We start from the raw sequence: 57,671 nt of genomic DNA, 5'->3' as shown, positions 1-57,671 counted from the left end.
CGAGGATATCACGGGAGCGAAGAAACTGGAAGATCTGCCTGTGAATACACAGAACTATGTGAAACGTGTTTCCGAGCTGACAGGTATTCCAATTGCAATCTTCTCCGTAGGTCGTAACCGTGAGCAAACGAATCAAGTTCTTCCAATCTACGTATAATTAAGTTGAATCAGAGCCCCCAGTTGTCGCCCCATAAGCGATGACTGGGGTTTTTCGCATATCTCCTGATATAATCCCGAGATTTCCGTCAATACTGAATAACAGTAGAATCACAGACCTGATGTGCTGACTGCCACAGACAGGTTGGATAATCGGAGGAGGAGAACAGGGATGAAGTTGCTTCAATGGTTTGCCAAAATCGTACTTACCGTCATGCTGGTTAGTTCATTGACCTTACTGACAACCGGATTAATTGTACAGTCGTATGTGAAATCGCTGCTGGCGAGTTTTAATATTGAGTGGGAAGGTCAACCGCTGGGGTTAACATCCATGTTCCAGGGTGCACTCGGTGGTAAGGCGAGCGAGGAGAACAAACCGGGAGCAGGAACAACGGATCAGCCGACTGGTGCTGAAGAAGAACAAGTTCCAGAGGACGCCATATCGGTCATGGAGAATGGAACAGATCAACCGGAGACAAGCACTGACAATGGTTCTGGCAATACAGGGAATGGGTCAGATAAAACCGACCAGACGGCTTCAATCGGTGGAGGCGAGAGCAGCAACGGTGACACTGGCAGCATAGACACAGACCCCAATAAGGCTCCAGAAGGCGCTGCGGGAAGTGGAAACGGGACAGCAGCTGGCAATGGTACGGCTGGAACGTCTGGTAACTCTGCTGGTTCAGGTAATGATGATATTGTCGTATCACCAGATGATATTACGGGAACAAAGGACAAGCTGCCTCTGGAGGAAAAAGAGAAGATCTTCAGTCTGCTGATGGCAAAGCTTCCCCAAAATGAAATGCAGCAGATCTCGGGCGCGATGGAAGATGGCCTGACCGAACAGGAATTACGTGATATTGAACAGGTGATATCGAAATATCTGACGAGTGAGGAATACGATAATCTTATGGAAGTGCTTCAGGCTGAATAAGTAATAGATTACAAATACGCATGAGGCGTATAGAGCTTGACGTAACTATGAATTCAGGAATTCATTCTTCAAGGCCTGAGAGCAACCGAGAAATATAGTAGGATAGCATATTCAATTCATACAAGCATCCCTTGTCTGAGATCATCAGGCGAGGGATTTTTTGATTGTGCTTTTATGAAAATAATTTCGCATTATTGTGGGTCTTAGAACCTAGTCTTAAAACTAGACCGAAACTACATAGTATACCTGAACGTGAGGCATAATGGGTAAGAATATTCGCCTGCCATGTTATGGATAATACAGGAAAACCAAGCGGGGCGCGGCTTTGGGCTGTGACGCATAGAGTTGAAATGAGTGTAAAACCTGTGTTAAAGTATACGGGTGTGATTAAAGGTTAAAATTTTGACACTTTTATGAGCGCAGCTAAAGTCCTGATTTGCGGACACCCAGAACCAAATATCGACAGACTTGAGACAGACACGGATGGGTGTGTCTTGACAGAAATGCGAACTGAGAAGTGCTGAAAAGGAGAGAATCATGAAAGGTTTCAGAGGCATACGCCAACCGGGCAAAAACCGGGTACACGAACAATCCGGAGAACACCGGACGGCCGAAGACAAAAACAACATGAGCATGTCCAACTTCAGTGTAAATAAAAAGCGCGTTCTGGCCTCGCGTAAATGGATCATTACAGCAGCATGCGGAGTGTTCATCGCTGCATCGGTTGGATTCGCAGGCAAGCAATACGTTGCTGCGAACACCGTTCCATATTACAAGGTCATGGTAAAAGGGAATGAGATTGGCAGCATCACGGATGAAGCGCAATTACAGAAACTTTTTGCAGACAAAACCGAGGAATACCAAAATAAATATCCTGACGCGGAAATGGTGCTGAACACAGATGGCATCACGACCGAAACGGTAAAAGCGTACAAACCTGAAGTGAACAGCGAAGAAACGCTGGACAAGCTGGATGATATGCTGACAGCATATGCCAAAGGCGTGGAACTCAAAGTGGATGGCGAAGTAATCGGCATTGTGAAGGATCAGGCAACAGCTGATGCCATTCTGGAACAAGTGCAGAGCAAATACATATCGGCATCGGCTGTGCGCAGTTCGCTCAAGACGAAGTCGGTATCGGCTAACTCGTCAAGCAAAGCGGAAGGGCCAAGTACAACGCTGAAGTCCGTGGACATCAAGGAAGATGTGGCGACAGAGTCAGTGAAGGCAGATCCGAACAAAATATGGGATGTGTCCGAGGCGGTTAAAGCGTTAACCGTTGGTAAAGACGCGCCTGTAACCTACGTGGTGCGTGAAGGAGATACGATCTCTTCCATCGCGGCCAAATATGAGATTACGCAAAGCGAGATTCGGAAGAATAATCCAGGCATCAAGGAAACGTCACTGCAGATCGGGGACGAGCTTACGCTGACGGTGCCTAAACCGGCAGTTACGGTGAAGTCGGTTGAGCAGGTCGTGGAGCAAATTGAGATCAAACCACAGGTTGAAGTACGCAAAAGTGCTGAGCTAAAAGCCGGCACAACCAAAGTGGTACGTCCTGGACAAAGCGGATTAAAAAGCATGCAGTACCGTGTAACCAAGGAAAATGGAGAGGTCATCAAGGAAGAATGGCTGGGCCAGGAAGTCATCAAGGCAGCTGTTACTGAAGTGGTGCTGAGTGGAACGAAAGTGGTTGGTGAGGGTACAGGTGAATTCGCTTGGCCTGTATCAAACGCAACAATGAGCAGCAGCTTCGGACAACGCTGGGGTCGTCAGCATAAAGGTGTCGATCTGGTAGGTAACCGGGATGTGAAATCGGCCGATGAAGGCGTGGTTACTTTTGCAGGACAGAAGAGCGGGTATGGCAATGTCATTATCATTAACCATCGTAACGGATATGAAACACTGTATGGCCACCTGGACAGCATTGGCGTAAAGGTTGGACAAGTGATTGAAAAAGGTGAGAGCATCGGCGTTATGGGCAACACGGGTCGTTCGACCGGAACGCATTTGCATTTCGAGATTATCAAGAACGGAACGCCAGAAAATCCGATGACGTATCTTAACTAAGTGAAAGAAATCAGAAGCAAGGTTGGCTTAAATGCCGGCCTTGTTTTTTCATGCTGTAAAATATTTTCAATTTGTAGCATTTGGATCGTTGGATCAGGATGTGACTGTCCTTCAGGTATGTTAAACTATACAGTAAAGATACCTTTATAGATCAAACCTTAGAATTACATTTGTCATAGAAGATAAGAACCAAAAGAGATAAAGACCGCTAGAGCGGATCAAGCAGGATATAGGGGTGAATACAGCGGATGCAGGGGAAGATTTTGGTGGTGGACGATGAACAGCCCATTGCGGACATTCTGAAGTTTAATTTGGAAAAAGAGGGGTACGAGGTCATCTGCGCTTTTGATGGCATTCGTGCAGTTGAACTGGCGTTATCCGAGAAACCCGATCTGATGCTGCTGGACTTGATGCTTCCTGGCAAGGATGGCATGGATGTGTGCCGCGAGGTGCGCGCCCATCTGGAGCTGCCGATTATTATGCTGACGGCAAAGGACGGCGAAATTGATAAAGTGCTCGGCCTGGAGCTGGGTGCGGACGATTATGTAACGAAGCCTTTCAGTACGCGAGAGCTGCTCGCCCGGGTGAAGGCACAGATGCGCAGACGACAGAAGCCTGCTATGGCTGCCGAAGCTCCGGAGGACGACGAGAAGCAGGTCATGCGCCTGTTCGATCTTGCATTTGATATGGACATGTATACCGCCTATAAAAGCGGGGAACCGCTTGATCTGACGCACCGTGAATATGAGCTTCTCTATTATATGGCGAAGAACTCCGGCAAGGTCATGACACGGGAACATCTGCTTCAGGCAGTATGGGGATATGAATATTTTGGGGATGTACGTACCGTGGATGTTACGATCCGTCGTCTGCGCGAGAAGATTGAGGAGAATCCGAGCAAACCGGAAACGATTCTGACTCGCCGCGGGCTGGGTTATCTCGTGCGCAGTCCCAAAAGCGTGGGGATATAATGGGGCGTTTCTCGCGATTTTCGTTCTTCCGAACGATTCAGGCGAAACTGATTATAATCTATGTACTGCTGATTTTGATTGCGATGCAATTGATCGGCGTTTATTTCGTGAGTGCGATGAAGAACTCCCTGACGAGCAACTTTACCGAGGATCTGCAGGCACGGGCGGAGATGCTGTCCGTTCTTGTGGGCGAGACCATGGCTGGCGGAGAAGCAGAGGCTGGCGAGGACAAAACGGAAAACCTGCGCGTACTGGTAAACAATCTGTTCAACATTAACGGTGCCGAGATTCAGGTGCTGGATGCCAGTGGCAAAGTGTTGACCACTTCCTTGAGTTCACATTCCGATTACGTGGGTCGCAAAAATACCCAGACCGTTGTCAGCCGGGCACTGCAAGGCATCCGGGATAACGAGGAATATATCGTGGACGAAGATAATGTCCGTAAAAAGGTCGTGGCCAAGCCGGTCATGTCCGGCGGCAAGATCATCGGCGCGGTCTACATCGCCGCCTCCATGAACGAGCTGTACTCCACCATGGAGGGAATCAATAAGATTTTTATTTCCGGCATACTGATTGCCTTGGTACTGACCGCAGTGCTCGGCGTCATTCTGTCGCATACCATTACGCAGCCCATCAAGGAAGTTACCCGCAGGGCAACGGCGGTTGCCGAAGGGAACTTTGATCAGCAGACACCTGTATTCGGTACAGATGAGATTGGACAGCTCAGCCGGGCGTTCAATTACATGACCAGTCGCTTGCGGGATGCACTCTCTCAGAACGAAGAGGAGAAAGAGAAGCTAACGTCCATTTTGACGAACATGAGTGATGGTGTGGTCGCGACTGATGAGTATGGCAAAGTCATTCTGGTCAACCGCCGGGCCAGCAGCATCCTGGGCATGCGTCCTGCGGATATCGAAGGCAGGCATTTTGCCGTATTGCTCGGCATTGATCCGGAAGATGCAGAAGCACTTGCAAGTGGTTTTACAGGCTCGACGCTGCTGCAGATTGCACCTGCCGGGCAGGAAGACCCTGTGGTGATCCGCATGACATTTACACCGGTTCATCGGCGTGAGTTGGGCATTACCGGAACGATTGCCGTGCTTCAGGATGTTACCGAACAGGAAGAGCTGGAGGCGTCCCGGCGCGAGTTCGTTGCGAATGTATCACATGAGCTGCGTACACCACTGACGACGATCAAGAGTTATGCAGAGGCGCTCGATGATGGAGCACTTGAAGATCCGCAGCTGGCTGGACGTTTTGTAGGCGTTATTCAGAATGAGACGGAGCGGATGATACGGCTGGTGACGGATCTGCTGCACCTCTCCAGGCTCGACTCCAAGGAGGCACTGCTGCGCAAACAGCCGACGGATATTATGGACATGCTGGAGGAGGTAACGGATCGATTCTCATTCCAGATGCATCAGAAGGATATTCAGCCCGTTTTGTCGGTTGAGAATGGCATTCCTGAAGTACCTCTTGATCGGGACCAGATTGATCAGGTCCTGGATAATGTCGTATCCAATGCACTGAAGTATACGCTGGAGGGCGGTACGATTACAATCGCGGCCAGACGCAGTGATGAGCATACCCTTGCCATTTCCGTGTCAGATACGGGAATGGGTATTCCGCAGCGGGATCTGGATCGTATCTTTGAACGGTTCTATCGTGTGGACAAAGCTCGTTCCCGCAGCATGGGCGGTACAGGACTCGGACTATCCATTGCCCGGGAAATTGTTAGGGCGCATGATGGCACCATTTCTTTGGAGTCTGAAGTTGATGTCGGCACAACCGTTACGTTCACACTGCCTATGCGTGAAGAAGGGGGTGAGCACCTTGAAGGAACGGATTAAATCCCTGGTGCTCGCTTCTCTCGTTGCCGCCAGTCTGGTGCAGAGTTATTTTCTGATCTATCGTTTGCCCGGAGGCGGGGATTCCATTGTGACGTCTGAGACGAACTATGTGAAAACCGAGAATATGGGTCAGGAGCGAGACATTGAGGAACTGATCTTTCCCGATCAGATGATGATTCATCTGGGAGAGGACAAGCATACCGTGTTTTATCCAGGCAATACCTTCTACCAGCTGATCTATTCACGTCTGCAAGGACGGACATTTGATGATTTTCAGCGGCGCACGTTACAGTCTGTAAATTGGGATCAGATCCGCAAGGATAACCCCGGCATTGAGCTGTCCTTCAAGGAAGGCATTCCGGTTGCCCTGCTGCAGCGAGTGATGCGGCTGGGTACGGATTCGTTGTTTCAGGGGGAAACCATTAACCGGATAGCGATCTATACCGCGAAAAATGAAACCAAAGCCCATGCACTGTTCTTCAGTGCCAAAGGTGATGTTGTCTATGAAGCTGCTCAGGCGGACCTGACGGTCCAGGACGTACAGCAGCATGTCGACTTCGGTACCAACTGGACGCCATACACACTGACGGAAGGCGGATATTATATTCCGGCAGAGCCGCTGGATGCGGTGGAGGCCGATGTGCCGACCGGGCAGTTCACGGTGGAGCAGATGCAGCGTAGCCTGTTCTTCGATCCGAGTATGACCCGAAATATCCGGGAAAAGGATGGGTCGGAGATCTATACAGACAGCAAACGAAGTCTGCAAGTGAAGCAGGATCAGCGCTGGATCAGCTATACGGACCCGGCTGCACCGCCTGCAGGGCAGATTGATGCGGCCAAGGATGCGCTGTCCGCGGTGGATTTTGTGAACCAGCATGGCGGCTGGAAAGGCCGCTCACGCATGATGCTGGATACCGTGGATAACAAAACACAGCTGGAGTTCCAACAGTATTACGGTAGTTTTCCGATTATGGACTCGGTGCAGTTCCGCTTTGGCACCATCAGTATGGAGATGCAGCAGGAGACCGTGTCCAGCTATGAACGCTCGCTGGAATACCTGAACGAGGGTGCCGAGACGAAGAAGCCGGTGAAGCTATCAGGTGGAGTAAAGCTGAAGGCCCTTATCGAGAAGGTTGCTGGAGAGAACCGCCAAGTGGTAGATGTGTACCCAGCGTATCGTCCGTCCACGATTGAAGGTGGACTGAAGCTAATCCCTGTATGGGTGATCCGCTTCAGCAATGGAGAGGAAACCACTGTTTCTTGATAGGTTTTTGTAGGGTGCCGGAGTCTTTCGATCTGAGCGAGGTGTAAGGTCACACGATAACGGAGAGGGCAGAAATAACCTGAAGAAGCGGAGCGTTCGCTAAAAGCTTTCTGAAAGAAAGCTACTTCGGAAGCATACGCTACCACCGGATTTCCCCTTTTGAAGAGAATTCATGAAATCCGGGGGTAACAGCGATCGGAAGGTTGTTCTGACCGCGTAGTGGTCCAGTGTGAGATTAGTCGTCTTATATTAAATAACGGAGGTGAATGGTTTGGATTGGGGACGGGCGAAAAATGTATTGATCTATGCCTTCCTGCTGCTCAATCTGGTGCTGGGTTACCAAATCTGGATGGATGCACGGGAGACGGCCGGAGCCAATCTGGACTTCACCTCGCTGGCAGATAATACACAGCAGGCGATGGAAGAGAAGGGTATTCAGGTGCTGGCACCCATCCCGAACGAAACGCCGAAGCTGCCCAAGCTGTCCTATGAGTTTATAGAAGAGGACAAGACGGGGATTCGAATCGATCTGGACAAGCCGGTGGACAGCAAGCTGATCTTCTCGCAAAGAGAGCTGGCGGACGTGCTGGCGGATGAAATTCCGCAGATTGGCACGTATCGGCTGGATCAGCTGATGACGGAGGATGGGGCATTTGTCCTTCATCCGCTAGTCGATGGGAAATGGCCGCTCTTCAATGTCAGTCTGGAGCTGTTCTACAGCGATCAGAAAATTACGGGTTACCGTCAGACTCCGGTGCGGATTACAACCGCAGAGGAGAGCGATCAGCAGGTGCTTCCGGCGCCCAAGGCGCTGGGAACGCTGATCGAGAATTTTTTGCCGAACGATGCAATTGTTAAAGACATTCAGCTGGGCTATTACGGCCAGTTGTTCAATTCCGATATACAGGTAGCGATGCCGGCATGGCGGTTCGTGCTGGAAAGTGGCGAAGTGTTATACGTGCAGGGCATCAGTGGGGATGTATTCAGTCCCAAGACAGACAAACCAGGGGAGTAATGCGTTATGGGGATATATTTTACCGTGTTATCCAGCGGTTCGACAGGGAACGCCACAGTTATACAGCATGGGGGCACTTCCCTCATGATTGACGCGGGCCTTAGTGCGAAGCGTCTGGAAGCTTTGTTTCTGGAACGGGAGATTTCAGGAACGGAGCTGGACGGGATTCTGGTTACACATGAACATTCCGATCACATTAAAGGACTAGGCGCGATGTCTCGGAAATATAATTTACCAATCTATGCAAATACGAATACGTGGGCGGCACTGGAGAAGTCGGTTGGGGCCATTCCAGAGGAAAACCGGAGGGTGTTCGAGACGGGGGAGCAGCATGATTTTGGCTCCTTGCGTGTGGAATCCTTTGGCATTTCTCATGACGCAGCGGAGCCTGTGGGATACACGTTCGATGATGGCAGCGAGAAGCTCTCCGTCGCAACAGACCTTGGCTATATGAGCGACAAGGTTCGCGATGCAATCGCAGATTCCGATGTGCTTGTGCTGGAGGCGAATCATGATGTCGAATTGCTGCGCATGGGGCGTTATCCATGGAACACCAAGCGCCGCATTCTGAGCGACATTGGGCACTTGTCGAACGAAGCGGCAGGGGCAGCGCTCAGTGAACTGATGAACGGACGCATCAAGCGCACGTATCTGGCACATCTCAGCCGGGACCATAATATGATGGACTTGGCGAAAATGACGGTGCGTGAAGCGATGGAAAGCCGGGGCTGTTTTTATAAGGATCATGAGTTCAGACTCTGTGATACCTATTATGACCGTCCTACGCCATGGGATAGGGTGGGTGAGCCATAAAGCTGTCGAGCTCGGCAGCTTTGCGCTCCACTTCCTCGCGGGTTAGAATGCCTTTGTCGATCAGCAGCTCAATGATCGTGCTTAACGCTAGGGTATTACGATAATGTTCTTCCTTGAGATCGGCCAGCTTGGCCGCCATATGAACCTCATCCATGGCTGTGAAAGTACGCGTGCGTTCCATAAGTGAATCCTCCTTCTATGAACCTTCGAATTGGTCTTTTACTATTATTGTAGTCAGGCTGGATGGAAAACATTCCTCTTTTTGCCGCTATAATTTAAGCTGCGAGGCGTGTATGCTGAAGTCTGTGGCTTTCTGGGCCGAAAAAGTTCTTGGGAAATTGGAAAAAGTACGCTTAGCGAACCGGGTTTTGTGGTGATAGTTACTATGGACGTTTTATTGTAGGTCCGTTATTGATAAACCTGCTTTAGCAGAAATTTGCGTCAATCTTCGTAATTATGCAACTTTTTTGAATTTGGCGTGTTTAGTATATATGGAGCCTTGCAAGAGAGGCTTGTTTGCTCGGGAAGTTGGCATGTCGTAGAATGCTAGAACGTTGCTGGTAGATTCATAGACAGGATGGGAGTGTCCGTTCTGCTGTACATAGACGCTTCATTTCGGGATAGCGGGGATGCAGCGATATGCAAAACAACCTTGAAAAAATGCTAGAAAGCATGGAAAACCGTTGGGGTCTTCACGTAACGGAGACGACAGAATGAACTTGGAGAAGCGAATCGAAAGGTTCATCTGTCGGCAGAGTGGGCTATGTGAGAACACCATCGTTGGCCATGCCACAATGATCAGGCGGCAGTCAGGATCTGGATGCGTGACAACGAAGGGGAGAGGATCACGATGGGATTGTTCGGAGACGATTTTTATTCAACCAAAGTATCAAGACGCGCCGAGCCTGTACAGAAAGGCAAACTTCAGATTATCCGCCCCGGTGGACGGGATCGCTGGCAAAATCCGCGCCGATCGCGCTCGGGCATCAGCTCCACCGTGAAGGTGGCAGTCATTAGTTCGGTAATCAGTTCCATCGTGACCGTCACGCTGTTTAGCTTCATCATGCAGCCCGCATCTGTTCCTCTGGCCAACGCTACAGGCAATGGCGGGAACGGAGGTAACCTGCAGGCCGCGCAGGCGGCTGATCCATATGACCGGATTATCCAGGCAGCAGCCAAGGTGCGTCCTTCGGTCGTGAGCATCGTAAACCATAAGACGGGTAGCAGTCTATCCATGGAAGATTCGGCGCTTGGATCAGGTGTCATTTTCAAGAAGGAAGATGGCAAGGCCTATATCATGACCAATCATCATGTCGTTGAAGGGGCAAGTGATCTGGAGATCGTGACCGTCGAGGGCGAGACACACAAGGCGAAACTGGTCGGCAAGGACCGCGTAAGCGACATCGCAGTCATGTCTGTTGAGGATGACAAAGGCATTGGGCCAGTAGCGGAGATTGGCGATTCCAGCAAGCTTCAGCGTGGCCAGACAGTACTCGCTATCGGGAATCCGCTTGGCTTGGGTGGTACGCTGACTTCCGGTATTGTCAGTTATACGGATCGGATCCTGCCCGTGTCCATTAACCAGGATGGTGTATACGACTGGGAGCAGAACGTAATCCAGACGGATGCAGCCATCAACGAAGGCAACAGCGGTGGCGCACTCGTTGATCTGAACGGCAAAGTGGTCGGCATCAATACGATGAAAATCTCGGATACAGGCGTTGAGGGCCTGGGATTTGCGATTCCGATGAATGAAGTGATGAAAACTGTCGATTCACTGCTGCTGAGCGGCAAAGTGTCCCGTCCATACCTGGGCGTGTACACCGTTGATCTCAGCAATCCATATGCACCACTGGATGACGAGCAGCGCAAGGATCTGAAGCTGCCATCTCACGTCGATAGTGGTGTTGTGGTGCTCGAAGCATCTGGTCCGGCATCCGAAGCGGGTCTGAAGCTCAATGATGTCATTACGGAATTTGATGGGCAAAAAATTACCTCTACGCTGGATCTTCGGAAATATCTGTACGATAAGAAGAAGATTGGCGACACCATTGAAGTCACCTTTTATCGGGACGGAAATGCCGAGAAGGTTTCCGTGAAGCTGACCGATAAACCGGAGTAAAGGTAATCGGAAATGAATTTGGGCGAGAAGTCCCCTGCTCGTGAAAGAGGCAACACATCATTCATTTGGAATGGTGGAACCTTCTGACACGAATCGGGGACTTTTTTTGTTTTCTTTCCGAATAAGCGGATTGAACCAGAGCCAAAGTCTCAGTTACAGAAGGTGTAGGCTATGATAGACTATTTTAAAACGTGCCAAGGGTGCACGATTGTGCGAGTAACATGCATTTGTCGTGGTTGGGTTGAAAGATCAATTGGCAAGAAGAGGAGCTTATTAAATGAAACATTTGATGAAAAAATCGCTCGGAGGAGCGGCTTTACTACTATCACTATCCGTACTCTCTGCATGTGGATCTGAGGTATCTTCCTCTGGGTCTGCGGATAACAGCGGTTTGGAGGGACGAATTGCAAGTCTGGAGAAGCAGCTTGCTTCACAAGGTGAGAAGAGTATAAAGCAGGATGAGAAGATTGCTGCGCTGGAGAAGAAGCTGGAAGAGCTGAATAGTACGGTAACAGCAGTAAATGAAGTGGGTGGGAATGATTCTGCTGCTTCAGGTATTAACGGATCTGCCGGCAAGGGGGATGGCATACGGATTACCTTTGCTCAATATGAGAAGCTTGAGGTAGGCATGACGTATGATGAAGTGAAGGAGATCGTCGGCGGGGAAGGCGAAGCCCTGAGTGAAGCGGAGAATACGGTCGTCTACAGTTATAAGGGAGCTGGCGATACGGGAGCCAATGCGATTTTGGCGTTCCAGGGTGGCAAGCTGCTGACCAAGGCACAATCCGGATTGAATTAAGAACGTTGGACTGGAGATTGAATGCGTTGAAACATAGATAAGCGTTATTGTATGGAATCATTGGAGCGTTCTCTAGGGACACGGTATAGTGTCGAACAAGAACGCTTTTTTGGTTTGATTTTTGCCGGTTGGGGAAGATTATTGGGGGTTAAACACGATAAATGAGGGATAGGGGTTTCTTTTCCACCCCAGGTGTGATAGAACAGAGAAGTGGCTATCCTATATGGATAAGCGGTTGTGAATCGGGAGCATAGCTGGTTACAGAAAGGATGCTTGAACGGATGTACGTTGTATGCAAAGAACACGTGGACATTGCCATCGACATGTTTGTCGATGAGTATGAGGACGCTCCGGATATTGTTGATCTGAAGGAGACGGAATTTGCCGATTGGGACCCGCCTGCGAAGTGCGCCGAGTGCGAACAAAAGGCTGAGTTTCTCGTCGTCTAGCGTACTGTGTAGGCATCCGCAGCAGAGGCGTCCCTTATGGACGCACTCGCTCGCCTGCCATCCGGTATGAACATCAAAGGCAAGAAGCAGGGAGAGCGTGTCGGAACGCTCTTTTTGTGTTTGTGGGAGAATGAGGAGATGGCGGTATGTGCTGTCTGCTGTCTGTGGGTGAAGTCGGGTAGGAGAGTCATTCTTTGAAGCGTAATGTAAGGAACCTGAGACGTTTTAAATGGGTTGATTTGGGCCGATATGTGGGTTAACGAACCGTAGACACGCTATTTGCCAGAAATGAACTGTATAGAGCCATTACTTCCTCGTATTAAGGTGCGTGAGATTCTTTAGCCGCGCATTAATGTGTACTTGAGGCGTATAAGGTGCATAAGGTTCGCTAGAGGATACCGGTTTAGTAGGGGAGATCATAGGTGTGGGGAAGCACTGTTCATAAATAGATACATATGGGATTGGATCATGAGGAGGAAGTGGTTTTATGTTCATTCAGATTATTGGCGTAGGCAAATTGAAGGAAAAATATCTGACGCTCGGCATTCAGGAATATGCCAAGCGTCTTGCCCCGTACATCAAGTTTCAGATGATCGAGGTCGCAGACGAGAAAGCGCCCGACACCCTGAGCGAAGCTGAGGTGCGGGCGGTAAAAGAGCGCGAGGGTGAACGCATCCTCGCGCATGTGAAGAGCGAGGCGCATGTTGTTGCGCTCGCATTAGACGGCCAGCTCTGGAGTTCCGAGGAGCTGGCAGCAGAGATCGACAAGCTCGGCACGTATGGGACGAGCCATGTCGTGTTTGTCATCGGAGGAAGCCACGGGCTCTCCGATGAGGTACTGCGCCGCGCGAAGCAGCGACTGAGCTTCGGGCGCATGACCCTGCCGCACCAGTTAATGCGGCTGGTGCTGGTGGAGCAGATTTATCGCGCGGTGAAGATCAATCGGAATGAACCTTATCATAAATAGGGCGCAATTTTTGTTACAATGTAGACTAGGGTTAGCAATAAGGGACGGTGATTATCATGGGAAGAAAGCAGGCTTTTACAAAATCAGAGTTGCTTGACCAAACCAAGAAAGTGCTTCTTGAATATGGTTACGAGGGGTTCCAACTTAAATTGCTATCGAAGAACCTGGTTGGGGCAAGAAGCACGATCTATCAATATTTTTCGAATAAAGAAGAGATAGTTGCTGCATGTATGAAACGGTCAATGGAAAGTGTACTACAGAAGGCGTTGGCTATTGATGAAACGGATTGCATGATTGCCCTCCAGCTACTGCTGGATATATATCTGGAGGAAGCCAGCTTCCATCAATTGTTTGGATATGCTCATAAAATAAATAAAGCCAATTCTGTGGCTGCAGCCAATGATCTTGAATTTGTTGAGCAGGCACACGTGACTTTGAAAAATCAACTGGAGCAGTTGTTTATTCGTGCTCAGAAAGAGGGACACTTGAATCCGAGCATCCCGCTCCCTGCCATTATTGGTGTCTTTTTTACCCTTATTGATACACCCAATATGATGAATATTCCTATACCTCAATGGAGTAAGCTATTGTACCAAATATGGCTGGGCGGGGCAGGAAAGAGATAAGAAATTATATATTTGACACGCGCGTCATATAAAAACTATACTATATGTGACACGTGTGTCAAATAAATTCTATATTAAATTACGTGCCAAGGGATAGAGATATTTAATTTGACACGAGTGTCAATTAAATAGGTTGAGGAGATGAATGATATATGTTTTTGGCACTAAAGGAACTGAGGCACAGCAAAACAAGATTTTTGATGATTGCGATCATCTTTGTGCTAATTTCTTGGTTGGTGTTCATCCTATCAGGGTTGGGGAATGGGTTATCTACACTTGCGGCCTCGACATTTAAGACCATGAAGGCTGATTATGTAGTTTTCGAGCAAGGATCCAAGGCTTCAATGAGTAAGTCTTTATTATCTAATGATTTGTCAGCAGAATTAACGGAGATGCCGAATGTAAGTGCTGTTTCACCTATGGGAACGATGATGGCATCGGCTATCAAAGGGAATAGCACTTTAAATGAGGATAAGGTAGATATAGCGATTATCGGAATCGAGCCGGGGAGTTTCCTTGAACCGGCAATTGTGGAAGGTACGGGACTGACATCCGACCAAATGAACAAGGTCATTGTCAATGATACGATGAGAGATAAAGGATTTAAGCTAGGGGACACCTTCCAGCTAGATGGTTCAACGGAATCGTTGACGATTGTCGGCTTTGTCAAGAATCAGACGTACAATCATGTAACAGCTGTATTTGTTCCTATTGAAGAGTGGCGTAAGCTTGCATTTGCAGCACCAGGCTCCGATAAGGGAATCACAGAACCCGTCAATGCAATTATGCTTCAAGGTAAAGATATTGATCCGAATGTCATAAATGAACAGCTTCCGGGTACCGAGACAGTTACTCGTGGAGAAGCGGTGCAGGGAATGCCTGGATACAAAGAAGAGAATGGCACCATCATGATGATGCTTGCATTCCTGCTTGCAATCTCTGCATTCATCATTGGCGTATTCTTCTATGTATTCACAATGCAGAAGTCCAATCAGTTCGGGGTTATGAAAGCGATCGGGGCGAAGAATGGATTCCTAGGTAAAGCTGTCGTCTCACAGGTGTTTGTCTTGTCATTCTCAAGCATTATTGTGGGCATCTTATTGACATTTGGGACAGCGGCAATTATGCCTGAAGGCATGCCATTCATGCTGGATACGAAGCTGGTGTTCACCTATTCCGTTGTATTGCTGGTGATCTCATTGCTTAGTTCGTTAGTATCCGTCCGCACGATTTCAAAAATTGATCCGCTTAAGGCACTTGGGAGGGTTGAGTAATGACTAAAGGCTTACAAATAACAGCAGCTTCAAAATATTACAACGAAGGATTAAATCGTATTACGGCATTAGACCGAGTATCCATAAAGGTGGAGCCAGGTGAGTTCGTCGCAGTAGTAGGGCCGTCCGGATCTGGAAAAAGTACCTTTCTATCCATCGCGGGCGCGCTGCTTAAAGCCTCTGAGGGAGAGATTATACTAAAAGGGAAGGACATATCGAAGCTTTCAAGTAACGAGTTATCCGATATGCGGCTGCATGAAATTGGGTTTATTATGCAGGCTTCGAATTTGGTACCTTACCTGAATGTTCTGGATCAGCTGCTTGTCGTGAAGAGAATGTCGGGCAAGGTTCGTGCATCAGATAAAACTACGGCCATTAGGTTGCTTGAAGAGCTTGGTCTAGGAGACAAGCTGAAGGGCTACCCCGAGGAGCTGTCCGGGGGTGAGAAGCAGCGTACCGCTATTGCTCGGGCGTTAATTAACGATCCCGCTGTTATATTGGCAGATGAACCTACAGCAAGTTTGGATACCAAGCGTGCTCATGAAGTTGTCGCCTTGATTGCCCATGAAGTGAGAACTCGTGGCAAAGCGGCGATTATGGTGACACACGATGAGCGTCTGCTTACTTATTGCGACAAGATATACCGGATGGAAGATGGCAAGTTATCTCTAGCAGAGCTGGAGTCTATCCATTAAGGATTATGTGAAAAATCATTTTCATGCCACATACACTAGTTTAGGATTAATTTCTGTTCTTGTATTACTGCCACCATCCAGTCTAAGATGTGCCATAAAGTTCTTTATCGTAAGCTGTTTAATACCAAGAGACGCCGGAAGATGTCCACGTCTCTTTTTTCTGCGTTCTGAGGTTAATTTATCGAATATATTAAGAAATACAAGTGAATTTCCGATAATTAATATGCAGTTATATGTCATGAATCGACATTTATCAACATTTTCTTAGAAAAGGTGATTTAATATATGTTTTCACCGTTCCAAAAGAAGAAGAGTAGACTTGAGCAGCAAACGAGAGAGGACCTTGGCATGAAGAGGGACTTGGACGAGCCGCAAGAGGAAGTATTACTAAATTCGAGTACTTCCGAAGTGAAGGAAGAGCCTTCAGGTTCTGTTTTAATAAATAAGGCCCATATGGACAAAAGCTCGCTTGATCTGTTATTCGCCGTAGAGCAGATGATTAAGGATAAACAGCATGTTGAAATGAGTCATAGCGATGTACAGGATCGACTAAACCATGCGAACGGACAAAATGATCGCTTGAACAGAGACCTAAAGAACTTGGGCAAGGTCATTGAGGAACGGGAGAAGAGCATTTTGGAGCTGGAGCGGAAATTGGCCGATAAGAACCTGAAGGTTGATCAGATGCTGGAAGACTATCGGGAGCTCCAATCCAATATGTCTGGTCAGAATGAGGAGCTAAAAGGTGTCATTGAACTCGAACGTCAGAATTATGCTGGCCTGCTTCAGAAACACAATGAGATGATTACCGATAAGAATAAGAGAATCAGCGAGCTTGAGGAGAAGAATGTCCGATCTGAATCCGAGCTCACTCAAATGAAGCAGAAATTCGATACTCTTCGCCAGGAGAAAACGCATCTGCTTAATGTGGTAAATGACTTTACGAACAGACTGACATCTCCGTTTGCATCGAACGCTGGAAAAACCGAGGAATCTCCAAACGATTAAAGTGATGCCTGATCGGAAGAGAGGACGAGTGGTATGGAGACATACATTACGCAGGTAATAGAGCTGTTATCGCTTGGGAAGACCTCGGAGGGTGTACATCAAATCACAATCACCGTGACCCAAGAGGATAGGCAAGCTACATATGAAATGGTTATTGATGAGTTTACATATCTTGGACTTGAAGTGTTACAGCCAATGAATGGAGACAGGATCAGACTCTCTCCTTATGCCAAGTGGGATCCTTACCGAAACACCTTTTATAGTTCCATAATCAGATCCACAGATGTTTCCCGGGATGTACAGTATTTTGCGTGCAGTGAAGCATACATAAATGAAATAAAGCGGATTAGGAACTTTCCGCCCGTAGTTATGGAAGATGGGGGGCAGGAAGACAGCGTACAGGAACCCGCTCAGCAGCGGACGCACCTCCTGGGGCAATTCTCTGTACACATGCCTAAAATACTCATTCTGTTCTTGTTCACTGCCGGCTTGCTGATTGTTCTATCTATCACTTCGAAGGGGAATAACAATTCAGATACATTTAGCAGTTCAATCGGAGTGGCACAGGCAGAGGAAAAAAAAGATGCTTCAAAAGCAGCGATGGTTCCTGTATCTATAAGTAATACATACAAGTCCAAAATCATCGATGAGCATGCAAAAACAGGCAACTTGGTCGTATCACAAGTATCGGATCGGCCTAGTACCAACCAAGCCTCCATTGAAGTCATCAATATTGATGAAAAGGAGTCCTTCTTTGGTTTATCCAAGGGGTATGTGGCTTTAACCTTTGATGATGGACCTTCCGCGCTTACGAAGCAGTTTGTGGACATTCTGACAGAACAGAAGGTAGCGGCAACTTTCCTATTCGTAGGGCAGAAGGTGAAACGCAATCAGGACGCCGTTATCTATGCAAGTGAACATGGAATGGCGATCGGAAATCATTCCTGGGATCACAGCTTGCTTCCGAAATCTACTCCTCAGGATCAGAGCGAAAGCTTGTCGAAGACAAACAGCGTTATAGAATCACTGACGCATAATACGGTTACGTTGTTCCGACCACCATACGGTGCGATGAACAACGAACTTGTCTCTGAGGTCAAGAAGATGAATATGAAGACTCTCCTATGGAATCGGGATCCAGAGGACTGGAATGCGAAGAAGCCAGAGGATATTATTCGGTACTTTCACCAGGTGGAAGCTGCTGGGGGCGTATATGTGCTGCATGAGAACAAGAACACATTAGAAGCACTTCCAGCTATTCTTGAACATTTAAAAGAAAAGAACTTGAAGTTCGTCATCTTTCAATAAAATAGACCTGCTTTCCTCTCTATCAATCTTTCAAAATTTTTACATCCATTTGATATAATTCGCGATTTTTATCACTAGATTTATGTTAAAATATCTCAGGATCAGAAATTGGAGAGGGGTTTTTTAACGCATGTCATGGAAAAAAGTTCTGGGGAAAAGCACTATTCGTGTGGCAACTACTGCACTATTACTTACTCAACTATTCGGCGCGGTAGGTCCTGTCTCTGCTGCAGGCACAGATGTAGAAGTACACTTGATCGGAATTAATGACCTGCATGGTCAGCTCGATACCACATCAATGGTTGGGGATAAAAAGGCAGGAACAGCTCCAATTCTAGCTACATATCTGAAAGAAGCTCAAGCCAAATATGAACACTCCCTACTCTTCCATAATGGAGACTCTGTTGGTGCATCTGCGCCAGTCTCTTCTTTGGATCGGGATGAGCCTACGATGGAATGGATGAATATGATGGGCTTCGATGTAGGTTCTCTCGGCAACCATGAATTCGACCAAGGCATTGCTGCATTGAAAGCACAGATCTTTGGTGGATTAGATCCTAAAGAAGGCAAAGTGACTCATGCTGGAGCAAAATTTGATTATGTAAATGCAAATGTCATCGAGACTGCCACGGGCAAAACGTTAATTAAGCCATATGTGATCAAAGAAGTGGGCGGCGTCAAAATCGGATTTATCGGATTGGTGACGAAATCTACACCGGCTAAAGTTTCCCCATCGGGTACAGCAGGCGTGCGTTTCCTAAGTGCTGAGGAAGAAGTGGAAGCGGTCAATAAATACTCTAAAGAATTGCAAGATCAAGGTGTTGAAACGATCATCGTTCTGGCCCATGATCCAGCAACAACCAAAGAAGGCGTAACTACTGGAGAAGCAGCTGATTTGGCAAAAGCTCTGCCAGCAGACTCTCCTGTTGATGTTATCGTTGCAGGTGACAATCACGCTTTGGCTAACGGTGAAGTGAATGGGAAATTGATCGTTCAAGCGTACTCTTATGGTACAGCATTTGAAGATATCAAGTTGATGATTGATCCGACGACTGGGGATGTAACTGAAAAATCTGCAACAGTGACAACAACGTTCCAAGAGGGTGTAAAAGAAGACCCTGAATCTTTGGCAATTATAAAAAAATCATTGGACAAGCATCCTGAGCTAACCAAGCCAGTAGGTACAACAGATGGTTCTGTCACTCGCACAGATGCTTACAATAACGAGGCACCTCTAGGAAACCTCATTGCAGATGCAATGCGTCAAGCTGACTTTGGGGATAACGCAAGCGAAGCTGACTTTGCATTTATGAACCCAGGTGGTATTCGTGCAGATCTGCCCGAAGGGGATGTGACCTTTGCTGATCTTGCTAAAATCCAACCGTTTGGCAATACTCTAGTAAAACTAGAGCTGACGGGTGAGCAAATTCAAACCTTGTTGGAACAACAATGGGGAACCAATGCGGATGGTACGCCAAACACCAAAACACTACAAATCTCTGGTTTGAAATACACTGCAGATTTCAATAAACCAGTTGCAGAACGTGTAACTAGTCTTAGCCTTGAAGATGGTACGGCTATTGATCCTGCCAAAACATATACAGCTGTAGTGAACAACTTTATGGCAGCAGGTGGAGACAACTATAAAGTACTGGTGGATGCTAAATCATCCCTGGCTGGCCCTATCGATCTGGATGTATTCTATCAATACATTGTAGATGCTTATAAAGGCGGCGCGATTGAGGCTAAAACAGAAGGACGCATTACGAACATCGCTGCACCTGCAGAGCAACCAGAAACACCGGTGACTACAGAATTCATTTCCCGTGCTGAATTTGTAAGTGCGCTAGTAGACATGTTGAAACTAAACGAAGTTGCTACAGCACCTGCATTCAAGGATGTGGCTGCTGACGCCGCATATGCAGATGCCATCGCTGAAGCTGCTCACGCTGGATTCATTCAAGGCTTTGGTGGCAACTTCAACCCTGACCGTGATATCACTCGTGAAGAAGCAGCCACTATTCTTGCTAAGTTGTTGAAAAATCCAGCTTCGGATAAAGATGCTGCTGCGATTATTGCTGGTTTCAAAGATGGTAAATCCGTATCTGCCTATGCAGTTAAATCCTTGGCACAATTGATTGAGCAAGGTATTCTTGGAGCGGCAGAGAACAACTCACTCGAGCCGAAACAAGGCCTCTCCAATAACGATGCCAAAGCTCTCATTCAAAAAGCAGTGGCAGCCAAAGCTTCATAATATAGAACATATTCAAACCATATTTTAAGATAGGAAGACACATCCTTTTTGGAAAATAGCTCTTCTCTAATGATAAACCTCGAATCTTCGAAAGGTTTTATCTGGGAGAGTACTATAACTCCACTAAGGATGTGTTTTTATTATGCTTTTATATGAACGGATAGGAATTTCAAGAGATAAGATCACTTCAGAAATACAATCCAGAAATAAACTCCTTCAAGCCATAAATCCCCTCAATTCATCCCAAATGAATCACTTTTCTATTCAAGTAGATCCTCAAATAGGCAGATGTTCTTGTTCAAGTTGTCTTTGTTGAGATTTTGTAGAGACTCGTTTTTTAAACTAAACAAGAAAGAGTGGAAACTCGGACCAAAGTGCATCTTCACGAGCCATCGATCTATGAGGGTGAACAGGAGGAATCTTCGCAAGATCTCATTGAGGCAAAGGTCTACTAGAATCATACATATAGAAGAGATTCATTTGGATAAATGTGATCAGGCTGGATCCTCCTGCAGTTGATGGATTTTGGCAATTTAGGGAATGGAGGAGAAAGGGATCTTGAAACGACAGCGCAACATGGGAAAAGCAATACTCTCTTGCTTCTTGGCAATGATGCTGGTTTTGCAGACGATGGCATTCTCGGTCACGGCCTATGCGGATAGCGAACCAAGCGATTCTGGGGCCGCGGTTATCAGCGAAACCGATTCGCCAAGTCTGGACGAACCGCCTTCAGTAACCGAGGCGGTGTACGATATGCCGAACAATTCCTTGGCGATGACGGCAGCTTCGACCGACAAAACGGTGGTGTTCATGGATGCAAATGTGACCTTCCCACTGCAGGTGACGCAGGGAACGCTTGTTAGCCCCGGCGGTACGATCCAGGGCCGGCAGGCTTTTACCCTCAAATCAGAGGGCCTCAAGGTTCCGGTTAAAGGGGATTACGCAAATACACCGGATGAGAATGATACAACCAAGTACATTCAGCAGGGTGATACCATCGAGTTAAGACGGGATACCAACTTCAACGAAGTAGTGCTGCCGACAGCTACTAAGCCGTTAATGGCAACAACCGATATGGGTGTGAAGCAGCTCGGTACTGCGTATTTCACCCCGGATAGCATCAAAATTGTGTTTGATGGTGATGACTGGTTTTTTAACGGTGTCGGACGAGGGGTTACCTTTGGCTTCGAAACCACTGCCAATTCGGATATCACAGGCATGAATTACGGTGATACGAAGCCTATCACGATTTTCGGGGGAGCGTATGAGTTAGTTAACCCGGATGTGACGGCAGCGTACAGCATCACGTTAAGCTCCCCTGGAATGATCAGGTGGGATCAGTATAGCTACCGCGGGATCCAACCTACACAGCTGGTAGAAGGCGCGATTACCTGGGAGTCAACGGTATCCGCATTTGATCAGTTTGATGCAACAGTCCAATTACCGTTGGACGGAAAAATATTTTATACGAATCCTGCCAAATATAATACAGGCTTTGGTAACGTGCCTGGTATCTATATGGAAGGGTCGTTCAAAGTTAACGGCCAGGATGTAACTCCAGTTGTTGAGGCCGATGGTTCGTTAACTTATCTATTTCCGGAGGGAACAGGTCTCAATCCCAAGGTTGAATATAAAACCTGGATTCCCAAGGAAGCCTATTACTATGAGTATCGGAATCCGCCAGGCAATCTTGGTCGCAGCCACCGGGATATGCATGGCAAAGTGGAACTGAGACAGGACAGCACCATGCTGGTGCAGGCAAGTCAGGAGATCTCTTTTGCCCCTGACTGGATTCAAGCCAGCGCATCCTATGACCATGCGAATGAAACTATTACATGGAAGGTCACAGTTAACCAATATAACAAAAAAGGGTTAAAGGATTTTGCAATTACGAATGCATTGCCTGCCGGGCTGGACTTTATATCAGCGGAATGGCAGACGTGGGTGGATAATACTTCATCTGGGGTACAGCCCATTACACCGGATGCAAACAGCATGTATTCCTTTGGGGAGATCAACGGCAAAGTAGAACTAGTGATTAAGAGCAAGGTCACAAGCGGTTCCAGCTTCAGAATTGACCCACGTGCCAACTGGAATCTGGATACACCGAGTGGCATACAGAACAACGATGTCAAAGCCGGTACAAGGCCTAATGCCGTGACGGATGAGGCAATTGTCAACATCGGGGCACATACGTTTACCAAAACAGGCGCCGTTTCAACTGAGGATTATAGCCTGGGCGGCGTTACATGGACGGTCAATCTGGCACCACAGTATAACCTGCCAGATGCCGTAGTATACGATGTGCTGGTACATGGCGGTGATTTGAACGTTCTGGACAACGCAGTGGATGTAACTGGCGAAGTGAGCACAGAAACCATTGCCAAAATCAAAGCCAACGTTAACTCGTTCCAGCTATGGAAGCAGTATCATGAGGGATCCTTAAAAACAGCTGCAGCTGGACTTGCGACAAAGGCCATTCCTTTAACTGTAGACGGTAAAGTGGTGGCAGATTTGATTAAGGTGACCGGATATACGGATAAGGCTGCATCTTTCAGCTTCCGTTCACTGGAGACCAACCCGGATATTCTCTTCAGACAGAATATTGAATCCGGGAAAACGATTCAAAATCGGGCGCTGCTGTTTGATGGAGATACCGTAAAAACGGCAGATTACTCTGTTAATCTTCATCTGCGCATGCTGAACAAAGATATGCTCTTTGCATCGAAGCCAATGAAGACAGATGGCACGCTTGAAAATGTAAGCCCGAATAACATTGGCAGCTATATTCGAAACGATAACAATGAAGCATGGACCATTTCCGCCTATGACAGGACAACCAAGACGGTTACATTCCGTTTAGGGGTTAATATGCCTGGATATAACACAGAAGAAATGGCTAAGGCAGGCGGTAATCGGGTCATTAGCAATATCAAGCTGGTGGACACACTGCCCGAGGGATGGGAATTCGTTCCGTTTTCTGAAGATGAGGAGTTTGAGCTGTGGAAAGGATTTTCCGACAATGGATCAGGTACAGAATATGGTGTCCGCAATGATGCCAGAACACGTATTGAACCAGGAACAAGTGCTCATGTCGTCAGTTTCTCACATCAAGGAAACGAGGGGACGTTTACTTTCTCCAAGTTGGAGAGTCCATATGTCATTCTGGTAAAAGCAAGACCTTCCAATACTGCTCTGCAGAAGTATTTGGACGAATATACCACCAGCGGCATCGACAAGCAGGTAATGTATAACAAAGCCGACCTCCATATGACATGGGGCGGTGTGGAGAAGGTTCTCACTGAACAGCGCAAAGTGATTGTACCGGTTCAAACCCTGGGCAAGTCAGTAACAAAGCCAGTTCCAGGTGTACTCGAATGGACAGTAAACTATACCCCTCCATTCAATATGGCACAGGGTGTATATTTGCAGGATACTATAGGTGCAGGTATAGATCTGCGCTATGAAGAAAATGGACAGCTTGTGCTAACAGCACCTAGCATGGCTGTGTATCGGGCTAAGCTGTCTGCCAGCGGAGCTCTGGAACGAGAGGGAGAAGCACTGGATCTTAGCGACCCGAATAGTGAAGTTCAGGTAGAAGCTGTCCCAGGTGCCGACGGCACAACGGTGCTAACCTTTAATATGGATGACCCTAATCAGTTCTACCAGTTTGTCTATCAAACAGAGGTTGACCCTTCCAAAGCAAAAGCTGGGGATAAAATGGGCAACGAAGTAAAGCTGATGGGCGATGATAAGCTGAAAACAGTCAGTGCCAGAAGTGAAAGTACGCTGGACAACTCAGACGTTGCCGGAAGTTCAAGCTCCAATGCCCTTCTGCCTCTGAGGAAGGTGGATCCCGACAACAATCCGCTCAAAGGTGTAGAGTTTACACTGTATAAGAAAGACAGCGGAACTCAAGTTGCCAAAGGAACAACCGACAGCAGCGGGAAACTGAATCTGTTATTCCCGGATCCAGGATACTATGAGCTGAAGGAAACGTATATCGACACAACAACGTGGTTGCCGACTACCAAAATTTATCAGGTATATGTAGGCAATACGCCTGGAAAGCCCATCTGGGTAGATGGCGTGAAAGTAACCTCGGATAATCCGCTGGTTGTTCCTACTCCAGCGCAAGGAAAGCTGACCATCACCAATAAGGTGGAAGGGAACGGCAGCGATCCTGCCAAGGATTTTGAATATACCGTAACTTTTGAGGGTGAAGGTAAGGACGGAGAGTATACCTATAAGAAGCCTGATAGTACGATTGGCACGATCAAGAACGGTGACAAGATTATCCTGAAGCATGGAGAATCTGTAACGCTCTCGGCATTGCCTGCAGGTCTGGTATATACCGTAACCGAGGCCGATTATACAACCGTTGACGGATACACGACTAACCCGGAAACGAGAGAATTGACCGGTACAATCGTGAATAAAGGGGATCACAAGGCAGACTTCGTCAATGAACGAACCGTTAACAAGGTGACAGTCAGCAATACCGTCATGGGGAACGGTGGCGACAAGACGAAGGACTTCGAGTACACAGTCATTTTTGAAGGTACGGGTAAGGATGGAAGCTACTCCTACGTGAAGTCGGATGGCAGCACAGGTACGATCAAGTCCCTGGATATCTTCAAGCTTAAGCATGGAGAGACACTGGATATTTCCGATCTGCCTAAGGGGCTGAAGTACACAGTTACCCAAAAGGAATACACAGCCGATGACTACATGACCAATCCTGAGGAACGGGAACATACCGGAATCATGGAAGGCCAAGATGAACTAGCCCCATTCACCAACATTCGGGTGCTGAAGGGCGGCCTGCTCATCAGTAATACAGTTAAAGGCAAAGACGATGACAAAAAGAAACTGTTCAAGTACACCCTCAACCTGACAGGAGAGGGCGAGAACGAAGCTTACACCTATGAAAAGTCAGACGGAAGCAGCGGCACAATCAAGAACGGAGAGACCTTTGAGCTTACAGACGGTCAGACACTTATTGTGCAAGGACTTCCAACGTATCTCGAGTATAAGGTGACCCAGGATGATTACACGGAAGATGGTTATGTAACGAATCCTGAAAGTTTCATCCACACAGGCACGATTCCAGACAAAAAACTGACCGAAGCGCATTTCATCAATACTCGCCCATATCTGGAAGGCGTTCTGCGTAACAACAACACAGGAGAAGTTATTCCAAATGCACCTATTACGATAACGGACCTGAAGACCGGCAAGGAGATTCAAACGGAAACGAATGAGAAGGGTGAATATGCGATTCCGGCCACAGCGGATACGGACTACACAATCACATATACCAAGTGGTATCAGGTTGGCGGAAAAGATGTTCCTGTCGAGTTCACACAGAAAGCCAATGTAGACGGCAGCGTGAAGGGCGAGACCGTTCCAGCTGACATTACAGCTGTAGGGATCATTCTGTTTAAGCAGTTGGATGGAACAACAGAGCTATTCAGTGAGTCATTAACCAGTCAGATGTACATTTATTTGAAGGATATGGACGGCAAGTATGTTGAGGAGAACGGTCATCCCAAGGCGTTTCCTATGGCTTCGAACGGTACCTTCTCTGTGGAGGGGCTGAGCGAGCAGAAGTATACCATGGAAGTTCGCTATAAGGCTGAGACGGGGGAGGAACTGCTCTTCAAAGTGACACAGCTGAACGTGAAAGCGAACGGGGAGCTGAATATATCCGAGGCATTGGTCGATCCTTACGGTACGGTTTATGACGAAACGACAGGAGATGCCACCACAGGCAAGAAAATTGAAGGAGCCAAAGTTACTCTCTACTATGCCGATACGCAGCGTAATCGAGATAACGGCCGCATTCCGGGCACAAAAGTTACACTTCCTCCGGTTCCTAATTTTCCGCCTCATGACAACGCGAGCCCAGAGCAGATGAGTGATGCCAACGGCTTCTACGCGTACATGGTGTTCCCTGAAGCAGATTATTACCTGATCGTAACCAAGGATGGATATGAAACGCACAGAAGCGGCACCATTTCTGTTGATTTTGACATTGTAAAATACGATGTCCCAATGAAACCGATCCGTTCCGGTGGCGGCACCGGTGGTAACGCTGGGAATGGGAACAGTGGAACGGGCAACAGCGGTAACAGTGGTACAGACAATGGCAGTAACGAAAACAATAATAATGGTAGCGGTGAAACCGACAACGGTAGCAGCGAGACCGACAACGGTAGCAATGAGACCGACAATGGTAGCAGCGAGACCGACAACGGTGGCAATGAGACCGACAATGGTAGCAGTGAAACCGACAATGGTAGTAGCGAGACCGACAACGGTAGCAGCGAAACCGACAACGGCAACATCGTAACCGACAACAGTAGCAACGAAGCCGATAACAACAGCATCGAAAGCAGCAATGTTGGTGACGAGCTGGACGAGGCTCCAAAAACAGGAGACAACAGTGTTTCACCAATGTGGTATATGGTTCTGGCGCTGATGTCTTTGGTGACAATCGGACTCTGTCTACTCGGTAATAAGAAGAAAACGCACATGTAGTAGATTGGAAAGGCGGTAAGAAAGGAATGAGCAAAACCAAAAAAATGCTTATCGCCGTTTCCTCCCTTTTGTTGGTGTTTTCTCTCGTCAGTATGACAAGAATTTTTTTGCGGGATTATACGGAGCAACAGAAAATTGAAGAGCTGACAGAGGTTTGGGAGGAAGGATCAAACCAAGAAGGAGGGGATACAGTCCCCTCCTTTTTGTCCAATAAGGCGAATAAGCAGGTCATGCTTCCCGAATTCCGGAATCTTTACGAGAGGAACTCGGACATTATTGGCTGGCTGAAAATGGACGGCACCCGGATTGAGTATCCGGTCATGCAGAATCCACAGGATGCCGAGTACTATCTCAATCATGATTTTGATAAAAGGGATAATACAGGTGGGCTTCCTTTTTTGGATAAGGATAGTCAGGCTGACACTTCGAACATTTTGCTGATTCATGGACACCATATGAAAAGCGGCTGGATGTTCAAAGACTTGATGAAATATAAGAACGAGAGCTTCTATAAGGAGCATGCCACATTCCAATTCAGCACACTTTACGAGAAAGAAGAGTATGAGATTGTTGCCGTTATTCTGTCAGAGGTCTACCTGAAATCGGATGACGTTTTTAAATACTACCAGATTGGGGAGATCAATACGGCCGCCGAGTTCGATTCCTATGTACAGAATATTAAGAAGCTTGCGCTTTATGATACAGGTGTAACAGCCCAGCATGGCGATAAGCTTGTTGTGCTGTCCACGTGCGAGTACTCGACTGAAAATGGAAGGCTGGCTGTGGTCGCGCGAAAGCGTTGAGGTTACTTATACCTGTATTTAGGATAATGCTCGTTCAACTCGCGTATTCAACGAGGTTCGGCGTAGGACTCCGTCCGGTTCTAGGTTGTCCAATTTGCATGGTATAATAAAATGAATTCAACATGGAAGGGACTGAACTATGCGCAGATATCAATATCTTGAACCTACCCTATCAAAAAACAATGGAGGTGAAAGTATTGATTACAGAATTACAGACAGAGCGTCTGCAGCTGAGGAAAATGCAGGTATCAGATTCACCGGGTTTATTTAAAATCTGGTCTGATCCGGAGGTTACTCAATTTATGAATGTTCGTTGTTTCACGGCTGAAAATCAAGCAATAGAAATGATTCAGCTTCTGGATGATCTATCACAGGACAATAAGGCTATTCGTTTCTCCATCATACACAAAGAATCGGGCGAAATTATAGGATCATGTGGGTATAATGCCTTCAATTTTGTAAATGGAACAGCGGAAATTGGTTATGACCTAGCCAAATCGTACTGGGGAAAAGGTTATGCTTCAGAGGCAGTTTCAAGTTTGGTCGAGTATGCTCTCTCATCATGGAAGCTGAAACGAATCGAAGCAAAGGTAGAACCTGAAAACCGGAATTCCATAAAGCTCTTGCAAAAGCTTGGTTTCACGTATGAAGGAATCCTTAGTCAAGATAAAGGCGCAGAAGAAGCAGCGAGTGATCTCTATTTATACTCAAAATCAACATCCAATTAAACTAATCTATCAGGATTACGATAGTAGCATAAACTTTAGTTTAGCCGTACGGGCTTGTAGACCGTACGGCTATATTGCATTTTACGTAAATCAACATAATTTTATATTAAGTCGTTAGTCAAATAAGATACAATGAAATGTAGTATAGGGCATCCAGGCGGGTGCCTTTAGGTTTGCCCGCGCACAAGGCTATATCGTGTTGAAGATATTCGAAGATATTAAATTTGAATTGTGAAATGGTGGGTTCATGAAAGAATTATACAGTCAGGTAAACCGAAGAACATATTATATATCCATGTTAACGATCATTGTGCTTATGGTGTGGGGACTTATCCTATCGAGGTCCGAGCTAAAGGGCATTACGATAGGCTATGGTATCCATTTTGCGTGTGTAGCAATTATATCGGTGTGTTTGCTGGTCTATCCGAGGCATGAAACTTACTTTTTTAGAAAGATCATCATTATGATGGGGTTCGCTTATTTCTATACTCTTTTCTTTTTGTACCCGGATACCTGGACCACCTATATTCTGATATGCCTAATTCCTTCTCTTGCCATTTTGTTTTTTGATATGAAATTGTTTTACTTCTCCATAGTTTTAAATGGAATACTGATCCTGATCACTTTCGTTTACATTACTCTAATTGACCAGGGACAGGTGTATACATATGTACATTACGATCTTGTAGGCAATTTAATCAATATCATAGCCAGCCAAGTGTTACTGTTTCTCATATTTCATTTATCCTTCAGTCGGATGAAAAAGCAGCAGCTCTATTATGAGCAGGTACAACAAGCAGAGCGCTTGAAGATGATCGCTAATCTGACCGCTGCTGTGGCGCATGAAATTAGGAATCCGGTTACTGTTGTTCGAGGTTTTTTGCAGTTATATCAGCAAGATCCCGCTTTTGACGTTTCGGACAAGAGCAAGTTTAAATTAATGATCGATGAACTGAATACGGTTGAACACATCACTTCTCAATTCCTAACCCTCTCCAAGCCCAACGGAGATTTGAAACCGGAGAGAGTCGATGTGAAGGATGTCCTTCATAGTGTTACAAGTCTGCTAAGTTCATATGCAATGCTATCGGATAATCATATTGATATAGATGTTGAGGAAGACTGTACGATTCTCATTAATACGATTGAGTTCAAGCAGCTGCTTATGAATTTAATCAAAAATGCAGTGGAAGCATCGGAGGCAGGCATGTCTGTCTCTGTCACAGCAAGGAGAAATCGTCAATATATTGAGATAAGAATTATTGATCAAGGAAGCGGAATGTCAGAAGATGAGGTGAAGTCACTAGGCACTCCTTTTTATTCGTTAAAAAGTAATGGAACAGGGCTGGGGTTGATGATCTGTTTTAATATTGTAGAAAAGTATGGTGGAGGAATTCATTATCAAAGCTCCAAGGGACGTGGAACAACAGTTATTGTTCGCTTCTTAGCTGTAAATGACAAGTAAACAGCTATCATAGAACGGTTCCTCTTCCTCTTGTTGAATGGGACTTAAGGGTTTGTTATAATGCACACATTACATCACGAAGAAGGGAGCACTGTATAATGAAAAAGGCCAAACATACCTGTCCATCCAACAGCAAGGCATTCGGCTTGGCTCTGCAGGCTCTTGTGTTCATGTCAGATAGTCCAAATCGCTATCCAAGCACCAATATTGCTGATCACTTGTGTTCGGAAGCGACGTTGATCCGCCGGATATTGGCGAAGCTGGCTCAGGAAAATATTCTTGAAGTCCGGGAAGGTCGCGATGGGGGATACCGGATGAAGGCAACGCCGGAGTCAGTCACGCTGGCTGATATATATCAGGCACTCCAGACCGATGTATCTCTATGCGAAGGTATGCTTGAATCTACAGGTGAGCACGCATTCGGCTTACAGATGCATGATATGTTCAGCGATATATCGGCTGAAATTAACAATAGTGTTCTGAATATTTTACAAAAATACACAATTGCCGATATGGCCAATAAAATGAACCCCGTAACGGAATAATTGACAACGATCTATTCCGCATATATACTGTGCTTATATTAGCACAGTTAAGTGGTTTATTTTTTGTTCTTAACTGTGCTAAATAATACACAGTATATATATGGGAGGCTAAACGGAATGGAGAGCACAAAACAAGAGCAAAGTTTCATGGGTGTTGTCAAAGAAAGACGTTCAGTACGGCATTACGATCCTGCCTTCAATATTTCCGAGCAGGAACTGAAAGATATTTTGACTGAAGCTACTCTTGCTCCGTCAGGTGCAAATATGCAGCCATGGAAATTCATTGTCTTCAATGATCAGGCTTTGAAGGAACAGCTGCTTCCCATTGCGAATAACCAACAGCAAGTGGTGAATGCCTCGGCTGTCATCGCGGTGCTTGGTGACCTGGAGTACATTAGACAGGTGGACTCTGTTTATGACGCTTCCGTAGAAGCTGGTTACATGACCCAAGAAGTCAAGGAAACACTGGTTACCAATATGAAGGGAATGCTGGCATCCATGGATCCTCAATATATTAAGGATGGTGTAATATTCGATTGTGGTCTTGTATCGATGCAGCTCATGCTAGCCGCACGCGCACGCGGTTACGATACCGTTGCCATGGCTGGGTATGACAAGGAGAAATTCACCCAGGCATTTGATATCCCCAATCAGTATGTGCCAACTATACTCATAGCCATCGGTAAAGCATCACAACCGGGGCATCCAACCACACGTCTTCCGATTGATGAGATGACATTTTGGAACGGTATAACAAGATAATGGGAAGAATGCTGCCGAGGATTTCCCTAGGTTAGGGTTCTTCTAGCGATTGCAGGATAGGTAAAACATAAAAACGTTAAAGGCTGCCATGATGGCAGCCTTTTTCTATGGATATACCTTATTCTACTTCAATCTCCTTCACCGTCTCACCCTCCACTTTATTCGCTAAATAGTAATGGAACAGGGCTGGGGTTAATGATTTGCTTTAATATTGTAGAAAAGTTTGGCGGAGAAATTCGTTATCATAGTTCCAAGGGAGACGCACAACAGTCACTGTTCGCTTCTTGCCTGCAAATGAGAACTCAAAGTGTAGACTAAGTATTCTTACGTAGCATATTTACGCTAAATGGTACGTTATCAATAATGGAAAAATTAATGACAAATATGGCGTAAAAAGGTTTGGTGGATGTAGGCGATGTCTTGTAACAGAGGGACAGCACCTACTTTTATTAACATCGTATTGCGCCCCTTTTGTCCTCTCTAGGTCTTCTTGAGATCATAGTAATTTTATAGATTTTTCTTGATTGACTAACATATCTCGAGTGAGTAGAATAAAAACACAAATCAAGGATGAAATGTGATTCTTGAATGTGAAATCGGCATTATAGTTGTCTGCGGCGTGACCAATTGTGAATCAGACAAGCTTAGGTAGTGTACTTGATAGGAGTATATGTCAGATGTATTTGTGGATGGTAGTGCTGGCAGTACTGAGGAGGATTGTAACTATTACATAAAGTAATTTGAGAGATGTATACATCAGCAGAAAAAGGATGAATTATTCAAAAACTAAATCATTTAAGGGGAACAGATGAAAAAGAATTTTAAAGCAAAATCCTTATCAATCCTATCTACAGTCGCTATCCTTAGCGCCATGGTACCACATGCCTCGGCTTCGGTAACTTTGAGCGATATTTCAAGCAGCTATGCCAAGGAAGAGATTAATGAACTTGTCCAAAAAGGGATTATTTATGGCACTGGTGATGGTAAATTTAATCCAACGAGTAATATAAAGCGACAGGACTTCGCTATCCTGCTGGTAAGAGCATTGAATCTGGATACCGACAACCCTCCACAATCACCTTCCTTTAAAGATGTTCCTCAAAACAACTATGCATTCTCTGCTATAGAGGCCGCTGTCAAAGCTGGTCTAATTAAAGGTATGGGTAATGGAGTTTTTGGTATCAATCAAAATCTTACCCGTGAGCAAATGGCTGTCATCTTTGTGAACGCACTAGGAGTTAATAGTGCAGGAAAGGGTCAAAATCTAGCGTTTTCGGATGTCAATTCAATTTCTGACTGGGCTAAAGATGCAGTTGGTGCTGCTGTCGAATTGGAACTAATGAAGGGGAATCCGGATGGTACGTTTAAACCTTATAATCAAGCAAGTCGTCAGGAAGTAGCTCTGGTCGCATATAAGTTTCTAAATGAAAAGACTAAGATTGATGAACAAAAGCCGTCTGTGACACCCCCGCCTACTCCAATACCGCAAACACCAACTCCAATACCAGTCCCAACACCTTCTACTGGTGGTACACCTTCGACAGGTACAGGAGGGAATTCCTCAAATAATGGAGATTTGGAAATCGCCAATCTGGTAAAAGCAGCAATCGCAGCCTTGCCAGCAAAAGGTGATGTAATGCTGACCGACAAAACAGCTGTGGAAAAAGCGCGCACAGAGTATGGGGCGTTAACTACGGCTCAAAAGACGATGGTAGGAGATATCACGCGTTTGACAGAAGCGGAAGCAGCAATTGCTGAATTGGAAGCCCAAGCAGCCGCTGATCTGGAAACTGCCAATCGGGTGAAGGCAGCAATTGAAGGCCTACCTGTAAAAGAGGACGTAGAGCTTGCTGACAAAGCAGCCGTGGAAGAAGCCCGAACAAAGTATGAGGCACTAACTGCGACTCAAAAAGCGCTGGTAGGAGATATCACACGATTGACAGAAGCGGAAGCAGCAATTGTGGAATTGGAAGCCCAAGCCGCAGCAGATCTAGAGGCTGCCAATCTAGTGAAGGTAGCAATTGAAGGATTACCTGTAAAAGAGGAAGTAGAGCTTGCTGACAAAACAGATGTGGATCAAGCGCGCACAAAGTATGAGGCGCTAACTGCGACTCAAAAGGCGCTGGTAGGAGATATCACGCGATTGACAGAAGCGGAAGCAGCGATTGTGGAATTGGAAGCCCAAGCCGCAGCAGATCTAGAGGCCGCCAATCTAGTGAAGGTAGCAATTGAAGGCTTGCCTGTGAAAGAGGACGTAGTGCTGACAGACAAAACAGCTGTGGATCAAGCGCGCACAAAGTATGAGGCGCTAACTGCGACTCAAAAAGCGCTGGTAGGAGATATCACGCGATTGACAGAAGCGGAAGCAGCGATTGTGGAATTGGAAGCCCAAGCCGCAGCAGATTTGGAAGCCGCCAATCTGGTGAAGGCAGCAATCGAGGGCTTGCCTGTGAAAGAGGACGTAGTGCTGACAGACAAAACAGCTGTGGAAGAAGCGCGCACAAAGTATGAGGCACTCACTGCAACTCAAAAAGCACTGGTAGGAGATATCACGCGTTTGACAGAAGCGGAAGCAGCAATTGCTCAATTGGAAATCCAAGCCGCAGCAGATCTAGAAGCCGCCAATCTGGTGAAGGCAGCAATCGAGGGCTTACCTGTAAAAGAGAACGTAGAGCTTGCTGACAAAGCAGAGGTGGAAGAAGCCCGAACTAAGTATGAGTCACTCACTGCAACTCAAAAAGCGTTGGTAGGAGATATCACACGTTTGACAGAAGCGGAAGCAGCAATTGCTGATTGGCAAGTAATTGCACTAGCTATAGAGAATTTGAAAGTAACGTATAATGGAGTCGATGTTTCAGTCTTATTACCAAACAATCAGGATGGAGCTAATGTTACTTGGTCATTAAAAGATCCAACGCAGTCATCTATTATTGATGTTTTAAATGGTGACATTATCCGTGCCGGTTTAACAGCTGATACGAACATTGTGCTCGTAGCCACCATTATCTCAGGATCTAAGTCGACTAATAAGGAGTTTGTAATTACTGTTCAAGCTGAGGTTGCTGAACCTAAGTCTATCCTCAGTAAAGAAATTACAAATTTCGATTTTACCAATGTCTATGCGACTCAAGCTAGGGAAGAAAGTAACAAAATTATCTCAACAGATTTCAAAACTAACCCTAAACATTTCACAATTAGTGATGGGAATATTACAATACCTGTCGACCTCACCTGGGATATTCCTTTGAATGGTTTCTCTACCGGACAGGTAGTTGGATCGGCAATTGATAGTTTCATTCAGGACTACTGCAATGCGCATGGAATTAATTTAGGGGATCGGACAGTAGGTGGGTATGGATTTGAAGACACATTCTTTATATCTACATTTAAGACTGGATCCTCGGCTGCTATAACACTAGGTGGGAACGACTGGTCGTTTTTCTTTCAAAATAATCATTGGACGGGCACAGACGAAGATAGCACCAAAAATCGCACGTTTGTTGTTAGTGATGGTGTGAATCAGGCGTCTATTGTATTGCGTCAAAAATTTACCGACATGAGTAACCTGGTAACCTATCTAAATAATCAATTGCAGTCTGCATCAGTTTCTGTCACAGCTGAGCAAGTAAATGAGAGTCAATTCAAACTTGTATCCAATAGTTCGAATACTGATATCACTATTACCGGAAACGATAAAGAGCAGTTCTTTGATAATTAAGAATTTAAACAAGATATGGTAGTAATAAAGCGAGAACTTATAAGCAAAAAAGGCTGTCGATGAATTCGACGGCCTTTTTGTGCATTTGGAAAACCTTGAGTGCCACCTATATCCAGTGGTGGAGGAAAGAATATCTATGAGTGAACGGGATGGTTTAAACCAATTCTTCCCTTATTCTACTTCAATCTCCTTCACTGTCTCACCCTCCACCAGGACAGGCTGGTAATAGGTGTTGTTGGGCAGATCCTTTTTGCCTTGCAGCTTCTTAATGACCCAGTCCGCAGCGTCGCGGCCCATTTGCTCCTGGGGATGGGTTAGCGTGGTGAGTTTAATGTTGGCGTTCTTGGCAATATACGAATTGTCCTGTCCAATAATGGATAACTCATCCGGAATGGATATGCCCAGTCTTCGGCAGGCATGCACCACTTCCAGCCCCACCTCGTCGTTGTAACTTACGATGGCGGTTAGAGCTTCCCTGTTATCGTTCAGAAACGTTTCCAGATTAGCGGACAGATCCGGTTTCGAGGCTGTATCGAACGAAAGCACCTGCTCGGGATGGAACCGTAACTTGGCTTCGCCCAATGCTTTGATATACCCCTTCATCCGGTACTTTCCTTGCAAATCATCCATTTTCGCAATAAGCCCAATCTGGGTATGTCCTTTGGCGATTAATTCCCGGGTGGCCAGATAGCTGGACTGTACGTCATCCAGACAGAAGAAGGGAACCTCCAGCTCTTCGTAAAAGGCATTGATCATCGTGAACGGTACATCCTGCTCCTTAAATGACAGGTAGTACGCGATGTTGGGATTGTACAGATTGCTCTTGGTCGGCTCCACAATCAGACCATCGACCCCATAGGAGAGCATCATCTCCAGCGCTTTTTTCTCTTGGGCGACATCATTATTGGTGCTGGCTAACAGCAGTGAATAATTATCCTCGTTCAGTCGGCTTTCAATACCGCGAATGATCGAGGGGAAGATGTAATCAGAGATGTATGTCGTGATGACACCAATCGTTTTCTTCATCGTTGTTCCGCCGGATCTGGAGCGGTATTGGTTGCTGACATAGGTGCCAGATCCCTTCTCGCTTCTCAAAAAGCCTTCATTCGATAGCTCCAAAATGGCCTTCCGTACCGTCTGGCGGCTCACATTGTAGCTCTCCTGCAGAGCAGACTCTGTTGGAATCTGTTCTCCCACGTTATATGTCCCCGAAAGGATATGGCTCTTTATATCATCAATAATGACTTGGTATTTTGGCTTCACGCAATCCACTTCTTTCATGATTACTCATCTATAGAAACGTTATGGTTCAAATAGTTGTACGTACATATTTTAGCATGATTCTAGTCTAATGAAAATAAAACAGCATATTTCCCGAAATAAACCGTACAATTCAGGTTCAATTACATGAAACTGTACACTACAGCATACCCTTAAGCAAGCATAAAAAGACATGATAAACAGTAATAACATGTTCTTTGTAAGTATAAATATTATATATTATTGACAGATGTACGTACAAAAATTATACTAAGGCTGTCAGAAAAGGAAAGCGCCTTCTTAAATAAGGATTGCTGCTGTTCATTCACCAGAAGTGATCACAACAGCAGTACACATTTTATACGAATTCATAAATTCATCCTAAGCCGTTGAAGCTTTGGTCCTTTAACGTAAATACCATCCTAGAGATTAAAACGGCGATCAGAGAGGGGACAACCATGGTTATGAGTCATGAGCAGACGAAAGAGGCGATTGCGAAGGGAGCCACTTCACTTGGCATCGAATTCGGATCGACGCGGATCAAGGCCGTATTGATTAACGAACGTTTCGACACCATCGCATCCGGAAGTTACGAATGGGAGAATCTCCTGAAAGACGGATATTGGACGTACAACCAGGAGGATATCATCACGGGCATGCAAACCGCGTACCGCGAGATGAAGCAGGATGTGGAACAGAAGTACGGCATCACGCTGCAAACCATTGGTTCTATCGGCTTCTCCGCCATGATGCACGGATATGTTGCACTGGATCGTACAGGTGAACTGCTGGTACCGTTCCGGACATGGCGTAATGCAACAACTGGAGTGGCAGCGAAGGAGTTAACAGATCTTCTTCAGTTCAACATTCCTGAACGCTGGAGCATCGCACACTTGTATCAGGCCATATTGAACGAGGAGGAGCATCTGCCTCGTATTGATGCCCTGACCACACTGGCTGGATACATTCACTGGTTGTTAACCGGTAATAAAGCGATTGGAATTGGTGATGCTTCAGGCATTTTCCCAATCGATGAGTCCACACATAATTATCATCCAACCATGATCAAGCAGTTCGACGAACTGATCGCAGGCCGAGGCTATCCATGGACATTGGAAGAGCTTCTTCCCAAGGTATATCTCGCGGGCGAGGATGCAGGTACGTTAACGGATGCCGGGGCCAAGCTGCTTGACCCTGCAGGAGACTTGCAAGCAGGCATTCGGTTATGTCCGCCGGAGGGTGATGCCGGAACAGGCATGGTCGCAACGAACAGCGTGAGAAAACGCACGGGCAATATCTCTGTCGGCACATCCGTCTTTGCCATGATCGTCCTGGAAAATGAACTGTCCAAAGTGTATCCAGAGATCGATATGGTCACAACGCCGGACGGCAGCCCGGTGGGTATGGTTCATGCCAACAACTGCTCCAGCGATATCAATGCCTGGATCGGATTGTTCCGTGAATTCTCTGAGGCCATGGGATACGAAGCCGATAGCGGCAAGCTCTTCAGTGTCTTGTTTAACAAGGCACTTGAAGCAGACCCGGATGGCGGCGGCCTGCTGAGCTACGGATACTATTCCGGCGAGAACATTACGGGGATCGACAAGGGCCGTCCGTTGTTCGTTCGTTCACCTGAAAGCCGGTTTAACCTGGCCAACTTCATGCGTACCCATCTATTCACAGCCTTTGGTGCACTGAAGATCGGGATGGATATTTTGACGGAAAAAGAGCATGTAGCTATCGACAGCATCTTGGCTCATGGTGGATTGTTCAAAACGCCAGTCGTTGGACAGCGGATCGTTGCAGCAGCGATGAATGTGCCCGTATCCGTTATGTCCACGGCGGGGGAAGGCGGGGCATGGGGCATGGCGCTTCTCGCTTCGTACATGATCAATAAGGATGAGCAGGAGAGTCTGGATATATTCCTGGAGCAAAAGGTATTCAGCGATGTCGCTGGAGAGGAAGTAGCACCGGACCCATCGGATGTCAAAGGATTTGAATCATTTATCGAACGCTACCGGAAGGGCCTGGCCATTGAGCAGGCGGCTGTTGATCATCTGGTAGAGAACGGGAGGGACTAAGATGTTAGAGCAATTGAAACAAGAGGTTTACGAGGCGAATCTGGAGCTGCCAAAGCATGGTCTTGTGAAGTTCACTTGGGGTAACGTCAGCGCCATTGATCGGGATAGCGGATTGTTTGTAATCAAACCGAGCGGCGTCAGCTACGATGCCATGAAGCCAAGCGACATGGTTGTTGTCGATCTGGATGGCAACGTGGTCGAGGGTGAGATGAGACCATCCTCGGATACAGCAACCCACGCCGTTTTATATAAGCATTACTCCGAAATTGGCGGGATTGTGCATACGCACTCCACGTGGGCGACCATCTGGGCCCAAGCTGGATTGGATGTACCTGTTATGGGAACGACACATGCGGATACGTTCTATGGTGCGGTACCTTGTGCACGTTTCCTGAACCAGAACGAGGTTGATCGTGGGTACGAAGCAGAGACAGGACGCGTCATTATTGAAACGTTTGAACAGCGCGGGATTGATGTTATGGCAGTTCCGGCCGTGCTGCTCCATGGTCATGCACCGTTTACCTGGGGGAAAGATGCGAAGGCGGCTGTGGTGAACAGTGTTGTGCTGGAGGAAGTATGCAAAATGAACCTGTATGCGCGGCAACTAAACAACTTTGCCAAAGAACTGCCGCAAGGCATTCTGGATAAGCACTATCTGCGGAAACACGGGAAAGACGCGTATTACGGACAGAAGTAATTTGGTTATGTAGTGATCGGTTAATAATAATTCAAGCGAATAAGTTGTTTGTTACTACTACCAATGAAGTTGTATCAAACTTTTACACGAATAACGGAGAGTGCAGAACCAATCTGAAGAAGCGAAGCGCTCGCGTTTATCACAGGATTTTTCCTTTAAAAAGGGAATAAAAAAATCTGGGGATAACCAGCGATCGGAAGATGGTACTGCAATCGGAGTGATAAGTGTAAACCCATATGTTGAACTATAAAAAAATGAAATGAGGATGATTACATGTCAGTAACAGCAGCAAAAGAATTTTGGTTTGTCGTTGGTTCGCAGCATCTCTATGGTGAAGAAGCACTGGGCGAAGTAAAAGCCAATGCACAGAAAATTACGGATGCCCTGAATGCAAGCGGCGTTCTGCCATACCCACTCGTATTGCAGGATCTGGCGGTAAGCGCGGATAAAATCACAAGCATCATGAAAGAAGTCAACTACCGCGACGAAGTAGCGGGTGTTATTACTTGGATGCATACCTTCTCTCCTGCGAAAATGTGGATTCGTGGTACAAAATTGCTGCAAAAACCGCTGCTTCATCTGGCTACGCAATACAATGAGAGCATTCCTTGGTCCACCATCGACATGGACTTCATGAACCTAAACCAGGCAGCACACGGTGACCGTGAGTATGGTTTCATCAATGCCCGTCTGAGAAAACAAAACAAAATTGTCGTTGGATACTGGGAGCGCCCAGAAGTGCAGCAGCAGGTTGCCGATTGGATGGACGTGGCGGTTGCCTATAACGAAAGTTTCAACATTAAAGTAGCCCGTTTTGGCGACAACATGCGCAACGTGGGTGTAACTGAAGGGGATAAAGTGGAGGCACAAATCCAATTCGGTTGGACGGTCGACTACTTCGGCATCGGTGATCTCGTACAGGTTGTGAATGCGGTGACGGAGCAGGAAATTGATGACCTGATCAGCCAATACGCGGAGCTGTATGAATTCGATTATGGTACAAACAGCAAGGAAGTTTGGGAAGCCAGTGTGCGTGTGCAAGCCAGTTATGAAATTGCAATTAAACGCTTCCTCGACGAGGGCGGATACACTGCATTCACCACCAACTTCGAAGATCTGCATGGCATGAAGCAGCTTCCAGGTCTGGCTGTGCAGCGCCTGATGGCCCAAGGGTACGGATTTGCTGGCGAAGGTGACTGGAAAACAGCTGCACTTGATCGCTTGCTGAAAATCATGAGCCATAACGAAAATACGGGCTTCATGGAAGATTACACCTATGAAATGGCTGCCGGACAGGAAGCTATCCTTCAATCTCACATGCTTGAAGTAGATCCTACTCTCGCCAGCACCAAACCGAGAATCATCGTGTCTCCACTGGGTATTGGCGATCGCGAAGATCCGGCACGTCTGGTATTCGATGGCAAAGCAGGCGAGGGTGTTGTTGTATCCATGGCTGACTTCGGCACACATTACAAGCTGCTGATCAATGAAGTCTCTGCTTTCGAGCCAACTGTACCAGCACCGAATCTGCCTGTGGCACGTGTATTGTGGAACGTCAAGCCAAACTTCCAGGATGGGGTCAAAGCCTGGATCGAAAATGGCGGCGGTCACCACACCGTGGTTTCCTTGAACCTGACAACAGACCAGATCGTAACGTATGCGAAGCTGGTTAACCTGGAGTATGTAGTTATTAAATAAACATAAGATATTTTTATCGTAATTGGACTCATATCCATAATTGCCTGGCGGCCGAGGGATTCCCTCGGCCCTTTGTCGTGCTGTGATGCAGTGACAAGACAGTCACAGTCACAATCTGTAGTGCAGTCTCATGAAGTGCGTACCCTTGCGCACCTTAGAGTTTCATCATTTTGCTATAATAGCCCAAAGGAGGTTATCGATTCATTATGCATACTCAACAAAGCTTACTTGATCAGCTCCACCAGCTTGGCATTGACGGACGAGGTACGCTGCTTGTTCACTCTTCCATGAAAAGTATAGGTGAGGTCGAAGGTGGGGCGGATACCGTACTGGATGCCTTTACAGAGTATATGAAGGACGGACTGCTGGTGCTGCCAACCCACACCTGGTCCACCATCAATGCGAGTAATCCAATGTTCCACGTGGAATCATCACCATGCTGCGTCGGGATTCTACCTGAGTTATTTAGAAAACGGCCAGGCGTAGTGCGTTCATGGCACCCTACTCATTCGGTTGCAGCAATCGGTCAGGATGCAGCGGCATTCACGAAGGACGATCACCTATATGACACGCCTTGTGCAAGAGGCTCAGCTTGGGGCAAGCTGCTGGATCGGAAAGCGACCATTCTCCTTGTTGGCGTGGACCTGAAACGAAACACGTTTATCCATGGCGTAGAGGAATGGGTGGACATTCCGGGGCGTTTAACAGATGAGCATGAGCAGCTTTACACCGTATTGCCAGGTGGAACAAAGATTTCAGTACCTTCCCGCAGGCATTGTGGGTTGTCGTGGTCGGAGCATTTCTGGAAAGTGGATGAGGTGTTACAGCGCAAAGGCGCGATGCGCCTAGGAAAGCTCGGGGACGCTATTGTACGAGTATGTGATGCGGCCATGGTGGAGGAAATGATCACAGAGATGCTGAGGGCGAATCCGGATCTATTCTCGGATAACCTGCCGCCGGCGAGGGAGTAGGAGTAAACATACCAGAGGACCGCTCGGAAACGGGCGGGAGATGGTTCTTTTTTTCAATAGTTAAACGTTCAAAAACACTCACAAATCAGCAAAATAGATGCATAAATAAAACAGTGCTTGGCTGTATTTCCAGTGTATGGCCTACTCACCCATAGGGGTGTGTGATAAGATATGGTTAATTTAACCAAAATTTTAGTCAGGGAAAGCATTATATAGTTTCAATACAGCTTGAATTAGATTTACGAAAACAGCCTAGCTCAATGATATCGAAGTAGCGCAACCAAGAAGGAGAAGATTTGTGAGTCCATTGGTATGGTATGATCTCTTTTTATTCGTCCTGTTGTTAGGTGTATACGTTTATGTTTTTGCTACCGCTAGAATCACGAACTTACATAAGGTTTACTTTCTATTTCATGGGTTGATGATGCTCTGGCCCTTCTGTCAATTTGCGGTCGTGTTGTCGGATGACCCGGGCTGGCAGTTATGGTATGTGACCCTGTCTTTCGTCGCCGTCTCACTGCTTGGAAGTGGCTGGCTGCTGTTGACCATCTTCATTACCGGTTATTCGGATCGATTAGGGATAAAAAGAGTTATGCTGCTGTTCGTACCAGCCGTTATTGCAGCGATAGGTGTGGTTATCAACCCGGCTAATTGGTTTGTAACCCCGCTGGAGGGTGGTTATGTCGAACGGGCGTATGGCCCATGGTTCTGGGTTGTCATGATTGTTTTGGTGAGCTACTTTGTAGCTTCCCTCTTTATTTTGTTCGGGGCACTTCGCGCCTCCGATAAGTCACCAACGATTAAAAAACAGGTGAAAATTACGCTGTGGGGTATATTCGTCCTGGCTGTATTTGCAGCAATCGATGCCCTTCTGAATGTGGTTTTGCGAGCATGGATACCGTTCATTATTCCCGGACTGACGTCGCTGGGGATTTTTCTGTCGGATTTATTTTTTGTCTATGTCATCAAGCGGTACAACGTCTTCGATCTGGTTTCCATCGCCCATGAAGATGTGATTAATACGATTCCCTATGGCATCCTGGTTTTGGATGAGAATGAGACCATTATTGAAGCAAACAAGGCATGCAGATCCTTCATGGATCTGCATGTTGGGGATTGTTTTGATATGGAGGCATTTCTGGGATCGGTTTGTGTAGATGGCGACAGTGGGTCGTTCCTGGATCAGTATCGGCAAAAAGAAAATACGCTGTCTCAGATTGAGGTTATTGTGAAGGAGCGCGACATGGAGCGTCATTTTATCCTCCAGACATCTCCAATCATTGATCATTATCAGATGCCTCTTGGTTATCTCCTGACGTTTCAGGATGTGTCGCAAGAGCGCTACTATGTAAAAGAAATGAATCGGCAGAATGTGATGCTTCAGGAACGCAATCATGCCCTGGATCGCATTCGGCAGGAGTTATCCGAGGCTAATCTCAAACTGGAGGAGCTTGCGCTTACGGATAGTCTGACTCACTGCTACAATCGCCGTTATCTGACCCAGCAGCTGACGCATGAGGTCATTACGAATGTTCACTATAAGACGCCGTTTTCACTCCTTCTCCTGGATATTGATTACTTCAAGGCAATCAATGATCGTTATGGACATGTCATCGGGGACGAAGTGCTGTACCGCACAGCTCAGGCTGTGAAACAGTCCATCCGGGAGACCGATATCCTAACGCGTTACGGCGGGGAAGAGTTCATGATCTACCTTCCGCATACGGAACGCCAGTTAGCTCAAAAAATCGCAGAACGCGTGAGGCTGTCCGTGGAGTCCAACCTTATGGCGGTAGATCATGAGGTTGGGCAGGTATCCATTACGATCAGTATTGGGATTCTATCCATTGAGGATTTTGAATGTGATTTTGTACCGGATAATCCGGAAGGGTATCTGACGCAGCTATTTGCAGCAGTAGACAAGGCACTGTATCAGGCGAAGCAGAATGGGCGGAATCGGATTGAGTTCGCAGAGTTAGAGCGGGGCGTTTCTTGATAAGGTGAGAATCACTTCATTTTAGCGTTTAGGGCGACTAGAATCTTCCCTAGTGTATCAATGGAAAGTCCTTTCGCTCCTTTTCTATGCTTGTAAGCTCTAATACAATTTGGCCTTTGTTAAGGTTGTGAGGCCAAGAAAAATGAAAATTAATAAGTATAATCAAAAAATATTACAGGTGGTGTATATGAACTATTTTTTAGAATTTATCAAGAATTTTATTCCGACTGCTGGGTTATCGACAGTAGTGATCGTTATTGTTGTTCTTTTGTTTTGGATGTATAAGGAATTAAGAGCAAATTATCTAGAGAGCAAAAAAGTAGATCAACAACGTATTGAAAAAGCAATAGATATATATACTGAAGCTGAGATAGAAGTGTACAAATTTGTGCATAGGAAAACAGATTTTTACTATGCAGTGGAAAAAGTCTCAAAAGCTTCAGTATTGTTTTCAAACAGATTAGTTGAGAAATTTAATACGTTAAGAGAAGAAGACAATCAGATGGATCAGAGAGCTGCAATGATTAATTTCCAAAAAGAACTTCAGAAAGAAATTGTTTTGTTAAAGAATGAACAGCATAACCCATTAATAACAACTGACAGTAGTAGAGATCTTATGCTTAGTATAGAGAATTTTGTTAAGACAAAGATTGCACCATTTATTATCCCTTTATTTCATACGTATCTAAATTTTATGCTATTAATTTTAGCCTTGTATTTTATTTTATCCCTTATCTCTGCATCAACAGTAATAGAAGGTATTGAGATATTTTTATTGTCATTAGATATCTACATTTACTTTATCATTTTATGTGCAATCATTAGTGAGGGGTTTATAAAAAAGAGGTTTGATAGAACGATATATAACTGGATAGCTTTTATTATATTTGTTCTTACTCCGTTGGTTCTTCTCATTACAAAGGCATGGTATGTGGTTTTAGTAATATTCCTTTTATTTGCTTTTTATATTGGTTACGTTAATAAAAAAACTTTGAAAAAATCTTGATTTTTAAAATTATTAATACCATTTAACATAATATTATTAGTTAGGTTCACGGTATATGCATATAGGACCATGGGACTGATATGTCAGGAGCTAATATTATGAAATAGGGAAAATCAGGATGTTAGCCGGATGTATGTGTGTAAAACTTCTGCTAACATAGGAGAATCCTATTTCGAATAAGCGGAGAAACGTTATGAGTACAATCAAAGTTACCCCTGAACAACTACATCACGTATCGAATCAGGTGGATCAGGCAAGACAACAGTTGGAGAGTATACGAAGTGATCTGACGAGACAGATCATGTTCGTTCAGATGATGTGGATGGGCGCGACGCAGGAGCGGTTTTACTATGAGTTCGAGCAGTCACGACCTATACTGGATAAAGCGCTGGAGAGTATGGTGAACACATCCAAGGAATTGAGGGATATCGCCACGCGTTTCCAAGATGCAGATGCTCAGAAGGGAAGCTTGGGTGGTGCAATTGGAGCAGTCGGTGCCGCAGTTATGATGACCAAATCAACAGGTGATTCAGGTTCGGGTGATAAGGGCTATCGGATGGCGAAAGTTAATATGTTCGGTAAGTGGGTAAATATTCCTGTCAAAGAGAATGGTGTTGCAGATCAGGCTGCCCTTCAGGCTTATGAGAGGGATCAGGGAAATCTGGACTTTAATCGCATGCAAGCCGTGAAAGTTGAACCGCCTGGGGAAGATATTTTTGCGTTACAGATCAAGGCATTTGAGATGGGCATTCATCCTACTACAGGAGAGCCTGTATCGGATAAATATGCTCAGATGATGGTTGCGTCTCTGAAATTGAGTCAGATTTTTATGGCTGTTTCGATGGTTAAAGGGAGTATGCCGGGTAGCAAAGGTCCGTTCCGTTTACCATCATCCAACCCAGCTGTGGCGAAGATTAAGCAGCATATTGAGGCAGCTAAAGTGAAGCAAGATAAGGAACAGACTGGGGCTCGTGGGAATACACAAAAGCTTACCAATAGCGAAACTCTAGTTAAGGAAAAGAACAAAACAACGTACACTAACCTTGCTGGGGCTGAACTCACATGGGTAGATCAGCATCCAAAGAATATTAATAGGGATGTTGATAATTTTTTGGGAAGCTCTAACATTGGTAAAGCGACAGAAGCAAAGGTTGCAAATTTTGTAAGAAACGAAACAGAAATCGTTGGATTTGGACAAAAGGTATTAAAAAAGGACGGTCAACCAGCCGGAGATTTAGATGTTGTTACAAAAGATGTAATAATTGAAGTGAAGGCTTCAATTAAGGCTGTAGACTCTGAGCAATTTTTGAAAATGACTCAGCGTGATCATCCTGATTTCTTCAATCCTGAGAACAAAAAAATTGTCCTATATATTGATAAACCCTTAAATAAACTAAGAGATGAGCATGAGAGCATGTTAAAAGATATTAGGTCATATGGCGTTACTGTCGTCAATTCGTTGGAAAAATTAAGGGAGGTAATAAAATAAATGGGAACTACTGCATTTTTCTTAACGGAGCGTGAAAAGTATTCGCCAGAAAAATTTTTGTCGGATACTATGATCGCTACTTTTAACTCCGGTAACCGACTTATATTTGATAATCATAAAAATCTTGTAAACGGAAAATTTTCTTCTACAACTTTGAACATACTGGCTCATTCTTTTAATAGTGAGGAGAATAATCATCAATTCATTATGTATGTGAAGGCAAAAGAAAATAAGAGTGTAGTATTCAGTGACTATGAAGATCTTGATTTGGATCCTAATTACGAACTCATTCGAGTGGGGACAATAGAAGAAGTGTTTGGAGCTGAAGGGATCATTCTTCGTTTTGTTTACGAATACCTGAATCTTAATAGATCAGACTATTTTTGGGTGGCTGATAACGATTGGGTCTACACCTGGGAGGATATACAAAAGATAAATTCGATGACTTATGACTCTGAGTGGTGCTACAAAGATCCGAAAACGATTTGAATTAATGTAAAGTAGGCGCTATCTACGTATTACTTTAGTGTTTTTATACGTTTCCGGAGGGAGTAGTATGGATTTAGACTTGTACCTATTTTATAAAAAATCCACGAAAAAATTAGCAGAATTATTGTGGGTTTTCTAAGAGACTTTTTCACAGAAGACTCTTATGAAATCCAAAGAGAATTATTACACAATCACCAATCCGAATTTAGGATGAAAATGTTAAGAATATTGCTCTGCTCTCTCTCAGAAACAGCATATCAGATATCAACATTTTTAGAATTAACCTAAACGAACTGTTGTAGAGTGTATATCGAATACGACTGACGATTGATTGAGATCAAGGAACATACTTTCAAACGATAACGCAGATGCTAGGGCTGCGTTATTCAGTCGTTACCTCGCAACTCTAAATAGGTTTAATAGTCGATCGAGAGGAGAGCAACGCATGGGGTATCTACTAAACACAGCTATTGATCGTTTGTCGTCTATTTCATTTGAGAATACCGAAGAAAATTCACTAAAATCGTTTCATGTTCTGATTAAAGAATATCTGAGACGTGTTAATCAATTTATAAATAAGATGGATGTTTCAGTAGATCATTACCCCCTATTTAGTTTTGCCAAAACTCTTGGAAAAGCCATAGATGAAAAAGTGTATCGAGCCTATTCAAAACTGGACATGATACAACATCCTTATGTGAAGGTGATTTGTTACGGTTATTTAGAAATCTCCGAATTAGCAGATCAAGGAGTGGATGAAGCGATACAATACATTGACATCTATGACCCGATGATAAAATTCTTTGAACGAGGCGGGAGTTTCACCATAAGACAAGGCGAATTGGTTGTAAGTGGTACAGCTTATCCTCTTAAGTATTGGAGACATTTAAATATTTCAGTACAAGATATTAGCGATATTGAATTGGATCATATGGATCAAAAAGGGCGGGATGAGCACTAGGAAGCAGCAATCCATGAATTATGGATAGCCCTTATTCGGGTTGGATTTAAAATATGAGTATACAAGATATTTTACCTAGCGCATTTATTGGTGAAAGTACAATTCGGTTTATATTCTGAGGTTGGTATTTTTATGTGGAAAGTTATTAGGAATTAGAATAGTTATCTCTATAGGGGGAGGAATTAATATTGATCACTACATATGGTTTGAAAACATCGTATCCCTTCTTCAACGGTTATCGTGCGCTCGGATATGACGTTGATCTGGAAATAGCTGAAAAATGAGCCTTGGACCGTTTTTTTAAACTAGAATAAAGGGACTGCCTCTAATAAAGCCCTCATATGTAACAAGAAACATGAAGAATCCGTTCTCATTTGAGAGACGGATTTTTTCTGCATTCCAACACCAACATATCTCTTGTCAAAACGTAATCATTACGATATGATAATACTCATTGTTTAAATAATAATAATTACGATTAAGACAACGATTAAGAGAGAGGGGCATTACCTTGAATAAAAAGACGCCGCTGCTGGTGCTGACCTCCCTGGTCCTGAGCGCCGGACTGCTGAGCGCCTGTGGATCTTCCGAAACGAGTCCCGCTGCGCAGCCATCCACCGACAAAAACGTTCACTTCCTATATAACTTTTCCACAAACTCGCTTGACCCACATGTCGACTCCAGCTACGTTCCGCTTCGTGCAGGCATTACAGAAACGCTGGTTCGTCTCGACGAAGACAATCTGACCGTTGCTCCATGGCTTGCTGAGAGCTGGGAAAGCGAAGACGGCCAGCATTGGACGATTGATCTACGCGATGATGTAACATTCCAGAACGGCAAGCCGATGACCGGTGAATCTGTTAAGGCATCACTTGAGCGCGCATTGACCGAAAGTGCGGCCATTCAGAACGCACTTAAGATCGACACGATCGAAGCCGAGGGCGACAAACTGGAGATTACAACAACACAGCCGTTCCCGGAATTCGCTTCAGAACTGGTGAATCCCAACACGGCGATTATAGACGTGAGTGAGCCGGACATTGTGAACAAGCCTATTGGTACGGGCCCGTTCAAGCTGACTTCTTTTACCCCAGGCAGCAAGCTAGCACTGGATCGCTACGATGAATACTGGGACGGTGCTTCACCTCTCGACTCGGTAACATTCTCGTTTAACGAGGATGCCAATGCTCGTACACTCGCACTTCAATCCGGACAAGTCGACATCGTATACCGTCCAGAAGTAGAAAGTTTGGAATCCCTTAAAGCAATCGATGGCATGACTGTGGAGTCCACCTCCACGTTCCGCGTTCACCAGATGACGATGAACATGCAGCGTGAAAGCATCAAGGACCTAAACGTGCGCCGTGCACTGGATGCATTAATTGACCGGCAGGGGATCGTTGATACCATCCTGCTTGGCCACGGTGAGTCGGCTATCGGGCCGTTCCTTCCGTCTCTGCCGTTTGCACCTACCTATGACAAGGCAGCATCACAATCAGGTGAAGAAGCTGCGGTTAATTACCTGAAGGAAGCAGGCTACACGCTGCAAAACGGCGTTATGACCAAAGATGGCAAACCACTGCAACTGACGCTGCTTACATACTCGGCTCGCGCAGACCTGCCATTGATAGCCCAAGTCTTCCAGTCTGATGCCAAGAAGATTGGCATCGATGTGCAAATCCGCCAGATCGATACGCCAGAGGATTATATGGCGTCCAATCGTGATTGGGATATCGCAACCTATAGTAATCTGACTGCACCGCGAGGTGACGCGGGCTACTATCTGAATGCAACGTATCATCCGAAGGGTGCACTCAACTTCAGTGGATCAGAGGATCCGGAGCTGACGGCGATCATCGATGAGCTGAATCTCACAGTCGATCCGGAGAAGCGCGCAGAGCTTGCGGAAAAGGCCGCCAATTACGTGCACGACAACGTGCTGAATTCATTTGTCCTGCATCCGGGTACGATCGTTGCCTACAACGGTAAGAAGATCAAGAACTGGGTTACCACGCGCAGTGAGTATTACATGATCACCAATAAGCTGGATGTGATGTAATGTTTCGCATTTTGCTTCGCAAGTTTCTTGAAGTTTTTATTTTTCTACTATTCATTATGTTCGTGAGTTTCCTGTTCATCCGTCTGGCTCCAGGGGACCCGGTGCTGACCATTCTGAATGTGGACGAACTGTCCGTCAGTCAGGAACAGGTTGAGGCTATGCGTGAAGAAATGGGCTTCAATGATTCCCTGCCTGTTCAATTTGGCAATTGGCTGCTGGACTTCATCCGCCTGGACTTCGGCGTATCGTACTCGACAGGGCAGCCGGTTATGCAGACGCTCATGCGGGCGCTTCCGGCTACAGCGGAACTGACAATCGGAGCTCTGCTGGTCATGCTGGTTGTGGCGATCCCGCTTGGATCCCTGTCGGCATTGCATCGTGGCAGCTGGATCGACCGGGGCAGCCGCATGCTGTCCATTGTAGGTGCAGCGGTACCAAGCTTCTGGCTGGGCCTCATTCTGATCGACCTGTTCGGCGTGCGCTTCGGCAGTCTGCCGACCATGGGGCGGGACGGATTCGCATCACTTATTTTGCCATCTCTGACGCTGGGACTTGCCATCTCCAGCGTTTATGTGCGTCTTTTGCGTTCCAGCCTGCTGGATTCACTGAGCCAGGAGTTCGTTCGGTCCGCCAGGGCGAGAGGGTTATCCGAAGGCCGCATCTTCTTTTTACATGCTTTTCGCCACAGTTTGCCACCCGTCATTACAGTGTTCGGTGTCAGTCTGGGAAGTCTCATTGGAGGAGTCGTCGTTATCGAGGTACTGTTTGCCTATCCGGGCATTGGCAAGCTCGTCGTTGATGCCATCCGCCAGCGCGACTATCCATTGATTCAGGGTTACATTCTGATCATGGCGGTCGTTGTATTCTTCGTAAATACGGCAGTTGATCTGTCCTATCGATATTTGAATCCGGAAATGAAACTCAAGGAAAGGGAGGCCCACCGATGAAAACGATGCTTCTGCGCCCACTGGCCGCTAAAAAATCGAAAAAACACAGCATACAGGCGATCACCGCCTTGCTATTTGTGCTGCTGATCATCGGGGCCTCCATATATGCCTTTGTTTATCTTAAGCATGACCCTACACTAACCGATTTGCGCGGACGGCTGCAGGGTGCAAGTGCTCTCCATCCATTTGGCACCGACCATCTGGGTCGAGACGTTCTGACAAGGCTGCTGCTTGGAGGCGGCCAGACGCTCGGTTATAGTCTGCTGGCGCTCGGAGCGGCACTGCTCATTGGCATTCCGTTTGGCCTGATTGCGGGATACAAGCGTGGTTGGGTGGATAAGCTTTTTATGCGAATCGCTGATGGCTTCCTTGCCTTTCCTGACACGATTGTTGCTATCGTGCTGAGTGGGCTGCTTGGGGCGGGTATCGGTAATTTGGTGCTGGCGATCGTGATCGTCAAATGGGTCAGCTATGCACGCCTTGTCCGCAGCACCGTTCTGTCCGAGTCGCAAAAGGACTACATTCGTATCGCACGAACCAATGGACTGTCAGACGCACGCATTATGACCAAGCATCTGCTCCCGCATATTGCCGGGCATGTGCTCGTACTGGCAAGCCTCGATCTGGGGAAGATCATTCTACTCATCTCATCGTTGTCCTACATCGGACTTGGGGCTCAGCCACCGACGCCTGAATGGGGAGCTATGCTGAATGACTCCAGACCATACTTCCAGTCACGGCCAGAGCTTATGGTCTATCCGGGTCTAGCCATCGTAGTGGTAGTACTGCTTGCGAATATGCTCGGCGACTATCTGAGAGACCGCTTTGACGTGAAAAAGGAGGTGCAGCCGTGATTCTCTCCATTGAGGAACTGAGCATCTTCAGCCGTGATCATACCATTGTCGACAGCGTCTCTCTCGCCGTTCGAGAAGGCGAATTCATGGCGCTGGTTGGGCAGAGCGGTAGTGGCAAAAGTCTTCTCTCACAGTCGATCGGTCAACTGCTTCCATCCAACCTGCACGCAGCGGGGCGAATCATGTTTGAAGGCAGCAACCTGCTCGAATGTAAACCGAAGGAGATGCGCGCCCTGCGGGGAAGCTGCATCTCATATATTTTTCAGGATTATCAGGGAGCGTTCACGCCGTTTCGCAGTATTGGCGGACACTTTGACGAATACCAGAAGATCCATGGAGAAAAGTCTTCTGCTGTCCGGCGTAAACGCGCCATCGAGGCGCTGGAGTCCGTTGGACTTGGAGCAGAGCTGCTGCGCCGCTATCCGTTCCAGTTGAGCGGTGGTCAGCTTCAGCGTGCATCCATCGCAACATCGCTTATGCTATCGCCAAGGCTGCTAATTGCCGACGAGGCGACTACGGCGCTCGACAGCGTCTCGGGTCACCGCGTGCTGGAGCTGCTGGCACGTAAGCAGGCAGAGACTGGCTGCGCCATTCTGTTCATTACACACGACTGGCGTCATGTGCGCCGTTACGCCAATCGGCTAGCAGTTATGAAGGAAGGACAGATCGTCGAATCGGGCGGGAAGCACCGTATTCTGGACCATCCGCAGCATGAGTATACACGTCAACTGATTGAAGCAGCTCCTGTCCTGAGCCGCTCGTTAAAATCGGGTCTGAAGGAGGCGGAAACGCAATGAAGACAAGCGAAATGGAGTACCATAAGGAATCATTGCCGGTTGAGCCATCTGTCCAACAGGACAAGGGGGAATCCGAGTTGTCTGCCCAACCCGTGCTGGGAGTGGAACATCTCAGCCGCACCTATGCTGGCGCTGAGCGTCCAGCTGTTAACGGTGTCTCTTTCACCTTAAACCAAGGCGAGTGCCTCGGACTGGTTGGCGAGAGCGGCTGTGGCAAGAGTACGCTCGCTCGCTGTCTGCTGCGGATCGAAGATGCTGATTCCGGCTCGATCATGCTTGGTGGTGAGGACATTGCGCGGCTTAGCGGCCGACGCTTGCGCCCACATCGCAGGAAGATCCAGATTGTGTTTCAGAATCCGGCTGCGGCGCTGAATCCAAAGCTGAAGATTGCTGATTCATTAATCGACCCGTATGAGCAGTTCGGAAGAGACGCTAAGCTGTCCCACTTCGCTTATACATCGAAGGACGCCTACGTGCGGCAGTTGCTTGAAGCCGTCGAGCTTCCAAGTGAGCTGGCTGGGCGTTATCCGCATGAGTTAAGCGGCGGGCAGCGTCAGCGTGTAACCATCGCACGTGCGATTGGCATTGAGCCGGACGTTATCGTTCTTGACGAACCAACAGCCAGCCTGGATGTGATATCACAGGGCGCTGTACTGCAATTATTAACCGACCTACGGACTTCACTGGGACTTTCATATTTGTTCATCTCGCATGATCTGGCTGCCGTACACCGTATGAGTCAGCGTATCATCGTGATGAGAGAAGGACGAATCGTTGATCGATTTGGTGCGGATGCGCTGTTCGCAGAAGAACGTCATCCGTATACGAAGGAACTCATCTCAATCTTCTGAGTAGAAGCCCAAAACGTAGGTATACACACGTATATCTCAAAAGCCACATTCAATTAAGATTGAATGTGGCTTTTTGATGTTACGCTTGTCTGTTTTGTGTAAGCATGAACAGGATACATTTTTGCTGTTTTATTGCTTAACGTAAGATACGTATTGAATCTAGTGCTTCCCTTCAGCTTGTCTCCCGATAGTATGTATCCATATTTTTTGTTGACAATCGATCAAAACAAAGGTAGATTTGTGATATCGATAATCATTATCAGTGTCACAATAAGTATAAATGCATAAATATACGAAAATATCATTCTCTAATTTTGCTATAGGTTGTTTGGGCAACGATACATAGAGACTGAGTTTCAATGAGCAGATGCATGCCATAACAATTCGGGATCAGCTTCATTCAATTGCCGAGGCTGATTGAAAACGTTCTCGAGGTAACTTATGGCCGTAGTTACAGTAACAGCAAGACAGGATCATTAATCATGATATCCAAAAATTTAATGGAGAAAAGGAAGGGTCTACACATGAAGGGGAAGCAAAACATTTCACTGAAAGCACTAATCATTTCGATGATTATGATCTTGGCACTGGTGGGCTGCTCAACACAGCAATCCGATTCGACTACAGGTGCAACTCCAGCAGCGAACAGTTCGGCAAACACGGATGAATCGGCAACAGAAACAGCGGTTACGCCTGATGAAAGTACACAATATCCAATTACCATCAAGCACGCTCTTGGTGAGACAGTGATCGAAAGCAAGCCTGAACGAGTGGTTACTGTACAATGGGCCAATCATGACATTGCCCTTGCTCTTAACGTTGTCCCTGTTGGATTCTCAGCGGCAAACTTCGGTGTGCAGGATGACAGCGGACTGCTTCCTTGGACCAAAGAGAAGCTGGACGAGCTTGGTGTAACAGATCCGAATGTGTTCCAGGATACAGATGGTCTTGATTTTGAAGCCATTTCGGATGCTAACCCTGATGTGATTCTTGCGGCGTACTCCGGTATTACACAAGAAGACTACGATACATTAAGCGAGATTGCTCCAGTTGTAGCGTATCCAACAGCTCCATGGGCGACGACGTGGCGTGAACAAGTAAACCTTAACGCTAAAGGCATGGGAATGGAAGCGGAAGGTGAGCAGCTGATCAAAGATACCGAAGATATGATTAAGGAGAAACTAAGTGCCTATCCTCAGATTGCAGGCAAAAAAGTCGTTTGGGTAAACTTCTCTGCACAAGACATGTCCAAACTGCATATTTATACGCCAGTTGATTCCCGTGTTTCTTTCCTGGCAGAGCTGGGATTAACCAATCCTGATAGTATCACCGAACTCATTAAGGATCCGAACAGCTACTCATTAGAACTAAGTGCTGAGAATGCAGAGGCTCTTAACGATGCCGATCTGCTGATCGGATACGGCAATGATGAATTGTTAAAGGCCATTCAAGCCGATTCCTTGCTGGGTAAAATCCCTGCGATCGAGAGAGGCTCTGTTGCATTCATCGATAGTGATACACCCCTGGTGGCTGCCGGAACACCGAACCCGCTTTCGATTGCGTATACCATTGATGAATATCTGAAATTAATCGGGGCAGCGATCGACAAGATCAATGAATAGTTCTTCGACTTCCCCAAACAATTCTTTAAAACTTCATATGCCTAAACATTTCAAGACGGTGCTGTTCCTTTGCATCGTCTTGCTCGGCGTTTGCGTGCTGGCATCACTCACGCTCGGTTCCCGGCTTGTAAGATGGAATGAACTGATGGATGGTTTGTTTCACTCCAATGTGGATTCCTACGGGGCAAATATCGTCCGCAAACGAATATCTCGGACCGTGTTCAGTTTATTTTGCGGAGCTGCACTGGGCGTTTCCGGAGCATTGATGCAATCGGTCACGCGCAACCCGCTCGCAGACCCGAGTATTCTGGGTGTCAATACAGGTGCGTCCCTGTTTGTTGTTTTCGGCATTGCCCTCCTGGGCATAAACACGGCAGGACAATATATCTGGCTGGCCTTGGTCGGTGCTGCGCTTACTGCTGTATTTGTATTCGCTGTCGGTTCCATGGGGCGGGGCGGCGCTACACCCATCAAATTGGTGCTAGCGGGAGCAGCCATAACGGCAGCCCTTTCCTCTCTGGTGACTGCCATCATGATTCCACGTGCTTATGTTATGGATCAATTCAGATTCTGGCAAGTCGGCAGCGTCGGTTCAGGCAACTGGGGCGAAATTGGTGCGTTTGTCCCGTTTCTGGCCATTGGTATCATCATTGCTTTTATTACAGCTCCAGCACTGAATGCATTGGCACTGGGTGACGACGTGGCAACCGGGCTGGGTGTTCGAACGGGAGTACTCAGGTTGATTGCAGCACTTGCGGCGGTTCTATTGTGTGGTGCAACAACGGCACTGGCCGGTCCCATTGGTTTTATCGGACTTTTGGCGACGCATGTGATTCGGCTTATACTCGGCTCTGACTTGCGTTTTGTTATTCCGATGTCCGCCATCTCAGGGGCGATCATTTTGACGATATCTGACGTACTTGGCAGACTCATCGGCAGTCCGGGAGAGCTTGAGGTCGGTGTGGTTACAGCCTTCATTGGTGCTCCAATTCTTATCATTTTAGCGATCAAATCGAAAGTGCGTTCATTATGAGAAATAATACGATGGAATTGATTATATCGGGCAGACGTCAAAGACGACGTCGGTGGGTCGTTGTTACTGCATTACTTGCCATACTCGCGCTCGCTCTATGCTGTGCCATGCTTTTGCTGGGAAATACCATCTATCCGCTTGGTGATGTCATCCGGGTCCTTTCCGGTGAGCAGATCAAGGGGGCGACATTTGCAATCCATACCATACGTTTACCAAGGATGCTTGCAGGGCTGTTTGCCGGATTTGCCTTCGGTATGGCGGGCTATATCTTTCAGACCATGCTACGCAACCCTTTGGCGAATCCGAATGTCATCGGTATAACCTCCGGTTCAAGCGCAGCAGCCGTATTTTGCATCACGGTCATTCATGCAAATGGAGCCGTTGTTTCCATTGCTTCGGTCATTGCGGGTCTTGCGACGGTGGTATTGATCTATGTATTATCCAAGGGAAGAACCTTCTCGATCGGAAGATTGATCCTTGTCGGAATAGGCATACAGGCCATGTTGGATGCTGTAATATCCTATCTTTTGCTGGTCAGTTCGCAGCAGGACATTCCAACTGCGCTTCGCTGGCTCAGCGGCAGCCTTAACGGCTCCAAGATGGACGAGCTTCCGCCTTTAATCATTGCGGTTCTGGTCCTGTCTCCTTTTATTATTGTGCTAGGCAAACATCTTGGTTTACTGGAGCTTGGAGAACAATCGGCTACATCACTTGGTGTTGCTACGGATAAGACAAGAGTTGTACTCATCTTGTGTTCTGTAGGCATGCTTGCTCTCGCGACAGCCACTACCGGTCCGATCGCTTTTGTTTCTTTACTTTCGGGACCTATCGCGAAGAGACTAGCCGGATCAGGCTTCTCAAATGCCATTCCGGCGGGACTTGTTGGCGTTAATCTGGTCTTGGCTGCAGATCTCATCGGGCAATTTGCGTTCGAGGTCAGATATCCTGTGGGCATCATTACCGGAATCCTCGGTGCGCCTTATCTGATCTACCTGCTCATCCGAATGAACCGAAAGGGAGAATTATAATGAAACCGACGCATGTGTTCCAAGCGGAAGACTTAGTGGCTGGCTATGACAATAAAACCGTTATTCATGGCGTAGACCTTGCGATTCCCAGCAACCAAATCAGTGTCATCATTGGAGCTAACGGCTGCGGGAAGTCTACGCTTCTCAAAACCTTGGCCCGGCTGATCAAGCCGATATCGGGGAAAATTACGCTGGATGGGAAGCCGATCAGCAAATTCCCACCCAAGCAGCTGGCCAGGGTGGTGGGACTGTTACCCCAATCCCCTATTGTCCCGGAAGGGATCTCTGTTGCCGACTTGGTGGGAAGAGGGCGGTTTCCGCACCAGTCCTTGCTGAGCGGATGGACCAAGAAGGATTACGAAGCGGTAGCTGAAGCCATGGAGATCATGGACATTACCGAATTTGCCAACCATAACATCGATGAGCTTTCAGGCGGTCAACGACAACGGGTCTGGATTGCGATGGCTCTGGCGCAGCAGACCGATATTCTCTTTCTAGATGAACCAACAACCTTCTTGGATATTACCTATCAGGTTGAGATTCTCGATCTGCTCACCGACCTTAACCGGAAGCATGGAACAACCATTGTCATGGTGCTGCACGACATCAACCTGTCAGCCCGTTATGCGGATCATATCATTGCGTTGGTGGAAGGGAAGCTTGTAGCGGAGGGTGCTCCTTCTGACGTCATTA

General features: G+C 46.6%; 46 protein-coding genes (2 of these 46 only partly in view). 44 read left to right on the top strand and 2 right to left on the bottom strand.

All coding sequences use genetic code 11. The annotated features are described in order from the left end of the window. The 8 genes from PIL01S_RS11150 to PIL01S_RS11115 all read left to right on the top strand — a co-directional run. Nucleotides 1-157, top strand: the final stretch of a protein-coding gene (locus tag PIL01S_RS11150) for an adenylosuccinate synthase (RefSeq protein ID WP_127537596.1). The gene continues 1,130 nt to the left of window position 1, outside the view; only the last 157 of its 1,287 coding nucleotides appear in the window; its start codon lies beyond the left edge, outside the window; it ends in the stop codon at nt 155-157. A gap of 171 nt (nt 158-328) precedes the next feature. Then, nucleotides 329-1,090, top strand: a complete 762-nt coding sequence (locus PIL01S_RS11145; RefSeq protein ID WP_127537595.1) for a hypothetical protein — start codon at nt 329-331, stop codon at nt 1,088-1,090. Between the two features lie 537 nt (nt 1,091-1,627). After that, nucleotides 1,628-3,160, top strand: a complete 1,533-nt coding sequence (locus tag PIL01S_RS11140) for a peptidoglycan DD-metalloendopeptidase family protein (RefSeq protein ID WP_127537594.1) — start codon at nt 1,628-1,630, stop codon at nt 3,158-3,160. A 248-nt stretch (nt 3,161-3,408) separates the two neighbouring features. Next, complete coding sequence (gene yycF, locus PIL01S_RS11135; RefSeq protein WP_095290587.1) at nt 3,409-4,131, top strand: response regulator YycF; 723 nt, start codon at nt 3,409-3,411, stop codon at nt 4,129-4,131. Beyond that, nucleotides 4,131-5,981 carry a cell wall metabolism sensor histidine kinase WalK gene (gene walK / locus PIL01S_RS11130; RefSeq protein ID WP_127537593.1) on the top strand — a complete coding sequence of 617 codons (1,851 nt, stop codon included), beginning with the start codon at nt 4,131-4,133 and terminating at the stop codon, nt 5,979-5,981. The genes yycF and walK overlap by 1 nt, the downstream gene beginning before the upstream one ends. Further along, entirely contained in the window at nt 5,965-7,245 is a 1,281-nt protein-coding gene (locus PIL01S_RS11125) for a YycH family regulatory protein (RefSeq protein WP_127537592.1), read from the top strand. Before walK ends, PIL01S_RS11125 begins: the two co-directional genes overlap by 17 nt. A gap of 271 nt (nt 7,246-7,516) precedes the next feature. After that, a complete protein-coding gene (gene yycI / locus PIL01S_RS11120) occupies nt 7,517-8,260 on the top strand; it encodes a two-component system regulatory protein YycI (protein ID WP_127537591.1) in 744 nt (247 codons plus the stop codon). A 6-nt stretch (nt 8,261-8,266) separates the two neighbouring features. After that, nucleotides 8,267-9,073 carry an MBL fold metallo-hydrolase gene (locus tag PIL01S_RS11115; RefSeq protein WP_127537590.1) on the top strand — a complete coding sequence of 269 codons (807 nt, stop codon included), beginning with the start codon at nt 8,267-8,269 and terminating at the stop codon, nt 9,071-9,073. Here PIL01S_RS11115 and PIL01S_RS11110 read toward each other — a convergent pair. Beyond that, a complete protein-coding gene (locus PIL01S_RS11110; protein WP_127537589.1) occupies nt 9,042-9,254 on the bottom strand; it encodes a hypothetical protein in 213 nt (70 codons plus the stop codon). The genes PIL01S_RS11115 and PIL01S_RS11110 overlap by 32 nt on opposite strands. Nucleotides 9,255-9,923: 669 nt before the next feature. Between PIL01S_RS11110 and PIL01S_RS11105 the strand changes: the two genes are divergently transcribed. The 18 genes from PIL01S_RS11105 to PIL01S_RS11025 all read left to right on the top strand — a co-directional run bounded on the left by PIL01S_RS11105 (nt 9,924) and on the right by PIL01S_RS11025 (nt 35,139). Continuing rightward, nucleotides 9,924-11,195, top strand: a complete 1,272-nt coding sequence (locus PIL01S_RS11105; protein ID WP_127537588.1) for a S1C family serine protease — start codon at nt 9,924-9,926, stop codon at nt 11,193-11,195. 277 nt (nt 11,196-11,472) lie between these two features. Continuing rightward, nucleotides 11,473-11,994, top strand: coding sequence for a hypothetical protein (locus tag PIL01S_RS29835; protein WP_246058170.1), 522 nt, complete (start codon nt 11,473-11,475; stop codon nt 11,992-11,994). Between the two features lie 281 nt (nt 11,995-12,275). Continuing rightward, the gene (locus PIL01S_RS11095) at nt 12,276-12,443 is read left to right on the top strand and encodes a CxxH/CxxC protein (protein ID WP_068964251.1); all 168 of its coding nucleotides are present in this window, start codon (nt 12,276-12,278) and stop codon (nt 12,441-12,443) included. A gap of 36 nt (nt 12,444-12,479) precedes the next feature. Continuing rightward, complete coding sequence (locus PIL01S_RS29480; protein ID WP_164764219.1) at nt 12,480-12,641, top strand: hypothetical protein; 162 nt, start codon at nt 12,480-12,482, stop codon at nt 12,639-12,641. 289 nt (nt 12,642-12,930) lie between these two features. Next, nucleotides 12,931-13,410 carry a 23S rRNA (pseudouridine(1915)-N(3))-methyltransferase RlmH gene (rlmH, locus tag PIL01S_RS11090; protein WP_095362209.1) on the top strand — a complete coding sequence of 160 codons (480 nt, stop codon included), beginning with the start codon at nt 12,931-12,933 and terminating at the stop codon, nt 13,408-13,410. 56 nt (nt 13,411-13,466) lie between these two features. Next, a complete protein-coding gene (locus PIL01S_RS11085) occupies nt 13,467-14,036 on the top strand; it encodes a TetR/AcrR family transcriptional regulator (protein ID WP_127537659.1) in 570 nt (189 codons plus the stop codon). 152 nt (nt 14,037-14,188) lie between these two features. Beyond that, nucleotides 14,189-15,310 (top strand): ABC transporter permease, encoded by a 1,122-nt coding sequence (locus tag PIL01S_RS11080; RefSeq protein ID WP_127537587.1) that lies wholly within the window; start codon nt 14,189-14,191, stop codon nt 15,308-15,310. Next, a complete protein-coding gene (locus tag PIL01S_RS11075; protein ID WP_127537586.1) occupies nt 15,310-16,005 on the top strand; it encodes an ABC transporter ATP-binding protein in 696 nt (231 codons plus the stop codon). The genes PIL01S_RS11080 and PIL01S_RS11075 overlap by 1 nt, the downstream gene beginning before the upstream one ends. 285 nt (nt 16,006-16,290) lie before the next feature. Then, nucleotides 16,291-17,013: a hypothetical protein gene (locus PIL01S_RS11070; protein WP_127537585.1), complete on the top strand. Its 723-nt coding sequence runs from the start codon at nt 16,291-16,293 to the stop codon at nt 17,011-17,013. A gap of 33 nt (nt 17,014-17,046) precedes the next feature. Beyond that, nucleotides 17,047-18,321, top strand: coding sequence for a polysaccharide deacetylase family protein (locus PIL01S_RS11065; protein WP_127537584.1), 1,275 nt, complete (start codon nt 17,047-17,049; stop codon nt 18,319-18,321). A 130-nt stretch (nt 18,322-18,451) separates the two neighbouring features. Next, on the top strand, nt 18,452-20,575 hold the full coding sequence (locus tag PIL01S_RS11060; RefSeq protein ID WP_127537583.1) for a bifunctional metallophosphatase/5'-nucleotidase: 2,124 nt from the start codon (nt 18,452-18,454) through the stop codon (nt 20,573-20,575). 558 nt (nt 20,576-21,133) lie between these two features. Further along, a complete protein-coding gene (locus PIL01S_RS11055; protein WP_127537582.1) occupies nt 21,134-27,118 on the top strand; it encodes a DUF7601 domain-containing protein in 5,985 nt (1,994 codons plus the stop codon). Between the two features lie 26 nt (nt 27,119-27,144). Further along, complete coding sequence (srtB, locus tag PIL01S_RS11050; protein ID WP_127537581.1) at nt 27,145-27,921, top strand: class B sortase; 777 nt, start codon at nt 27,145-27,147, stop codon at nt 27,919-27,921. A 197-nt stretch (nt 27,922-28,118) separates the two neighbouring features. Further along, nucleotides 28,119-28,649, top strand: a complete 531-nt coding sequence (locus PIL01S_RS11045; RefSeq protein ID WP_127537580.1) for a GNAT family N-acetyltransferase — start codon at nt 28,119-28,121, stop codon at nt 28,647-28,649. Between the two features lie 811 nt (nt 28,650-29,460). Continuing rightward, nucleotides 29,461-30,114 carry a sensor histidine kinase gene (locus PIL01S_RS29830; RefSeq protein WP_246058169.1) on the top strand — a complete coding sequence of 218 codons (654 nt, stop codon included), beginning with the start codon at nt 29,461-29,463 and terminating at the stop codon, nt 30,112-30,114. Nucleotides 30,115-30,212: 98 nt separating this feature from the next. After that, a complete protein-coding gene (locus PIL01S_RS11035) occupies nt 30,213-30,659 on the top strand; it encodes an RrF2 family transcriptional regulator (RefSeq protein ID WP_127537578.1) in 447 nt (148 codons plus the stop codon). Nucleotides 30,660-30,776: 117 nt separating this feature from the next. Further along, nucleotides 30,777-31,421 carry a nitroreductase family protein gene (locus tag PIL01S_RS11030; RefSeq protein WP_127537577.1) on the top strand — a complete coding sequence of 215 codons (645 nt, stop codon included), beginning with the start codon at nt 30,777-30,779 and terminating at the stop codon, nt 31,419-31,421. An 808-nt stretch (nt 31,422-32,229) separates the two neighbouring features. After that, nucleotides 32,230-35,139 carry an S-layer homology domain-containing protein gene (locus PIL01S_RS11025; protein WP_127537576.1) on the top strand — a complete coding sequence of 970 codons (2,910 nt, stop codon included), beginning with the start codon at nt 32,230-32,232 and terminating at the stop codon, nt 35,137-35,139. A 171-nt stretch (nt 35,140-35,310) separates the two neighbouring features. Here PIL01S_RS11025 and PIL01S_RS11020 read toward each other — a convergent pair whose 3' ends face one another. After that, nucleotides 35,311-36,402, bottom strand: a complete 1,092-nt coding sequence (locus PIL01S_RS11020) for a GntR family transcriptional regulator (protein WP_127537575.1) — start codon at nt 36,400-36,402, stop codon at nt 35,311-35,313. A 461-nt stretch (nt 36,403-36,863) separates the two neighbouring features. Here PIL01S_RS11020 and PIL01S_RS11015 point away from each other — a divergent pair, with 461 nt between their 5' ends. The 18 genes from PIL01S_RS11015 to PIL01S_RS10930 form a co-directional block, all read left to right on the top strand. Then, complete coding sequence (locus PIL01S_RS11015; protein ID WP_127537574.1) at nt 36,864-38,480, top strand: xylulokinase; 1,617 nt, start codon at nt 36,864-36,866, stop codon at nt 38,478-38,480. A gap of 1 nt (nt 38,481) precedes the next feature. Beyond that, entirely contained in the window at nt 38,482-39,177 is a 696-nt protein-coding gene (locus tag PIL01S_RS11010; RefSeq protein WP_095290617.1) for an L-ribulose-5-phosphate 4-epimerase, read from the top strand. A 273-nt stretch (nt 39,178-39,450) separates the two neighbouring features. Further along, nucleotides 39,451-40,875: an L-arabinose isomerase gene (gene araA / locus PIL01S_RS11005; protein WP_127537573.1), complete on the top strand. Its 1,425-nt coding sequence runs from the start codon at nt 39,451-39,453 to the stop codon at nt 40,873-40,875. Between the two features lie 206 nt (nt 40,876-41,081). After that, complete coding sequence (locus PIL01S_RS11000) at nt 41,082-41,846, top strand: AAC(3) family N-acetyltransferase (protein WP_127537572.1); 765 nt, start codon at nt 41,082-41,084, stop codon at nt 41,844-41,846. A 298-nt stretch (nt 41,847-42,144) separates the two neighbouring features. Beyond that, nucleotides 42,145-43,842, top strand: coding sequence for a histidine kinase N-terminal 7TM domain-containing diguanylate cyclase (locus PIL01S_RS10995; protein WP_127537571.1), 1,698 nt, complete (start codon nt 42,145-42,147; stop codon nt 43,840-43,842). Nucleotides 43,843-43,984: 142 nt separating this feature from the next. Continuing rightward, nucleotides 43,985-44,848 carry a hypothetical protein gene (locus tag PIL01S_RS10990; protein ID WP_127537570.1) on the top strand — a complete coding sequence of 288 codons (864 nt, stop codon included), beginning with the start codon at nt 43,985-43,987 and terminating at the stop codon, nt 44,846-44,848. 193 nt (nt 44,849-45,041) lie between these two features. After that, on the top strand, nt 45,042-46,337 hold the full coding sequence (locus PIL01S_RS10985; protein WP_127537569.1) for a WXG100 family type VII secretion target: 1,296 nt from the start codon (nt 45,042-45,044) through the stop codon (nt 46,335-46,337). Beyond that, a complete protein-coding gene (locus PIL01S_RS10980) occupies nt 46,338-46,826 on the top strand; it encodes a hypothetical protein (protein WP_127537568.1) in 489 nt (162 codons plus the stop codon). It abuts the gene before it with no gap. Nucleotides 46,827-47,271: 445 nt separating this feature from the next. Next, complete coding sequence (locus PIL01S_RS10975) at nt 47,272-47,787, top strand: hypothetical protein (RefSeq protein ID WP_127537567.1); 516 nt, start codon at nt 47,272-47,274, stop codon at nt 47,785-47,787. Between the two features lie 511 nt (nt 47,788-48,298). Further along, nucleotides 48,299-49,846 (top strand): nickel ABC transporter substrate-binding protein, encoded by a 1,548-nt coding sequence (nikA, locus tag PIL01S_RS10970; protein ID WP_127537566.1) that lies wholly within the window; start codon nt 48,299-48,301, stop codon nt 49,844-49,846. Continuing rightward, a complete protein-coding gene (gene nikB / locus PIL01S_RS10965) occupies nt 49,846-50,793 on the top strand; it encodes a nickel ABC transporter permease (protein WP_127537565.1) in 948 nt (315 codons plus the stop codon). Before nikA ends, nikB begins: the two co-directional genes overlap by 1 nt. Beyond that, entirely contained in the window at nt 50,790-51,647 is an 858-nt protein-coding gene (gene nikC / locus PIL01S_RS10960; protein WP_127537564.1) for a nickel transporter permease, read from the top strand. Before nikB ends, nikC begins: the two co-directional genes overlap by 4 nt. After that, nucleotides 51,644-52,444 carry an ABC transporter ATP-binding protein gene (locus PIL01S_RS10955; protein ID WP_127537563.1) on the top strand — a complete coding sequence of 267 codons (801 nt, stop codon included), beginning with the start codon at nt 51,644-51,646 and terminating at the stop codon, nt 52,442-52,444. Before nikC ends, PIL01S_RS10955 begins: the two co-directional genes overlap by 4 nt. Next, nucleotides 52,441-53,295: an ABC transporter ATP-binding protein gene (locus PIL01S_RS10950; RefSeq protein ID WP_246058168.1), complete on the top strand. Its 855-nt coding sequence runs from the start codon at nt 52,441-52,443 to the stop codon at nt 53,293-53,295. The genes PIL01S_RS10955 and PIL01S_RS10950 overlap by 4 nt, the downstream gene beginning before the upstream one ends. A gap of 524 nt (nt 53,296-53,819) precedes the next feature. Further along, nucleotides 53,820-54,917: an iron-siderophore ABC transporter substrate-binding protein gene (locus PIL01S_RS10945; protein WP_127537562.1), complete on the top strand. Its 1,098-nt coding sequence runs from the start codon at nt 53,820-53,822 to the stop codon at nt 54,915-54,917. After that, nucleotides 54,910-55,950, top strand: coding sequence for a FecCD family ABC transporter permease (locus PIL01S_RS10940; protein WP_127537561.1), 1,041 nt, complete (start codon nt 54,910-54,912; stop codon nt 55,948-55,950). Before PIL01S_RS10945 ends, PIL01S_RS10940 begins: the two co-directional genes overlap by 8 nt. Continuing rightward, complete coding sequence (locus PIL01S_RS10935) at nt 55,947-56,978, top strand: FecCD family ABC transporter permease (RefSeq protein ID WP_127537560.1); 1,032 nt, start codon at nt 55,947-55,949, stop codon at nt 56,976-56,978. The genes PIL01S_RS10940 and PIL01S_RS10935 overlap by 4 nt, the downstream gene beginning before the upstream one ends. Next, nucleotides 56,978-57,671, top strand: partial view of an ABC transporter ATP-binding protein gene (locus tag PIL01S_RS10930; protein ID WP_127537559.1) — the 5' portion only. The gene runs 116 nt beyond the window's last position; 694 of the gene's 810 nt are visible here — the first part of the coding sequence; its start codon is at nt 56,978-56,980; its stop codon lies off the right edge, out of view. Before PIL01S_RS10935 ends, PIL01S_RS10930 begins: the two co-directional genes overlap by 1 nt.

This window comes from Paenibacillus illinoisensis NBRC 15959 (assembly GCF_004000925.1).
Taxonomy (GTDB): Bacteria; Bacillota; Bacilli; order Paenibacillales; family Paenibacillaceae; genus Paenibacillus; species Paenibacillus illinoisensis.
Note: the sequence above shows the minus strand (reverse complement) of the source record. Positions and strands in the feature narration are given on the sequence as shown.

Coding starts and splice junctions, on each gene's coding strand:
- PIL01S_RS11145 (WP_127537595.1), top strand. CDS start 329: ATGAAGTTGCTTCAATGGTTTGCCAAAATCGTACTTACCGTCATGCTG.
- PIL01S_RS11140 (WP_127537594.1), top strand. CDS start 1,628: ATGAAAGGTTTCAGAGGCATACGCCAACCGGGCAAAAACCGGGTACAC.
- yycF (WP_095290587.1), top strand. CDS start 3,409: ATGCAGGGGAAGATTTTGGTGGTGGACGATGAACAGCCCATTGCGGAC.
- walK (WP_127537593.1), top strand. CDS start 4,131: ATGGGGCGTTTCTCGCGATTTTCGTTCTTCCGAACGATTCAGGCGAAA.
- PIL01S_RS11115 (WP_127537590.1), top strand. CDS start 8,267: ATGGGGATATATTTTACCGTGTTATCCAGCGGTTCGACAGGGAACGCC.
- PIL01S_RS11110 (WP_127537589.1), bottom strand. CDS start 9,254: ATGGAACGCACGCGTACTTTCACAGCCATGGATGAGGTTCATATGGCG.
- PIL01S_RS11105 (WP_127537588.1), top strand. CDS start 9,924: ATGGGATTGTTCGGAGACGATTTTTATTCAACCAAAGTATCAAGACGC.
- PIL01S_RS29835 (WP_246058170.1), top strand. CDS start 11,473: ATGAAACATTTGATGAAAAAATCGCTCGGAGGAGCGGCTTTACTACTA.
- PIL01S_RS11095 (WP_068964251.1), top strand. CDS start 12,276: ATGTACGTTGTATGCAAAGAACACGTGGACATTGCCATCGACATGTTT.
- PIL01S_RS29480 (WP_164764219.1), top strand. CDS start 12,480: ATGGACGCACTCGCTCGCCTGCCATCCGGTATGAACATCAAAGGCAAG.
- rlmH (WP_095362209.1), top strand. CDS start 12,931: ATGTTCATTCAGATTATTGGCGTAGGCAAATTGAAGGAAAAATATCTG.
- PIL01S_RS11085 (WP_127537659.1), top strand. CDS start 13,467: ATGGGAAGAAAGCAGGCTTTTACAAAATCAGAGTTGCTTGACCAAACC.
- PIL01S_RS11080 (WP_127537587.1), top strand. CDS start 14,189: ATGTTTTTGGCACTAAAGGAACTGAGGCACAGCAAAACAAGATTTTTG.
- PIL01S_RS11075 (WP_127537586.1), top strand. CDS start 15,310: ATGACTAAAGGCTTACAAATAACAGCAGCTTCAAAATATTACAACGAA.
- PIL01S_RS11070 (WP_127537585.1), top strand. CDS start 16,291: ATGTTTTCACCGTTCCAAAAGAAGAAGAGTAGACTTGAGCAGCAAACG.
- PIL01S_RS11065 (WP_127537584.1), top strand. CDS start 17,047: ATGGAGACATACATTACGCAGGTAATAGAGCTGTTATCGCTTGGGAAG.
- PIL01S_RS11060 (WP_127537583.1), top strand. CDS start 18,452: ATGTCATGGAAAAAAGTTCTGGGGAAAAGCACTATTCGTGTGGCAACT.
- srtB (WP_127537581.1), top strand. CDS start 27,145: ATGAGCAAAACCAAAAAAATGCTTATCGCCGTTTCCTCCCTTTTGTTG.
- PIL01S_RS29830 (WP_246058169.1), top strand. CDS start 29,461: ATGATCGCTAATCTGACCGCTGCTGTGGCGCATGAAATTAGGAATCCG.
- PIL01S_RS11035 (WP_127537578.1), top strand. CDS start 30,213: ATGAAAAAGGCCAAACATACCTGTCCATCCAACAGCAAGGCATTCGGC.
- PIL01S_RS11030 (WP_127537577.1), top strand. CDS start 30,777: ATGGAGAGCACAAAACAAGAGCAAAGTTTCATGGGTGTTGTCAAAGAA.
- PIL01S_RS11025 (WP_127537576.1), top strand. CDS start 32,230: ATGAAAAAGAATTTTAAAGCAAAATCCTTATCAATCCTATCTACAGTC.
- PIL01S_RS11015 (WP_127537574.1), top strand. CDS start 36,864: ATGAGTCATGAGCAGACGAAAGAGGCGATTGCGAAGGGAGCCACTTCA.
- PIL01S_RS11010 (WP_095290617.1), top strand. CDS start 38,482: ATGTTAGAGCAATTGAAACAAGAGGTTTACGAGGCGAATCTGGAGCTG.
- araA (WP_127537573.1), top strand. CDS start 39,451: ATGTCAGTAACAGCAGCAAAAGAATTTTGGTTTGTCGTTGGTTCGCAG.
- PIL01S_RS11000 (WP_127537572.1), top strand. CDS start 41,082: ATGCATACTCAACAAAGCTTACTTGATCAGCTCCACCAGCTTGGCATT.
- PIL01S_RS10990 (WP_127537570.1), top strand. CDS start 43,985: ATGAAAATTAATAAGTATAATCAAAAAATATTACAGGTGGTGTATATG.
- PIL01S_RS10985 (WP_127537569.1), top strand. CDS start 45,042: ATGAGTACAATCAAAGTTACCCCTGAACAACTACATCACGTATCGAAT.
- PIL01S_RS10980 (WP_127537568.1), top strand. CDS start 46,338: ATGGGAACTACTGCATTTTTCTTAACGGAGCGTGAAAAGTATTCGCCA.
- PIL01S_RS10975 (WP_127537567.1), top strand. CDS start 47,272: ATGGGGTATCTACTAAACACAGCTATTGATCGTTTGTCGTCTATTTCA.
- nikB (WP_127537565.1), top strand. CDS start 49,846: ATGTTTCGCATTTTGCTTCGCAAGTTTCTTGAAGTTTTTATTTTTCTA.
- nikC (WP_127537564.1), top strand. CDS start 50,790: ATGAAAACGATGCTTCTGCGCCCACTGGCCGCTAAAAAATCGAAAAAA.
- PIL01S_RS10950 (WP_246058168.1), top strand. CDS start 52,441: ATGAAGACAAGCGAAATGGAGTACCATAAGGAATCATTGCCGGTTGAG.
- PIL01S_RS10945 (WP_127537562.1), top strand. CDS start 53,820: ATGAAGGGGAAGCAAAACATTTCACTGAAAGCACTAATCATTTCGATG.
- PIL01S_RS10940 (WP_127537561.1), top strand. CDS start 54,910: ATGAATAGTTCTTCGACTTCCCCAAACAATTCTTTAAAACTTCATATG.
- PIL01S_RS10935 (WP_127537560.1), top strand. CDS start 55,947: ATGAGAAATAATACGATGGAATTGATTATATCGGGCAGACGTCAAAGA.